Genomic DNA, 55193 nt, shown 5'->3' with positions numbered 1-55193 from the left:
CCTGGAGCGGTTGCAGAACGGTATGACGGACGAATGGCTGAGGGAAAGCCTGCCTGAAGAGTGGACCGGGCTGGACTACCTGGCACCCGTGCCGCGCCCGCAAACGCGGATCACCCTGCGGCTGGACGGTGACATGGTGAAATGGTTCCGCAGAATGGGGCCGGGCTATCAAAAGCGGATCAATCTGGTTCTGCGGATCTATTATCAGGGTCTGATCAGCGGGCAGTTCAAGGCCTATCCCAACGACGACACAGTGCCGCGCCTCAGGCTTGCCGCGCTGGCGGAGCTGAAATACGTCGACAAGAAAATGGCAGGCATCGTGGAGAAGTTGAACAGGATCGGGCGAGGGGAAGAGTAAAGCGCCCCGCCTTGAACTTGAATCGCCAATACCCTGCCGCGCTGCGCGCTCTCGGGACATTGGCGAAGTGATATGCTTTTGGTTAGGCTCTGGACCCATTAATCTTACATGCTCAGTTTGACAGATTTTTTCGTAGACTAGGAGAATCTGCGCAAGAATAGTGGTTCTATTTCAAGCAGATGTGACGCCTCCTCTCGGGACATTGCTGCGCAATGCCCTGCCGGGCGATGGGACTGCGGGAAAATCCGTCAAACCCGAAGGGCGGCGATTTCACTTCATTTCAACGTCTTGAGTCGTTTGCAAATAGAACCACTATTGGCAGCACGCCTCAAACCCTTGAAATTTCGTGAAATCGCCGCTGAGCATATAAGATTAATGGGTCCAGAGCCTATAGGCGGGACGCTGCAGGCCAAGCTGAAAGTCCCCGGTGATGATGGCCGCAGACCGATGTGCCGCTATCCCGTTCCGACCGCACCGGTCGGAAAAAAAAGGGCCCCGCCATGCGGCGGAGCCCAATCTATCCTTGGAGGGATGTTCAGTCTTATGGGCAGGCAGCCGTATAGCGCGAGCCATCGGGGCGCTGGTAAACGCAGCTGCCTGTCTGGGTCTTGCCGATGTAGTTGCCCGCAGCCGCACCGACGGCACCGCCGATCAGCGCGCCTGCCACACGATCATCACCGCCGGAAACGGCGGCACCTGTCGCGGCACCAAGAGCGGCACCAGTCAGGGCACCCTGATTGGGACCGCCCGGCTCACAGGCAGCAAGTGCGGCGATCATGGGGATGGCGATAAGAAGCTTTTTCATTTTGGTCTCCCGAATTGTTGTTCGTGGGTCAACGCGATCCGTTCCAGAAAAGTTCAGACTAATCTCGCACCAACCTTTTTATCGGCGGAAAACAGCCATCTGGCGGGGTCGCGTATCTTGTTCGGGCAAGACATGGCTTGGGTCGGACAAATCAAAGGCCGGGTCAAGCCCGGCCTCTGTTTCTATTGGCAAGAATGCGCTGAGTGGCCGGTTTTTCAGGCGAAGACGCGCGCCAATGCGCCATCTACCGCCGCAACGATCTGGTCGATGTCGTCCTTGTTGGCGATCAGCGCGGGAGAGAAGCACAGCGTGTTGTTCTTGCCCGGCAGGGAGCGGTTGGTGGCACCGATGATAACGCCCTGGCCCATACAGTCGCCCACCACCTGCTGCACCAGCTTTTCAGCGACGGGTTCGCGGGTGCTGCGGTCAGCGACAAGCTCCGCGCCCAGGAACAGGCCCTTGCCGCGCACCTGACCGATAACGGCGTGTTTGTCGGCCAGCGCCTGCAACTGGTCCAGCATGTAATGGCCCATGTCGGTGGTGTTTTGCAGCAGGTTCTCGTCTTCGATGATCTTCATGTTCTCGATCCCTGCGGTCGGCCCGGCGGTGCAGCCCCCAAAGGTGGAGATGTCGCGGAAGTAGTTCAGCGGATCGGCGGCGTCATCCTTGAACATGTTGAACACCTCTTCGGTGGTGACGAGGCAGGCGATGGCGGCGTAGCCCGACGCGACGCCCTTGGCCATGGTCACCATGTCGGGCTTGATGCCATATTGTTGGTAGCCGAACCAGGTGCCGGTGCGGCCCACGCCGCAGACAACTTCGTCGATGTGCAGCAGGATGTCGTACTTGCTGCAGATTTCCTGTACGCGGTCCCAGTAGCCATCCGGGGGCGTGATGACACCGCCGCCCGCGGTCACGGGTTCAAGGCAGAGACCGCCCACGGTATCGGGGCCCTCTGCGAGGATCACCTTTTCAATCTGGTCGGCGGCCCAGACGCCGTAATTTTCCTGCGGTGCGCCGTCCTGTTCAAAGCTGCGGTATTCCAGGCAATGCGGCACCCGGACAAAGCCGGGGGTGAAGGGGCCGTATTGGGCATTGCGTTCGTCCTGCCCGCCCGCCGACAGCGCGCCGATGGTGGTGCCGTGATAGTCCCGGTCGCGGTAAAGGATCTTGTGTTTCTTGCCGCCATACCGCTTGTGCGCGATCTGGCGGATCATCTTGAAGCCCTTCTCGTTCGCCTCGGACCCCGAGTTGCAATAATAGACGCGGCTCATGCCCGGCATCTTGTCGATCAGCATCTCGGCAAAGTTGGAGCCGGGGATGGAGCCGGCAGAGCCTGCAAAATAGTTGAGCTTGATCAGCTGGTCGCGCACGGCGTTGGCGATGCGCTCGCGGCCGTAGCCCACGTTGACGGTCCAGACCCCGCCGGAGACGGCATCGAGGTGTTCCTTGCCCTTCTGGTCCCAGACGCGCATGCCCTTGCCTTCAACAATGATGCGGGGGTCGGTGGTCTCATAGGGTTTGTGCTGGCTCAGGTGATGCCAGATATGGGCGCGGTCGGCCTCTACCACGCGGGAAATGTCGTTCTCGTTGAAATTGCCATCCATGGATCAGACCTTTCTGCGCTGGGGGAGCGGGGTGAATTCAAGGCGCATCTCGCCCTGTCTGTCCAACTGTCTGCGGGTTACGCGCAGAATCAAGTAGGGCCAGACCTGCCTCATTCGTAGCGCCAGAATTTGGCTGTGTCTAATGGGGCAGAGGGTCAGTTGATGAAATCGGCGGCGCCCGGATTGCCGAGGTCGATACGCGCAAATGCGCTGAGGGCCTAAAAATCGACGATCCTCGCCAAACTGGACTCATGCACCGCTGGCGGTTGGACATTTGTTCGCGGCTCGATCGCTCACAGGATTGCGGGCCAGGCCGGATCGGATTTCGCGACACCGAATGGCAAGACCGGCTTTGCTGAAATGTCTCATTGGCTCTGCCCAAACATCAGTCAGGCGGCGGGAAAAAACCGGAACAGGCGAGAAAACAAGGCAGAAACTCCAAGGTCAGCCGAGCGTCCCTTGCTTTTTCGCGTAGGATAGCGCCCAACTTGGTACTGCAAACTGAGACGATACGACCCAATAACGGGCACACATTGTCCGCAAAAAACATCAAAGGGAGATCGCAATGATCAAGCAAACCACCACCAGTTTTATCGCCGGGGCCGTGTTGGCCCTGACCGGTCAGGCCGCATTGGCCGACGCACATTCCGGCGAAATCACCGTCGCCTATTTCCTCGAATGGCCGATGCCGTTGCTGGCAGCCAAGGCATCGGGTGCCTACGAGGAAGCGCTGGGCAAGAAGATCAACTGGGTTTCTTTCGAGACCGGCACGGCGATGTCCGCCGCCATGGCGTCGGGCGATGTGCAGATATCCATCAGCCAGGGCGTGCCGCCCTTCGTCGTTGCGGCCTCGGGCGGGCAGGATATTCAGGTGGTCGATGTGGCCGTGTCCTATTCCGACAATGACAACTGCGTGGTGAAGGCCGATCTGGAGATCGACAAGAACAGCGCGTCGGAACTGGCGGGCAAGAAGGTTGCCGTGCCGCTGGGCACGGCGGCGCATTATGGGTTCCTGCGCCAGATGGATCACTTTGGCGTGGCGCTGGACAGCCTGCAGATCGTCGATATGGCACCGCCGGAAGGTGCCGCTGCGCTGAGCCAGGGCGCGGTCGATTTCGCCTGCGGCTATGGCGGCGGTCTGACCCGGATGAAGGAATACGGCAACGTCTTGCTGACCGGCGATGAAAAGGAAGAACTGGGTATCCTGGTGTTCGACGTGACCTCTGTACCCGCAGCCTACGCGGCGGAAAACGGCGAGGGACTGGCCAAGTTCCTGAAAGTCTCTGCCGAAGCCAATGCGCAATGGGCGGCTGACCCCAGTGACGAGATGCTCGCCCAGATCGCAGAGCAGTCCGGCATGGATCTGGAAGCGGCGCGATCGGCAATTGCGACCTTCAAGTTCCCCACCGTGGAAGATCAGCTGTCCGAGCGTTGGCTGGGCGGCAATGCGGCGAGTTTCATGAAGGGGGTGGCTGAGGTCTTTGTCGAGGCAGGGTCCATCGATTCTGCGCTGGACAGCTATGAAGGTGCCGTCAACACCGCGCCGCTGGCAGCGGCCAAGGAGATGATGGACAGCGGTTCGTGATGGTTTGGGCCGGTGCGTGTCGTGCTGCACCGGCCCTGACAATCTGCCGAGATCCAGAAACTGAGGCGGGTTCATTCCGCCCCATCGCCCCCCATGGGCAGAAAGCCGAAATGATGACCGGACTTTCCATCGACAATCTCTCCATGCGTTTTGATTTGCCGGATGGCGGGCATGTGCAGGCCCTGCAGAACGTGACCCTGGACCTCAAGGCCGGTGAACTGCTGAGCGTGCTTGGCCCCTCGGGGTGCGGCAAGACCACGCTGTTGAACATCGTGGCCGGGTTCCTGGCCCCCACGGGCGGCAAGATGACGCTGAACGGTCACCAGATCACCGGCCCGGATGCGGAACGCGGGATGGTGTTTCAGCAAGGGGCGCTGTTCGAATGGATGTCGGTGCGGGAGAACGTGGGCTTTGGCCCCTCGATGAAGGGGATGCCCAAGAACGACAAGGCCGAGACGGTGAACCGTCTGTTGGATGTGGTGGGCTTGCAGGATTTCAAGGAAAAGGCGGTTTACGAGCTGTCGGGCGGGATGCAGCAGCGTGTGGCACTTGCGCGCTGTCTGGCCAATGACCCGGATGTGATCCTGATGGACGAACCGCTGGGCGCGCTGGATGCGCTGACCCGCGAGAAGATGCAGAGCCTTGTGCTGAAACTGTGGAAAGAGACCGGCAAGACGATCATCCTGATCACCCATTCTGTCGAAGAGGCATTGCTGCTGGGCGAGCGGCTGATCGTGATGGCCCCGCGACCGGGGCGCATTCACAAGGAGTACCGCCTGCCCTTTGCCGAACTGGGCGTGAACGCGGACCTGCGCGAGGTCAAGAAACATCCTCAGTTCGGGCCGCGCCGCGAAGAGATACTCAACATGATCTGGGACATGGAAGAAGAGATCATGGGCACCAAGGAGGGCGCGGCATGACCGGGCTGTTCTTCCTCGCGATCTATGTCGCCATCTTTGTTGTCAGTGCTTTTGTCGTGACCAGGGTGCTGCAGAAGACGGCAAAGGATTATACTTCGCTGAAAACCGTGACATTCGGGGACGAAAGCGCGGTGCGGCCAAACCGGATTGCCGGCGTGGTGTCGATCCTGACGATCTTTGTCATGTGGGGGATCTTTACCGGCTCAAGCCTGCTGCCTTCCTTCCTGCATGCGCCGGGCGCTTTTGTGGGAACGACCACCTTTACCTATACCGCCCAGGTGCCGGGGCAGGCACCTGACGATGCCACGGTGACGGTGGTGGTTCATCCGCGCGGCGCCCCGGCGGAAGCACCGGAGGTGACGCCGGGAGACGGATTTGCCAAGGACGATTCCGCCACCATTGCGCAATGGCGCAGCGGATTGATCCGGGTCGATGCAAACGACGAATTGAAAAAGAGCGACGGGGCCGAGGTGATTGCCATCAACGGCCAGAAGATCGCCCCCGGCGGGACGGTTCAAACCGTGGATGGGGCGGTGACCCTGTCGGACAAGGGGACGCCCAACTTCCAGCCCGCGCGCGGCTGGCAGATGGAGCCCCTGTATCTGCCAGCCCCCGAAGTGGTCTGGACCAGAACCGTTCAGATCATGCGTGAAGGGTTCCGCAATTTTACCCTGCTGGAGCATCTGGGCTTTTCGCTGTTCCGGGTGATCGTGGGGTTCCTGCTGGGCGCTGTTGTGGGGATTCCGCTGGGATACGCGATGGGTCTGAGCAATTGGTTCAGAGGCTGGTTCGACCCGATTGTGGAGTTCATGCGCCCTGTGCCGCCCCTCGCGCTGATCCCGCTGGTGATCATCTGGGCCGGGATCGGTGAGGCGGGCAAGATCATCCTGTTGTTTCTTGCGGCCTTGTGGATCATGGCAATTGCGGCGCGATCCGGGGTTTCCGGCGTGAAAATATCAAAGGTTCACGCGGCCTATTCGCTGGGGGCCAGCAAGTGGCAGGTGATGCGCTATGTGATCATTCCCAATTCCCTGCCCGAGATTTTCACCGGGGCAAGGGTGGCGATGGGGGTATGCTGGGGCACGGTTGTGGCGGCGGAACTGGTCGCGGCAGAGCAGGGGGCAGGCATGATGATCATGACCGCGTCCAAGTTTCAGAACACCGATATCGTGATCATGGGGATCATCCTGATCGGTGTCATCGGATTTGGCATCGACATGCTGATGCGGGCCGCTGAACGCTTTCTCGTGCCGTGGAAGGGCAAGGGTTGATCGGCACTATTCCGATTTCTTTGAAGAAATCGGGCCGGAAATTTTGAAATTTCCGGTTCCGGTGGAATGGTATCGAACGTGAGTAGTACAGGGCAGGCGTGTTGCCCCGTCCGTTTTCTTTGAAGAAAACGTGTCGGAAATTTTGAAATTTCCGGGCTTTTGTTACATCAAACGAACGCGGTTCTTCGCAGGCTCACTTCGGCCGGAAGCTGCTCTTGCCGCGCTTCGGGGTGGCATCACCGCCGCCCGTCTTGCCGCGTCCGGCTGGTTTGCCGCCCTGCTTGCCGATCTTGTTCGGCGGGGTGAAGCGTTTGGAGGGGTCAGAGGCGCGCTGATAGGTCTTGCCTTCGGGTTTGCCCTCTGGCTTGCCCTTGTAGGGTGGCTTTGCGCCTTTGGGCTTGCGCGGCGCGTCGGTCGGCGCGGCGTCTTTTTTCCATACGGCCTTGGCCTTGGGTTTGGCTGTGCCATCCGATTTGGGTTTTGGTGCGGCGCCGGGTTTCATCGGGCTGCGTTCGGTCTTGTGCGACTTTGGCGGGCGCTCGCCTTTGGGCTTGGCGGGCTTGCCGGAAAAGGGCCGGTCAGATTTGGGTTTATCGAACTTCGGCCTTTCCGCACGCTGTTCGGCCATCGGTGCTTCGGCAGCGGTTGCGCGCGGCTTGCTTGGGGCCGACGGCGCATCGGGATCATAGGCGGGTTTGCGGTGCGGCTTCGGGCCGCCGGGCTTCGGGCCGCGTGGCGCGCCCGACTTCGGCCCGCCCTTGGGCAGGTCCGGGGCCTTGTCCAGCTGAGTGACCACCGCGCCTTCCTCTGCCGTGCGGTCGGGGCCGAGGGCATTGAGGAACTTGGGGGCGGAACTGGCGAGGATTTCCACAAAGCTGTGGCTGGCCTGCACGCGGATTGCGCCGATGTCGTCCTTGGTCAGGTCGCCCGCGCGGCACAGCATGGGCAGCAGCGTGCGGGGCTCTGCCCCGTCATTGCGGCCCTGGCTGACAGAGAACCAGACGGAGGGGCCGAAGGCAGGGCGCTTGCTGTCATCCTTTGATCCGGGGTCGGCCAGATCCTCGGGCGAGGATGCGCGGGCGCGGTAGAGGTTGACGAAAGCGGTGGCAAGCTGTTCGGCGCTGTAGGTCGCGACCAGGTTGGCGACGAAATCGGCGGCATCTTCCGGCACGGGCGCTTCCCATGCGGGATCAGAGAGCAGGCGCGCCTCGTCAGCGGCGTTGACCTCTTCGGCCGAGGGGGCGGAGGCCCATTCGGCCTTGAGCTTGGCCCAGCCCAGCAGGCGGTTGGCCTTGGTCTTCATCTTGGCAGGCACGATCAGGGCGGAGACGCCCTTGCGTCCGGCACGCCCGGTGCGGCCAGAGCGGTGCAGCAGCGTATCGGCGTTGCTGGGCAGGTCCGCGTGGATCACCAGTTCGAGATTGGGCAGGTCAATGCCGCGTGCGGCCACGTCGGTGGCGATGCAGACGCGCGCGCGCCCGTCACGCAGGGCCTGCAGCGCGTTGGTCCGTTCTGACTGTGTCAGCTCGCCCGAGAGGGCCACGACGGAAAAGCCGCGGTTGGTGAATTTGGTGGTCAGCCGTGCCACGGCGGCGCGGGTGTTGCAGAACACGATGGCATTCTTGGCCTCGTAGAACCGCAGCACGTTGATGATGGCGTTTTCGGTGTCACGCGGGTGCACGTTCAGGGCGCGGTATTCGATGTCGCTGTGCTGGCGCGCCTCGCCCGTGGTCGCGATGCGCTGGGCGTCCTTCTGGTAGGATTGCGCCAGCTTGGCGATGGCCGCCGGTACGGTGGCCGAGAACATCAGGGTCCGGCGGTCTTCGGGGGCTTCGGAAAGGATGAATTCCAGTTCTTCGCGAAAGCCGAGGTCGAGCATTTCGTCCGCTTCGTCCAGCACCACGGCGCGCAGGGTGGACAGGTCGATGTTGCCACGCTTGATGTGGTCGCACAGCCGCCCTGGGGTTGCGACGACAACATGTGCGCCACGGTCCAGGGCGCGGCGTTCGGTGCGTTGGTCCATGCCGCCCACGCAGGTTGTGACCACGGCCCCCGCCTGACCATAGAGCCAGGTGATTTCGCGGGCCACCTGCATGGCCAGTTCGCGGGTGGGCGCGATGATCAGGGCCAGCGGCGCCCCGGCAGCGCCAAAGCGCGGCTGGTCGCCCAGCAGGGTGGGCGCGATGGCAAGGCCGAAGCCCACGGTCTTGCCCGACCCGGTTTGCGCCGAGACCAGCAGGTCCGCCTCGGCCAGTGCGGGGTCGGTCACGGCCTCCTGCACGGGGGTAAGGGTATCGTAGCCTTGGGCGGCAAGGGCGTCGGCAATGGTCTGAATCACGGGGTCTGTCCTGTTCGTGAGGTCGCTGTGCACCGCACAGGGGGCCGGGGAGGCGGCCTTTGAAGGGGTTGGGCAGGCCTTATGTTGTTCGGGCGCAATTGTACATGGGGTTCTTTTCAACGTCGAAACAGGGGCGTTTGTGCATTTTCCCTTGAATGTAATGGATATTGTCCATTATATTCGGATTGCTCATGGTGGAGGCAAGCAATGTCAAATGACTTTGACACTTCGGGTGCATTCGAGGTGCCGCGCGGGAAACATCCTGTGGTCACCGGAATTGAGGATGTCATCACGTTCAAATTGCATACTCTGGAAGCGATCGGAGGCCGGTCCGCAAGTGGCTGGTCCGAGGAGTTGTTCCAGGTAAGCCTTACAGCGTGGCGTGTGCTGGCGGTGGTCAAATCGCATCAACCTGTGCGGGCCGGCGATGTTGCCGATATCCTGTTGATGGACAAGAGCCAGCTGAGCAGGGTGATCAAGCAACTTACCGCCAAGTTTCTGGTCGTCGATACCACCGACCCGCATGACGGGCGCGCGGTGGCGCTGAAGCTGACCTCGACCGGGCTCGCTTTGTATGATCGGGTCATGGCGCATGTCCTCGACCGGAATGAGAAGGTTCTGGAGCCCCTGAGCCTGGCGGAAGTGGAGAGCTTTGACATGATGCTCGACAAGCTGATCGCGCACTCGCGGTCGATGCTGGCCTCGCGTTCGTAAACTTCGAAAAAATGGTACTGGTCGGGCGATGGGGCGCAAGCGCCCATGGCCGGTCCGTTGTGCGATGCCTGGCCGGACCTTGCCGTTTTTCTGAGGGAAGCGCCGAAAGTTTGCTGGTGTCTGGGGGGCTTTTCAATTAGAACAAAACATGAACAATGGAGGGATGCATGCCACCCGATTCTCCTCTTGGGCAGGTGATTGCCCTGTCGGACAAACATCTGATCCAACCCGTTGCAGCCCCCGGAAAGGCGGGTGCGGCGGATGCCGCCGTGCTGCGCGACGTGCTGGCGGGCGGGCCGTTCGATGCGGCTGTGACGGGTTTTGTCCTGGCGGCCCTGCCCGACAGCACGGACCCGGTGCTGTGGGTCAGCGACCGGATGGCGCGGCGCGAGAACGGGCAGCTTTACGGGCCTGCGCTGCGCGGCTTCGGGGTGCGTGCGCCGATCCTGCGGGTCGAGGTCAATCATCCGCGCGATGTGCTCTGGACGATGGAGGAAGCGGCGGGATGCGCGGGCCTGTCCGCCGTTGTGGGCGAGATCCACGGCGCACCCGAGGTGCTGAGCTTTACCGCGACCAAGCGGCTGGCGCTGCGGGCAGAGGCGGCAAAGGTGCCGATCTGGCTGATCAGGTCGGGCGATCACGGTGCGCTGTCGGCGGCGCGCGAACGCTGGCGGCTGCATTCGCTGCCCTCCGCCCGGCATCTGTGGAACCCGCAGGCCCCTGGCGATCCCCGGTGGGAGGCCGATCTGTTTCGCGCGCGCGGCCGGGCACCGGGGGTGTGGGAGGCGTCTTGTGACCCCCGTGCCGCAGGGCGCGCGGATCGTCTTTGTCTGGTTCCCCGATCTGGCGATGGACCGATGGCGCAGGATCACGGCGCAGCAGCGCAGTTTGCCGGGGGATGAGGTGCCGGTGGTGCTGGCCATCCAGGGCAGGCACGGGCCGGTCATCCATGCGCTGAGCGCCTGTGCGGTGCAGCGTGGCATCGCATGGGGGGCGCGGGTGGTCGATGTGCAGGCGATCCACCCCGATCTGCATGTGGAGCAGGCCGACCCGCAGGGCGATGTCGCACTGCTGGACCGGGTGGCGCAATGGGCGCGGCGCTGGTGCCCCTGGACGGTACGTGACGGCACCTCGGGGATCGTGATGGATGTAACCGGCGCGGCGCATCTTTTCGGGGGCGAGCGCGCGATGCTGCGCGATATGGCGGTGCGGTTCCGGATGCAGGGGCTGTCGGCGCGGCTGGCCCTGGCCCCCACGCGGGGCGCCGCACGGATGCTGGCGCGGCACGGTGCGGGGCAGGTGATCTGCGGGCCGCAGGACCTTGAGGTGGCGCTGGCCCCCCTGCCGGTGGCGGCGCTGCGGCTGGAAGAGGATACGGTGCGTTTGCTGACGCGGCTGGGTCTCAAGACGCTGGGCGCGCTGATGCAGGTGCCACGGGTGGCGCTGATGCGGCGGTTCGACCGGCTGGCCGGGGACATCAACCCGCTGGTGCTGCTGGACCGCGCGCTGGGCCGGCAAAGCGATCCGCTGAACGCCCCGGCAGAGGTGCCGCGCTGGCTGGTGCGGGCACGGCTGGCCGAGCCGGTGATCGACCCGGTGCCGCATCTTGATGCGCTGGCGTCGGACCTCTGCGCGCAACTGGCGCGGGCCGAGCGCGGCGCGCGGCGGTTGCGGCTGACGATCTACCGGGTGGATGGGGAATGGCGCAGCCGCGATGTGGCCTTGGCACAGGCCAGCCGCGATCCGGCGCATCTGTTGCGGTTGCTGAGCGGCAAGACCGAGGGGATCGACCCCGGTTTCGGGTTTGACCTGTTGACGCTGGAGGCGCTGGCGGTGGAACCGCTGGCGCTGCATCAGGACAGGCTGGATGGGCAGCGCGATGCGGGCCGGGACGTGGCGGCGCTGCTGGATCGGCTGGCGGCCCGGCTGGGACCGGGCAAGGTCACCTGGTCCAACTGGGTGGAGAGCCATCTGCCCGAGCGGGTGGAGGCGCAGGTGCCCGCGCTGGGATCTATCATGCGCGAGGCCCCGGTGCTGATGCGCGAGCGTCCTTTGCGGCTGTTGGTCCAGCCCGAGGAGATTGCGGTGCTTTATGCCGTGCCAGAGGGCCCGCCGGCGCGGTTTCGATGGCGGCGGGTGGCCTATCTGACCGCGCGGCACGAGGGGCCGGAACGGATCGCGCCGGAATGGTGGCGCGACCGGCCCGGCACCCGGCTGCGGGATTATTACAAGGTCGAGGTCACGGACGGGCGACGCTTCTGGCTGTTCCGCGAGGGGATACTGGGGGACGGGCGCGGCGGCGATCCGCATTGGTTTCTGCATGGGATTTTCCCGTGATGGTTTGCCCGTGGGGGCATCTGCGGGTCGGGCGGCAGTGCAGGGATATTTTGAGCCAAAAAGAAAGGACGGCAGACCGCGAGGTTCTGGCGCGGGAGGCGTGAATGCCGCAGCAGGATGGTCATAAGCGGCGCACGCTTGAGGCGGAGGACCCGTTTCGGCGGCATGATCCGGCACCCTATGTGGAACTGGGGCTGGCGAGTTGCTTTTCCTTTTTGCGGGCGGCATCGGATGCGGTGGACCTGACGGCGACGGCGAATCTGCTGGGCTATGACGCCATGGGTGTGACGGATCACAACACGCTGGCGGGGGTTGTCCGGGTCCATACCGAGGCAAAGAAGGCCAGGGTGCGCCCGGTGATCGGGGCGCGGTTGGTCCTGATGTGCGGCACGCATCTGCTGGCCTATCCGCGTGACGTGGCGGCCTATGCCCGGCTCTCCACCTTGCTGAGCAAGGGCAAGATGGCGGATCTGGAGGGCGGTTGGCAGGAAAAGGGTGAGACCCACCTGACGCTGGAGATGCTGGCCGCCCATGCCGAGGGGCTGGAGTTGATCGTGATGCCGCCCGAGCGGCTGGACCTGTTCGAGGCGGGGTTGGCGCGGCTGGTGCGGGCCCTGCCGGGGATGCGGTACGTCGGCGCGGCCTATCTCTATCGCGGGGACGATGTGGCGCGTATCGCCCGGCTGGAGGGGGTCGCGCGGGCGCATGGCCTGGGGCTGCTGGCGACCAACGACGTGCTTTATCATGCGCCGCAGCGGCGGCCGCTTCAGGATGTGATGACCTGCATTCGCGAGGGCACCACCATTGCGCGGGCCGGTTTCGCGCTGGAGGCCAATGCGGAGCGTTACCTGAAGTCGCCGGGCGAGATGTGCCGCCTGTTCGCCGCCTGGCCTGAGGCGATCCGCGCCACGCGGGCGGTGGCGGATGCCTGCAGCTTTTCGCTGGATGACCTGCGCTACGAATATCCCCATGAGATCGAGGTGGCGGGCCTGACCGCGCAGGAGGCTCTGGAAAAGCTGACATGGGAGGGGGCCGCGCGGCGCTATCCCGACGGTGTGTCGGCGCGGATCAGGGGGATCATCGAAAAGGAATTCGCGCTGATCCGATCAAAGAAGATCGCGCGGTATTTCCTGACCATCAACGACATCGTGCGCTTTGCCCGCGAGGAGGCGCAGCCGCCGATCCTGTGCCAGGGGCGCGGGTCGGCGGCCAATTCGGCGGTGTGCTTCTGCCTCGGGATCACGGCGGTGGACCCCGAGGAGCATGACGTGCTGTTCGAGCGTTTCCTGAGCGAGGAGCGCGATGAGCCGCCCGACATCGACGTGGATTTCGAACATGCCCGGCGCGAGGAGGTGATCCAGTACATGTATGCCAAATACGGGCGCGACCGGGCGGGGCTTTGTGCCACCGTGATCCATTATCGCCCCCGCTCTGCCATTCGCGAGGTCGGCAAGGCGATGGGGTTGAGCGAGGATGTGACGGCGCGGCTGGCGGGCACAGTCTGGGGCAGTTTCGAGGCCGAGATGGCCGAGGGCCGGGTCAAGGAGGCAGGGCTGGACCTGTCGGACCCCTATCTGCGCAGGGTGATCGCCCTGGCCCGCGAGATGACCGGCATGCCGCGGCATCTGAGCCAGCATGTGGGCGGTTTCATTCTGACCGAGCGGCCCCTGACCGAGATGGTGCCGATCGGCAATGGCGCGATGCCGGAACGGTCCTTTATCGAGTGGGACAAGGACGACATCGACGCGCTGGGGATTTTCAAGGTCGATATTCTGGCGCTGGGGATGCTGACCTGCATTGCCAAATGCTTTGACCTGATGCGGGCGCATCACGGGGTCGATCACGATCTGGCCAGCGTCCCGTCGGATGATGCGGCAACCTATGACATGCTCTGCGCCGGCGACAGCCTTGGTGTGTTTCAGGTGGAGAGCCGGGCGCAGATGGCGATGCTGCCCAAGCTGCGTCCGCGCACCTTCTATGACCTGGTGATCGAAGTGGCAATCGTGCGGCCCGGACCGATCCAGGGCGACATGGTGCATCCGTTCCTGCGGCGACGGCAGGGGATTGAAGGAGTCAGCTATCCGGCACCAGGGCCGCAACATCCGCAGGATGAACTTCTTAAGATCCTTGGCCGCACCTTGGGGGTGCCGATCTTTCAGGAGCAGGCGATGAAGATCGCCATTGATGCGGCGCAGTTCTCCGCCAGGGAGGCGAATGAGTTGCGCAAGGCGATGGCGACCTTCCGGTCGCGCGGCACCATCGAGACCCTGCAGAACAAGATGGTGGGCCGGATGGTCAAGCGCGGCTATGACGAGGATTTCGCGCGGCGGTGTTTCGACCAGATCAAGGGGTTCGGCGATTACGGCTTTCCCGAGAGCCATGCGGCGAGTTTCGCCAAGCTGGTCTATGTGTCGTCCTGGATGAAGTGCCATTATCCGGCGGCCTTTGCCTGTGCGCTGCTGAATGCGCAGCCCATGGGGTTTTATGCACCCGCGCAGATCGTGCGGGATGCGCGCGAGCATGGGGTCGAGGTGCGCGGAGTGGATGTGAATTATTCCGGTTGGGATTGCACGCTGGAACCCTGCGGGGAGGGTTTTGCCCTGCGGCTGGGGTTCCGGCAGGTGGACGGGATGCGCGAGGCGGCAGGCCAGCGGATCGGGGCGGTGCGGGATGTGCCCTTTGCCGATGTGGCGGAACTGAAAACACGGGCGCGGCTGGATCGGGGTACTGTGCGCAGGCTGGCGGCGGCGGATGCCATGCGCTCCTTGGGGATAGACCGGCGGCAGGGGCTGTGGCAGGCGCAGGGGTTGAAGGATGCGCCCGATCTGCCGATCTTTGCCCATGCGGCAGCGGGTGACGAGGGGGCCGAGCCGGTGGTGGCCCTGCCCCGGATGCCAAGCACGGAGCATGTGGTGGCGGATTACCAGACGCTGCGGCTGTCGCTGAAGGCGCATCCGATGTCCTTTTTCCGGGCCAGCCTGCGGCGGCAGGGGTTCTCCTGCACCGATCAATTGCCGTCGATGCGGCATGGGCAAAGGGTGTCGCTGGCGGGGCTGGTGCTGGTGCGGCAGAAGCCCGGCAGCGCCAAGGGGGTTTGTTTCATCACGCTGGAGGATGAGGCAGGGGTGGCCAACCTGGTGATCTGGCCCAAGCTTTTCGAGCAGTTCCGCCCGGTGATCATGTCGGCGCGATTGATGGTGGTGCATGGTCGGGTGCAGACGGATGGGCGGGTCATCCATGTGGTGGCAGACCGGCTGGAGAACCGGACCGCGCGGCTGGACGGGCTGGCGGACGAAGAGCTGCCGCAGGCCTTTGTCCGGGGCGACGAGGTGACGTATCCGATACCGGGGCAGGTCGGCGGGCGGCGGCATCCGCGCGATGTGCGGGTGATCCCCAAGTCGCGGGATTTTCATTAGCGATGGGCAGGATGCGCTGTTAGGAACAGGAGCGGCTGCGCCGCATTCGATCCATTTTTGCTGATGAGGGGCGCTGCCCCTCAAACTCCCCGGGAATATTTATGGCCAAAAAGAAAAGACAAGACGGGTGTTGAACGCGGTGCCCCTGACCCGTGACCTGGTGCTGGTGGGTGGCGGGCATGCGCACGCGCTGGTGTTGCGGGCCTGGGGGATGGACCCTTTGCCGGGGGTGCGGGTGACGGTGATCAACCCCGGTCCGACGGCACCCTACACCGGCATGTTGCCGGGGCATGTGGCGGGGCATTACGGGCGCGATGAACTGGAGATCGACCTGGGCAGGTTGTGTCGCCACGCAGGCGCGCGGCTGATCCTGGGCCGGGTTGACGCGATCGACCGGACGGCGCGGCAGGTCCGTGTCGCGGGGCGCGGGCCGGTGGGGTATGACGTGGCCAGTATAGATGTCGGGATCACCGCGCAGATGGATGTGCCGGGATTTGCCGATCATGCGGTCGGGGCCAAGCCGCTGGATGCCTATGCCGCGCGCTGGCGGGCCTTTCTGGAGCGCGTCGCGGCGGGTGCGGTTGCGCCCGAGGTGGTTGTGATTGGAGGCGGTGTGGCGGGGTGCGAATTGTCCATGGCCATGGCCCATGCCCTGCGTGAAGCCGGTGCCAGGCCGCAGGTGACGGTGATCGAGGCCGGGACAGAAGTATCCCGCGTGGGAGACCGGGCGCGCAGGCAGTTGCTGTCTGCCATGCGCGGGCTGGGTGTTGTCTTGCGGACCGGCGTGCAGGTGGCGCGGATCGAAGCAGAGCGCGTGGTGCTTGAAGACGGCAGCAGCGTGCCGGCGCGGTTTTGCGTCGGGGCGGCGGGTGCCTTTGCCCAGGAATGGATCGCCGGGACCGATCTGCCGCAGCGCGACGGTTTCATAAAGGTGGGGCCGGACCTTGGGGTCCTGGGTGACAGCAGGCTCTTTGCCGTGGGCGATTGTGCCGAGATGGTCCATGCCCCGCGGCCCAAGGCCGGGGTTTTTGCCGTGCGCGCCGCACCGGTGTTACATGACAACCTGCGCTCGGCGCTGGGGGCGGGACGTCGGCGGGCTTTTCGGCCGCAGAAACATTATCTCAAATTGATTTCGCTTGGAGGCCGGTCGGCACTGGCAGAGAAGTTCGGGCTGGCAGTCTCCGCCCCCTGGATGTGGCGCTGGAAGGACCGGATCGACAAGGCGTTCATGGACCGGCTAAGCACGCTGCCGTTGATGCCGCAGCCCAGGGTGAGCGGCCCTGTGGCGCAGGGCGTGGCCGAGGCGCTGGCGGCAAAGCCGCTCTGTGGCGGCTGCGGTGCCAAGGTCGATGGCGGTGTGCTGGGCGGCGTGTTGGCGCAGATCGGCCAAGGAGGCAACGAGGTCGTCACCGGACCCGGCGATGATGCCGCGATCCTGCGGCAGCCCAACGGGGGGTTCCAGGTGATCAGCGCCGACCATCTGCGGGCTTTTATCGAAGACCCCCATCTGATGGCGCGCATCGCGGCGGTGCATGCGTTGGGGGACGTCTGGGCGATGGGGGCGACACCGCAGGCCGTGTTGTCGTCGATCATCCTGCCGCAGATGTCGGCTCAGATGCAGGCGCGGACCCTGGCAGAGATCACGCAGGCAACGCAGGAGGTGTTGGCCGAAGTGGGCGCACAGCTGGTCGGGGGCCATACCACCATGGGGGCGGAGCTGACACTGGGGTTCACCGTCACGGGCCTGCGGGACGACATGCCGCTGACGCAAGGGGGCGCGCAGTCGGGGGATCTGCTGATCCTGACCCGTCCGGTCGGGTCGGGCGTGCTGCTGGCCGCTGACATGGCCGGGCTGGCCGATGGCCGCGATCTGGCGGCCGCACTGGCGGTCATGGCGCGGCCCCAGCATCGCGAGGCCACGGTTCTGGCGCGGGTGGCCCATGCGATGACGGATGTGACCGGCTTTGGGCTGGCCGGGCATCTTGCGGCGATGGGTGCGGCTTCTGGTCTGGATGTGGAGATCTGGGGCGACAGGGTGCCTTACTATGCGGGCGCGCAGGCCCTGTCCGGGGCCGGCGTCGCATCATCCCTGATGGCGGCAAACCGGGCGAATGCGCCGGTGAGCGGGCGCGCCGATCCGTTGCTGTTCGATCCGCAGACCGCCGGGGGGCTGCTGGCAGCCGTGCCGGAAGCAGCGGCGGAGGCGACGCTGATAGCCCTTGCCGCGCAGGGATGCGATGGCCATTTGATCGGACGGATGTCGCCCGGTGGGGGCGCGCTGCGGGTCACGTGACGTCGGCGGTCAGCCGGGCTGCCGCCGCGCGCAGCGTCGCCGCCTCAAGATCGGGCAGATCAAGCTGGCGCATCGGCGCAGGAGAGGATGCAGCGGCCTTTTCATAGCGCGGGTCGTAATGCGCCTGCACCAGCCCTTGGGCCAGTGCAACAAAGTCGCCGGTATCGGCCTGGTCTTGCCAATGTGCGATCAGTTTGGCCGCGTGATAGGGCCGCAGGTGATCAATCTGGCGGTGCAGGCGGTCGAGGTCTTCTGTCAGGTCCGCATATGCGCTGCAAAGGTAGGTCGCGCGGGCGTGCAGGGGGGCCTTGATCTCGACCCGCTGCGCTGCGCACATCGCGGCCCAGAGCGCGGGCGGGATGATCCGGTTGCCGACCTTGCTGCTTTCGGCCTCCACCCATGTCAGGCGGGCGGGGTCAAGTTGGCCAAGGGCGTTGGCGATGCGGCTCTCGAACATCTTCTGGCTGGGCTGTGTCTCCTCTGTCGCGCCGAAAAGGGAGCCGCGATGCTGGGCCAGCCCTTCAAGGTCCAACACTTGCGCGCCTGCCGCCTGCAGGTGGCGCAACATCTCTGTCTTGGCGGTGCCGGTTCCGCCACTGACCAATGTGATCCGGTGCGGCAGGGGCCTGTCGTAGAGCGCATCAACAACAAGCCGCCGATAGCTGCGATAGCCGCCTTGCAGCAACGTGACGCGCCAGCCGACCTGGTCGAGGATGGTGGCGAATGCACCGGAGCGTTGCCCGCCGCGCCAGCAATAGACCAGTGGCTGCCAGCCGCCGTCCTTGTCTGCAAGCGGACCGTCAAGGTGTGCCGCTGTATTGCGTGCCACCAGCGCCGCACCGATCTTGCGCGCAGAGAAAGGCGAGGCGTGTTTGTACCTTGTGCCAACGTCGGCGCGTTCCGCGTCGTTCAGCACCGGCAGGTTGATGGCACCGGGCACATGATCTTCGGCAAATTCCGCAGGGGCGCGCACGTCGATGATGGTATCGACTGTCAGGTCGGCCAGTTCGGCAAGCGAGGTGAGGGTCAGGGGTTTCATCGGGTGCCTTGCACGGGGACAGGCCCTTTTAGCTGGGAATGGGGCAAGGGTGCAATCTGGGTCTTTGGGCGGGGCCAATGGCAACCTGGCGGGGTGTGATGCCGTGACCGTGGCTGCATCTAACCCGAATTCCGAGATACCCAGGATACCGTTTGCCGCAGGGATGTGTCGCGTTCATGGTGCCTGGCCCAGAACAGGACCAGGAATTCGCCCGATGGCGCGGAGGGGTGCCAGATCTGCTTGAGGTGTCCGGCGTGGATCTCTGCCTCTATCATGAAGGTCGGGACGATGGCGACGCCATGGCCCTGAATGGCGGCGTCCAGTGCACGGGCGGAACTGCCGAAATTCAGAATCCTCGGTGTACCGTCGCGACGAGAAATGGTCGGGCATGGGCCAACTTCTTATTCGACAGGAAAAACAGCACCCGTCTGCGCGGCAGAGGCAAATCCCCAGCCGCAAAAGGCAGACCTGTCTGGTGCTTTTTCAAAAAGGAAATGGTGGAGCATAGCGGGATCGAACCGCTGACCTCCTGCATGCCATGCAGGCGCTCTCCCAGCTGAGCTAATGCCCCATTCAGGTCCGCGTCTTGTTTGCGGTCCGTTTGGTGGTGCGTGATTAGGCGCAAGCGGGGGCGGGATCAAGTGGAAAATCCATTCCCGCCGCCGCAAAAGGTTTAGTCGTCGTCGTTAGATGCCACATCCGCGATGTCGTCCAGCGGCACCGTGTCATCATCGTCGTCGTCATCGTCCAGGATATCGTCATCCAGGTCGACATCGACATCATCGTCATCGTCCAGGATTACATCGTCTTCGACTTCGGCCTTCTTGGCCTTGGCTGTTTCGGCATCCTCGGCGTCGGCTGCGATCATGCGCGACTTGGATGCGTCGATCTCAAGCACTTCGCCCGTGTAGGGGCTGACGATCGGATCCTTGTTGAGGTCGTAGAAGCGCTTGCCCGTTGTGGGGCACAGGCGCTTGGTTCCCCATTCTTCGTTGGGCATGGAACACCCCTTCTGAAAATTGCGTTTGCGTGTAGATGATTCAGGGCAAGTGCCATATGAGGGGGAGACTGTCAAAGGCTTTAGCCCCGTGTTCTGATTGAGTCCGATTGATGAGCGATCCTGTCCTGTCCGGCGATCCGCCTATTCCCCTGATCCTGCGTCGTTCCGCACGGGCAAAGCGTATTTCGCTGCGCATTTCGCAGCTTGACGGACGGGTCACGCTGACGCTGCCGAAACGGCTGGCAGAGCGGGAGGCGCTGGATTTCGCGCGCAGCAAGGAAGGATGGATTCGCAAACATCTGGACGCGCGTGGAGAAGACCTTCAGGTGATGCCGGGGGCCGAGGTGCCAGTGGCCGGTCAGATGCTCAAGGTGGTCAGGGGGCAGGGGCGACGTGTGCAGATCGGGACAGATATCATCGCCGTGCCGGGGCCGGAGGATCGCGTGGGCGCGCGGTTGGCCAGCCATCTCAAGCTGGTGGCGCGGGATCGGCTGGCCGAGGCCAGCGATGCCTATGCCGCGCAGCTTGGCCTGGGGTACAGCCGTCTGACCCTGCGGGATACGCGGTCCCGCTGGGGGTCATGCACCAGCGACGGGGGGCTGATGTTTTCCTGGCGGTTGATCATGACACCGCCCGAAGTGCTCAACTATGTCGCCGCACATGAGGTCGCGCATCTGGCGCAGATGAACCACTCCCCCGCCTTCTGGGCAGAGGTCACCCGGCTTTACGGCGATTATGAGCCGCCCCGGCGTTGGTTGCGTACCCACGGTGGCGGCCTGCACCGTTACCGGTTCTGATCCAGAGACTTGTGGCACCTTCAAACCACTTGACCGCGTGGAAATTTGTGATCACACCGAAACCATGAACCTGAACCCCCGCTCTGCAGAGGCCACGCCGCCAGCCCATGACCGTGTCTATCGACGGATGCGCAGCCGGATCATGCACGGCGATCTGCCGCCCGGCCAGGCGCTGACCCTGCGTGGCATCGGCAAGGAATACGGCGTGTCGATGACGCCTGCCCGCGAGGCGGTGCGCCGCCTGGCCGCAGAGGGGGCGCTGACGATGTCGACCTCGGGGCGGATTTCCACGCCGGAATTGTCCAGTGACCGGATCGAGGAACTGGCCGCTCTGCGCGCCCTGATCGAGGTTGAACTGGCGAGCCGCGCCCTGCCGCGCGCGCATCTGGCGCTGATCGAACGGCTACAGACCATCAACAACGCGGTGGGTGAGGCTGTCGCGCAGCGGGACGCGGTGAGCTATATCCGCACGAACCTTGAGTTTCATCGCACCCTTTACCTGCGCGCGCAGGCACCGGCGATGCTGGCCATGGCCGAAACGGTCTGGTTGCAGATGGGGCCGACGATGCGCGCGCTGTATGGGCGGTTGCGGCGCACCGAACCGCCGCAGTTTCACCGGCTGATCATCGCCGCATTGCGCGCGGGGGATGAGCCTGGTCTGCGATTGGCCGTGCGGTCGGACGTGACGCAGGGCCTGCGGATGTTGGCGCGATAGCCCTCCAGCTGGGGCAGGTCGCAGAAACCGGCCTTTGCCGCCGGGGCTTCAGCCCGCAACCCCATCCGTGGCGACCGTCGGCTTTTCCATCATCCAGTGAGTGCCGGCAGACATCACGCAGCTGATTCCGTCCGGGCGGGTCAGCAGGATGGTAAAGCTGCCTTTCTCCGCCGAAGACCATACTTCGATCAGGGCCGCGCCATTCTGCAACCCTCGCGCGGTCAGCGTTTCGGCGTATTCCGATGTCAGCCGCGCCACCAGCGCCTCACGAGGGGCGCAGGTCAAGGCCCATGCCGGGGGTCCGGTGCAGGCCATCCCAAAGAGCAGGGCGGCGGTAAGAACGCGTTTGTACATGATAGGCTCCTTTCCAATGTGATCAGGAAGGCGCCCAGGGCCGAGAGGTGGTCACAGACGCCCTCTAATATAAATATTGTGTCGCGCAGCGGTATTTACAATTCACGCGGCTTCACATCTTCGGCGAAGTGGCGTTGACACATCAGCTGTCCGGTGGCTATCAGCCCATATGGAAAACCGCTGCACCACGACCCAGGGTTACGATCGCCGCACCTATTAAGCGCGGCCCTTTTCCCATTCCCAAAGCCGCTACAGCGCGGCGATTGACGCCTCTCTGTGGCCCCACCCCAGAGAGCATCATGACCCAGATCAGACAAGCAACAGAACAGGACCTGCCCGAGGTTCACGCCATGGTTGTCGGCCTTGCCCGGCACCACGGCGATACCGCGATGCTCACGCTCGACGATCTGCGCCGCGATGCGCTGGGTGCGCATCCCTGGTTGACCATCCTCGTCGCAGAAGCGGCCAAGGGCCTGTCCGGTTATGCAGCACTTTGCCCTATTGCCCAGTTGCAGTTCGGGGTGCGGGGCATGGACCTGCATCACCTTTTCATTCGGGACACCATGCGCGGGCAGGGCGTTGGGCGTGCTCTGGTGGCGGCATGCATCGGCGTTGCGCGGGAGCGGGGTTGCCGGTTCCTGGCGGTCGGGACGGACCCCGACAATCTTGCCGCGCAGCAGACCTATGTCGCAATGGGGTTCGACCGGGTCCCGCAACCGGGACCTCGGTTTCGCATCAAGTGGTAGGGCGGCCTCAGGCGGCCAGGCCCTTGGCGCCCATGTCCAGGTATTTCTTGCGCCGGTCGGCGATCAGGGCGGCAGCATCCTTGCCGTCGAGTTCGGACAGCATGGCCGCGATTGCGCTGCCCACGGCCTTGATTGCGGCGGGGGCGTCGCGGTGCGCGCCGCCTCTCGGTTCGGAAATGATCCTGTCTGTGACCCCCAGCTTGCGCAGGTCATCTGCGGTCAGGCGCATGGCCTCTGCGGCCTCACGCATCTTTTCGGAATCTTTCCAGAGAATCGATGCGCAGCCCTCCGGGGTGATCACGGAATAGACCGCATGTTCCAGCATCGCGACGCGGTTGGCGGTGGCAAAGGCGACAGCGCCGCCCGATCCCCCCTCGCCGATGATCACACTCACCAGCGGCACACCAATTTGCAAGCATTTCTCGGTTGAGCGCGCAATCGCTTCAGACTGGCCGCGTTCCTCGGCCCCCTTGCCGGGATAGGCCCCCGGCGTGTCCACCAGCGTGATCACCGGAAGGCCGAACTTGCCCGCCAGTTCCATCAGGCGCACCGCCTTGCGATAACCTTCGGGGCGGGCCATGCCGAAATTCCGCTCGATCCGGGATTTGGTATCGTTGCCCTTTTCGTGACCGATTACCATGACGGGGCGGCCGTCAAAGCGTGCAAGGCCGCCCATGACCGCCAGATCGTCGGCAAAGTTGCGATCGCCTGCAAGCGGCGTGAATTCGGTGAAAAGGGCGTCGATGTAGTTTTCGCAATGCGGGCGCTCGGGGTGCCGGGCGACCTGGCATTTGCGCCAGGGGGTCAGTGAGCCATAGATTTCCTCAAGCAGGCTGGTTGCCTTGGCATCCAGCGCCTTGGCTTCGGCGGTGATGTCCATTTCCCTGTTTTCACGCGCCATGGCGCGCAATTCTTCCGCCTTGCCCTCGATTTCTGCCAGGGGTTTCTCAAAATCCAGATATTGCGTCATGTGATGCTCCGCCTTGTTGCCCGATATATGGCCGCAGTTGCGGTGCTTTGCAACGCGGCGGCATCGGGGCGGCGCGGGCGCGGGTGAATTGCCCCGTGTTTCTCCACTGGGAACAGTAGGGCAAATGCGGCGAAATTAAGGTGTAAAGCGCAGTGGAAACAGAGTGTTTCCCTTGTATTTCTTGCGAAAATGCCAGGGCGGGGGAAGGGTGAGGCTCAGATCAAGGCAGAAAAATGTTTGCAAAGGGGCCAAAGATGGCGCTGGTAAATTACATCCTCGCGGGCATGCTCGGCACGGTGGTGGCCATGGCGATATACCAGCATCGGGTCAGCTTTGACAGCGACGCCGCCGGTCAGCTGCCGCCGGTGCAACAGCAGGCGGTCTGAGTCGACCCCCTGTCAAAAGGGGTCGGCCCGCTATTTCGATCTGGCCCTAGCTGTTCGCAATCATTTCTGATTGGCGAACGATTACTTCGGCCTGCTTGATGCTGGCGATATCGACCAACCGCCCCTTGTAGACTGTCGCACCCTCACCATTCGCTTTTGCCTGCTCCATCGCGGCCAGGATTTCGCGTGCTTCGGCGACCGCTTCTTCCGAGGGGGTGAAGACCTCGTTGGAGATTGCGATTTGCTTGGGGTGGATGGCCCATTTGCCGACCATGCCCAGCGTCGCAGAGCGTCGCGCCTGCGCCCGGCAGCCTTCGTCGTCCGAAAAATCGCCAAAGGGGCCGTCAACCGGCAGGATACCGTGGGTCCGGCAGGCGGCGACAATGGCGGTCTGCGCCCAATGCCAGGGGTCGGACCAGTGTTTCTGGCCTTCGTGCAGCATGTAGTAGTTTTCCTGCGTGCCGCCGATCCCGGTGGTTTGCATCCCCATGGACGCCGCAAAATCGGCTGCACCCAGGCTCATCGCCTCCAACCGGGGAGAGGATGCGGCGATCTCCTCTACATGGGCAATGCCGGCCGCGGATTCGATGATGACCTCAAGCGCGATCCGCTTGCTGCGTCCCTTGGCGGCCTCAATCGCTGTCACCAGGGCATCGACAGCATAGATGTCTGCGGCACAGCCCACTTTCGGGATCATGATCATGTCGAGCCGTTCGGAGGCCTGTTCCAGAAGATCGACTACGTCGCGATACCAATAGGGCGTATCAAGGCTGTTGATGCGCACCGAAAGGGTCTTGCTGCCCCAGTCGACGGTGTTGATCGCCTCGATCACATTGGCGCGGGCCATGTCCTTGTCGTTGGGCCCAACCGAATCTTCCAGATCGAGATTGATCACATCCGCTGCAGAGGCCGCCATCTTTTCAAAGAGCTTCTTGTTGGAACCGGGGCCGAACAACTGGCAACGGTTCGGGCGGGCGGGCGGTGTGGGTTGAATGCGGAAGGACATGGCGGGTTTCCTCGTGGCGAAATAATATTGCGATTTTCCTGATGTCAGCAGGTATTAAATTGCGTGGCAAGCTGCAAGCCGGATTTCGCAGGTGCAGCATCGCCTGGGGAGGGTGGTTGCAATATTCTTGCGCATATTTCAGGCTTGGCGCTGAAAACTTGTCGCCCTGATGCTGGCGTCTGCGGAATTGCAATCGATTTGCGTGCCAGATGGGGGAAGATGTGACAAATCACTTTATTGGAGAGCCTGCCATGATCGAGACCCCATATCTGTTGTTCCTTGGCGACGCGCCTGACCAACTTGCCGCGAAGGTGGCCCAGGGCATCAAGGACTGGCGCCCGGAAAATGCAGTGGGCCAGTTCCGCATGGACGGGTGCAAGGCCGATGTGGGCCTGACCGACATGACCCTGGCCGAGGCAAAGGAAGCCGGAGCCAAGACGCTGGTGATCGGCGTGGCCAACCGGGGCGGCGTGATCTCTGCTGCCTGGAAAGAAGTGCTGGTAGAGGCGCTGAACATGGGGTTCGATCTGGCGTCCGGCCTGCACAACCTGCTGGCCAACGAGGGCGTGCTGGTCGCCGCTTCGCAGGTGAATGGCCGCACCCTGCATGATGTGCGGGTGCCGAATGTGGAATACCCGATCGCCAACGGCAAGAAACGTACGGGCAAGCGGGTGCTGGCCGTCGGCACCGATTGTTCCGTGGGCAAGATGTACACGGCGCTGGCGCTGGACGTGGCGATGCGCGAACGGGGCATGAACAGCACGTTCCGCGCCACCGGTCAAACCGGTATCCTGATCACCGGCTCAGGCGTGCCGCTGGACGCGGTGATTGCCGATTTCATGGCCGGTGCCGTGGAATATCTGACACCGGACAACGACCCCGATCACTGGGACATCATCGAGGGGCAGGGCAGCCTTTTCCATGTCAGCTACTCCGGCGTGACGCTTGCGCTGATCCATGGCGGACAGCCCGATGCGCTGATCCTGTGCCATGAACCGACCCGCCCGCACATGCGGGGCCTGCCCGATTACACGCCGCCCTCGATGGAAGCGGTGCGCGATGTGGCGCTGACCCTGGCGCGGGTGGCCAACCCGGACTGCAAGGTGGTTGGCATTTCGGTGAACACGCAACATATGTCCGAGCAGGAAGCCGATGACTACCTCAAGAAGGTAGAGGCCGAGTTGGGCTTGCCTGCGGTAGATCCGTTCCGCCATGGTGCCGCGCGTCTGGCCGAGGCGCTGGAAGCCCTTTGACCGTCGCGACCGCAGCGCGTTCGGGATTGGATATTTTTGGCCAAAAAGAGGAGCGGTCATGCGCATTGAAGTGAGCCGGGATGTTTTCCCGCTGGCACAGGTCTTTACCATCTCGCGCGGTTCGCGGACCGAAGCGAAGGTGCTGACGGTGCGCATCCATGCGGATGGCGTGACCGGCTGGGGAGAATGTGTGCCCTATGCGCGCTATGATGAAACGCTGGACAGTGTCGCCGCGCAGATCGAGGGGTTGAGCGGTGATCTGTCCCGCGCGGGTCTTTATGATCTTTTACCCGCGGGGGCTGCGCGCAACGCGGTGGATTGCGCCCTGTGGGACCTGGAGGCAAAGCGCGCCGGAAAGCGGGTGTGGGAACTGGCCGGGCTGTCAAAGCCGCGGCCGGAGATCACCGCCTACACCCTGTCGCTGGCCGAGCCTGCCGAGATGCAGGCGCAGGCGGCCAAAAATGCCCACCGCCCCCTGTTGAAGATCAAGCTGGGGACGCCGGACGACATGCCCCGTCTGGAGGCCGTCCGGGCGGGTGCGCCGAAATCTACCATCATCGTGGATGCGAATGAGGGCTGGTCGGCTGCGGTCTATGCCGACCTTGCCCCGCATCTGGTCCGCCTTGGTGTGGCGCTGGTGGAGCAACCGCTTCCTGCGGGCGAGGATGACGCCCTGATCGGAGTGGACCGGCCAGTGCCTGTCTGCGCGGATGAGAGCGCCCACGACCGGACCAGCCTGCCGCATCTCAAGGGAAAATACGATGTGGTCAACATCAAGCTGGACAAGACCGGCGGCCTGACCGAGGCGCTGGAACTGCGGGCTGCGGCGCTGGCAGAAGGCTATGACGTGATGGTCGGCTGCATGGTCGGATCATCGCTGGCGATGGCGCCCGCGACACTGGTCGCCCAGGGGGCCCGTGTGGTTGATCTTGACGGGCCGCTGCTTCTGGGCGAGGACCGCGAGAATGCCCTGACGTTCGACGACGCCGGGGTGCATCCGCCGTTGCCTGACCTATGGGGCTAGTGCTTTACTGCATGAGCAACTACGGGGAACACACTATGACCAAATTTGAACTTTGGACAATTGGGATTGGCGTAGCCAACGTCATTCTGTTGCTTGTTGGATTTATTTTCGCCGTGCTTCAGTTGAGGGGTGCGAAATGGGAACTGCGAACAATAAAAGAAATTGATGAGCAACAGCACGATTGGAGCAGGCGAATTGCCGCGCAGGAGGCTCTCCAAAAATACGACCACACTTGGTATTCAGGTCCGCTGCAAGAGGAATTTGACTACTTCAACAGAAATGAACCTGTCCCAGTACAAGAAGTGAAGTCAAAATTTGTAAAGGGTAGTACCGTTCAAGCCGATCTGATTAAGCTATTAAACTTCTACGAAAGCCTAAGTCGAGGAATACATCAGAACATTTTTGACGAAGAAGTCATTCGGATTGCAAGACAACGTGCTATGACGAAGGCGCACAATTCGTTTTTTGCATACATTGAAGATCGTAGACGTCAAGCAAACCCGAAAGCTTGGTCCGAACTAACCTCAATTGTCAGAAAATGGGAGCGCGATGATAATCGAGTGAAACCACGTGCTCCTGCAAACCAAAGTCATGGAAATTAGAAGAGGGAAGTTAGAATTGTCCAGAACCGTCTATGTAAACGGCGAATACCTCCCCGAGGACGAGGCCAGGATCTCGATCTTTGACCGGGGCTTCCTGATGGCGGATGGGGTGTACGAGGTCACATCCGTGCTGGATGGCAAGCTGATTGATTTCGACGGCCATGCCGTGCGCCTCAGCCGCTCGCTGAACGAGTTGGAGATGAAAAACCCGATCAGCAAGGACGATCTGCTGGAGGTGCATCGCGAATTGGTGCGGCTGAACGAGATCAACGAAGGGTTGGTGTATTTGCAGATCACGCGCGGGTCTGACGGGGATCGCGACTTTGCCTTTCCGGCAGAGGACACGGAGCCGACGATTGTGCTGTTCACCCAGAACAAGCCGGGGATGGCTGATAGCCCGGCCGCCAGGAAGGGTGCCAAGGTGATCAGCATCGAGGATATCCGCTGGGGCCGCCGCGACATCAAGACGGTGCAACTGCTGTATCCCAGCATGGGCAAGATGATGGCCAAGAAGGCCGGCTGCGATGATGCCTGGATGGTCGAGGACGGTTTTGTGACCGAAGGGACATCGAACAACGCCTATATCGTCAAGGGCAACAGGATCATCACCCGCGCGCTTAGCAACGACATCCTGCACGGTATCACCCGCGCGGCGGTGCTGCGGTTCGCCCGCGAGGCGCAGATGGAAGTGGAAGAGCGCAACTTTACCATCGACGAGGCCAAGGAGGCCGACGAGGCCTTTACCACCTCGGCCTCGGCTTTTGTCATGCCGGTGGTAGAGATCGACGGCGTGGCGCTGGGCGACGGTACGCCGGGCCGGGTGGCCCCGCGCCTGCGGGAAATCTACCTTGACGAGATGCGCAAGGCGGCGGTCTGAGCGAAGCGTTACGCCTGGGTGGCTATGGTTGCCTGTGGCGGGCCAATGATGTCGATATCGGGAATGTCCGCCTCGTGCATGCCCTGAAGAATGGCCAGCGCCTCGCCACCCCGGCTGACCACAACGCTATCCAGTGTCTGGTTGTATCTGATGTCGATATCAAATGACGCGCCTGGCGCGTCGGCAAGCAAGGCGGGATTGTTCGCATATTGCGGCAAGTGCGACCACGCCAAAGAAAAAGGGCCGCGATGAACGCGGCCCTTGGTTGTCTGACGGGATCGGTGTTTACAGCGTCCCGCCTTTAACCTGAATCATCCCACTTCGCCAATGTCCCGAGAGCGCGCAGCGCGGCAGGGTATTGGCGATTCAAGTTCAAGGCGGGGCGCTTATGCGTCGCCGGTCCAGGCCATTCGCGCGGGATGGTATTCAAAGCCGATGTGGTGCGCCGCGCCAACCAGACCTTCCTTGGTGTGGTTGTAGAGCGACCGCCAGTAGGGCTGGATCGTGACGCCATCGTCTTGCAGCATCGCTTCGCCCTTGGCCATCAGTTCGCGGCGCTTGTCCACATCCGCGATTGCCAGAGCCTGGGACAGCAGATCGTCGAATTCGGGGTTGGCGTAACCGAATTCGTTCCATGCTTCACCGCTGCGATAGGCCAGCGCCCAGATCTGTACGCCCAGTGGGCGCGCGTTCCAGTTGGTGCAGGAGAAGGGGTACTTCGTCCAGTCGTTCCAGAACGTCGAACCGGGCAGGATGGTCCGCTTGACGTTGATGCCTGCGTCGCGCAACTGCGCCGCAACCGCGTCGGTGGAATCCTTGCGGTAGGCATCGTCGATCGAGATCAGCTCATGCTCGAAATCGCCAAAGCCCGCTTCGTCCATCAGCGCCTTGGCGGCGGCAGGATCGACCTTGCGCGCGGGCAGTTCCGCATATTCCGGGTGCATCGGGCCGACGTGGTGGTTTTCGGCGACAAGGCCCCGCCCGGCATAGCCCAGCTCAAGCACGATGGCATTGTCGACGGCCATGGCAATGGCCTGCCGCACCCGCTTGTCCTCGTAGGGTTTCTTGCCATCGACCTCGGCCAGTTGGTTGGGCCGGATCACGATGGTGGCGGCGGTGGCGATGGAGTTTTCGACCCAGCCGTCCAGCGTGCTCATGATGTCGATGTATTCGCCTTCCATGGAATAGAAGGCATCGACCTCTTCGGCCTCGGCTGCGGCGATCCAGGCGGATGGATCAGTGCCGTAGTCGATGTATTCCAGACGGTCGATGTAGGGGCCGCCATAGACCTCTGTGCCCCACCAGGTGTGATCGGGGTTCTTGACCAGCACGCCCTTCACGCCCACTTCGAGCGATTCAGGCAGGTAGGGGCCGGTGCCGACCGGGTTGTCGACCATGTTGTTGGCGTCAAAGTCCGCAGGTACGATTGCGGCGGGATAATCCGCCATACCCGGAATCAGGGTGATGTCGGAAACCGGCAGCTTCAGTTTGACCGTATGGCTGTCGACAACTTCGATTGCACCTTCGATGGCCTGACCGGATTCTTCGTCGATCAGCGACGCGAAACGGCCCGCCATGGAGTTGCCTTCAAGTGACTTGTCGCACCAGCCGGTAATGTTGCGCGCCACGTCTTCGGCGGTGAAATCGTCACCGTTGTTCCACTTGACGCCCTGGCGGACGTTCAGCGTGTACTCAGTGGCGTCGTCGTTGATTTCCCAGCTTTCCAGCAGGGCAGGGCTGAATGTACCGTCGTTTTCCCAGATGGCGAGATATTCCAGCCAACCGCGCGAATAGTTCGCGATCTGCGACCAGTCGTAGGTGCGCGGATCCTTGAGGGCGCGCACTTCCATCTGCATGCGGACGGTGCCGCCCTCTTTCATGTTGGCGTGTGCATCCGCGTAGGCGGGCGGTGTCATTCCGATCATGCCATAGGCGGTCGCGGCGGTCGCACCGAATGCACTGGCGAGCGCCAGGAATTCCCTGCGGTTTACCGGGTCTTTTTTCGCAGCCTCAGCAGAATCCAGAATGGATTGCGGGAGCGGTTTGCCGGTGCGTGTCAGATAAGTCATTGTCTTCCTCTCTGTTGTCGGCGGGATGTCGATGGCCCGCCTTTTTGGTGCCTTTGCCGGACACCGGGTGATACAGTTGACCTGCATGTTTTTTGTCAAACCCCTGAGGGTGCCAGCAGAGTTTCACGCACTCGCCCCCGAAAGGTCAAGCCCATGGGGGCCATCTGTCCCGTTGCGGTGAGCGTATCACATGCTCAACCAGGTGATTGTTTTGAAAGCATAGCGCGCTGCGACCGAATTCAAGGGTGTTCCGATCTGGCTGCTGCGGCGTCCTTTGGCGGCAGGGTGTGCGGAAAGCGTCGTTTCAGGTGGCTTGCCTGTCGCCCTGAGGCAAGTCTGTCAGCCCAATCCTGTCAGCCGCCTGCACTGGGGTGACCGCGGGTTCGCCTGTTGCCGCCGCCGAGGGGGCAGCCGGTATTTGGGAGATAAAATTGACCCGAATGCGGTGCAGGTGCCGGATTTTTCCCGTCTGGCTGGCAAAGGTGCCGAATCTGCCCCGGATGTCGTTTATGGTCCGCTCTTTACCCGGTCCGGAAAATCGGTCACCGATACAGCATGAACGATCAACTCAAGGGCCTGCTCATCACGTTGTTCGGCGTGCTGTGCGTCGTGCCGGATTCCCTGTTTGTGCGCCTGATTGATGCCCCGGCGCTGACCGTCGCATTCTGGCGCGCCTTTCTGGTGGGGGTGCTGATTTTTGCAGCCCTGCTTGTCTCGCAGGGGGCTGCGCCCTTCCGCGCGTTCTGGCGGACCGGATGGCCCGGCGTGATCTATGTGATCGCCATCGGTGCCAGCGGCGTGCTGTTCGTGATCGCGGTCAGCCTCACCTCGGTTGCCAATGTTGTTTTCATCATCGCCTCATTGCCGGTTTTTGCGGCCCTGTTCAGCCGCGTCGCGCTGGGCGAGCGGCTTAGCCTTCGCATGTATCTGACAATGGCGGCGGTGCTTCCGGGCCTCGCGGTAATCGCCTATGGTTCGGGCGAGACGGCGAATGCATCGCTGGCGGGCGACCTGCTGGCGCTGGCGGTCTCGGCGATCTTCGCTGCGGGGCTGACCGCTGTGCGGCTGGTTCGGCAGGTGTCGATGGTGCCCGGCGTGGCGCTGGGTTATGTGCTGGGGGCGCTGGTGATCCTGCCCTGGGCGCAGCCCGGTACAATGCCGTTGGACCAGGCACCGCTGGTGGCAATGCATGTGGGATTCATTCTGTGCAGTTCGGTTTTGCTGGCGCTGGGGCCGCGCTACATCACCTCGGCAGAAGTGGGGCTTCTTGTGTTGCTGGAATCGGTGTTTGCGCCGCTGCTGGCATGGCTCTTTGTCGGGGAAGACCCGGGGAGCTACGCGTTGCTGGGCGGCGGCATTGTGGTGGGCGCGCTGTTCCTGTCGAACCTTGTTGTGCTGGCGCGGCGGCGCAAGGTGCGCGCGGAAGGACCCTAGCGCCACAAGTGCACTCAGGACGCCTGAACCGGACATATCGCCAAGCCTTCGCAAGGTGGCGCGATGGCTCACCATCCCCCTTGATCCCTGTGGTGATCCCCCCTATACCCCGCCCATCCGGAATCGCGTCTCTGCGGCTCCGGTGCTTTGCGTTATGCGCAAGCGACAAGGAAAGACGATGTTACCTCCGGTGGGCCACCCCCTTGACGGGATCGCGGTGCAGACCTGACAGACAGACCGAAGCTCTTGGATCGGACAATCAACTTCGTGGCATACCACGAGCACATTTAGGAGAATGGTCATATGGACCTGATCGCACAACTAGAGGCGGAACAAATCGCCGAACTGGGCAAGGAAATCCCCGATTTTCGCGCCGGTGACACCATCCGCGTCGGCTTCAAGGTTACCGAAGGCACGCGCACCCGTGTCCAGAACTACGAAGGCGTCTGCATTGCACGCAACAACGGCCACGGCATCGCCGGGTCCTTCACCGTGCGCAAGATCAGCTTTGGTGAAGGCGTGGAACGTGTGTTCCCGCTGCATTCCACCAACATCGACAGCATCACCGTGGTCCGCCGCGGTCGCGTGCGTCGCGCAAAACTTTACTATCTGCGCGCCCGTCGTGGCAAATCCGCGCGGATCGTCGAGAACGCGCATTACAAGCCCAAATCTGGCGCCGAAGCGTAAGGAGAGCGGTCATGAAAGCCGAAACACATCCCGAATACCACACCATCAACGTCAAGATGACCGACGGCACCGTGGTGGAAATGAAATCGACATGGGGCAAGGAAGGCGACCAGTTGTCGCTGGACATCGACCCTTCCGTCCACCCGGCATGGACCGGCGGCACCAGCCGTCTGATGGATACCGGTGGCCGCGTGTCGAAGTTCAAGAACAAATACGCCGGTCTGGGTTTCTAAACCAAGCCGACGGTACAATGGTCAAAGGCGCGTCCCTCACCGGGCGCGCCTTTTCCTTGCGCGGCACAGCGTGGAATGATGCGCCATCGCCAAAGAGAAGTTTGCCCCGAACAGTTGCCAGCACTTCCCAAAGCGGCATACCCCACATATAGTGTCGCACAACAATAACCTGCGTAACAAAGGCAGGTGTGGCAGAAGGGCAGTAGCATGGCGCATATCATCGTTGTCGGAAACGAGAAGGGCGGCGCGGGTAAATCAACCGTGTCGATGCATGTGGCCACCGCGCTGGTCCGAATGGGGCACAAGGTCAGCGGGCTGGACCTCGACCTGCGGCAGCGGACCTTTGGCCGCTACGTCGAGAACCGTGTTGCGTTCCTCAAGCAGGCAGAGCTTAACCTGCCCAGCCCGGCCCTGCACGAACTGCCCGAGATCGAGGCCGGTGCGTTGCGGCCCGGCGAAAACATGTATGACCACCGGCTGAGCGCGGCTGTCGCGGCAATGGAGCCGGACAGCGATTTCATCTTGATTGACTGCCCCGGATCGCACACGCGTCTCAGCCAGGTTGCCCATTCGCTGGCCGATACGCTGATCACGCCGCTGAACGACAGTTTCATCGACTTTGACCTGCTGGCCCATACCGATGCCAGCGGCGACAAGATCACCGGGCCGTCGGTCTATTCCGAAATGGTATGGAACGCGCGTCAGTTGCGCGCGCAGGCCGGGTTGGCCCCGATCGACTGGGTTGTGGTGCGCAACCGGCTGGGTGCGCAGCGCATGGTCAACAAGGAGAAGATGGAGCGCGCGGTGGCCAACCTGGCCAAGCGCATCGGGTTCCGCGTGGCCCCCGGTTTCAATGAACGGGTGATCTTTCGCGAATTGTTCCCGCGCGGTCTGACCTTGCTGGATCTCAAGGACATCGGGGTCAAGCAGTTGAACATATCCAACGTCGCGGCGCGGCAAGAGCTGCGCGACCTGATCAAGGCGCTGAAATTGCCGGGCGTCAACGCGGACTTCTAGGGCCTGTGGACATTCAACTTCGACCACCCGTTTCTGCCCAAAATTGCTCAGTTCCAGGCAAGAGAGCGCAGGAATAGCCAGCTATTTCAAGCTCTCTTTGCGCGCCCCGCCTTGAAATTGAAGCGCCAATACCCTGCCGCGCTGCGCGCTCTCGGGACATTGGCGAAGTGATTTTCCTTAAAATAAAGGCGGGACGCTGTAACACAGAAATGGGCAATTTTGGCGAAACCCCTGCGGGGCGCGGCGGATTTTGCCTCTGCCATCTCGGATGTTCGCTTCCAATGATCACATTGCTGCGCTCACATCAGGGCGCCAGCGGCAAAATCCGACTCGCGCGGGTGGTCGACAATGAATGTCCACAGGCCCTAGAGGCCTGACCCTAAGGCTTCTTATACCGCGCCCAAAGATCCGGGCGGCGCGTCTGGGTCAATTCCTGCGCCTGCGCCTGCCGCCATTTTGCGATTTCACCGTGATTTCCCGACATCAGCACCGAAGGAATGTCATGCCCTTCCCAGGTGGCGGGGCGGGTGTATTGCGGATGTTCCAGCAACCCGCTGGAGTGGCTTTCCTCGACCGTGCTTTCGGCATTGCCCAGCACGCCGGGCAGCAGGCGCACCGTGGCGTCGATCATCGCCTGTGCGGCCAGTTCGCCCCCGGTCATCACAAAATCGCCCAACGAAACCTCGGTAACGTTGTAATGTGCCAGCACACGTTCATCCACGCCTTCGAACCGGCCGCACAGCATGGTGACGCCAGTACAGGTGGCCAGATCGCGGGCCATGGACTGGGTAAAGGGCCTGCCGCGTGGCGACATGTAGAGGATCGGCCAGCGCCCTCTTGCGTGTGACTGCGCCTCTTCAATCGCGGGGCCGACGACATCGGCGCGCAGCACCATGCCTGCACCGCCGCCCGCCGGGGTGTCATCCACATTCCGGTGCTTGCCGATGCCATGTGCCCGCAGATCATGGGTATGCAATTGCCACAGCCCGTCGTTCAGGGCCTTGCCGGTCAGGCTGGCCCCCAGCACGCCGGGGAAAAGTTCGGGAAACAGGGTGATGATCCTGGCTTGCCAGACATCGGCGTAATCGGGCACGTCCTGCATCAGCTCGCGTGGCTTCAGCGTGGCGCGGACGGATTGGCGGCCATGGGACCGGGGCGGTTTCATCGCGGCTGTGCCTCTTTCAGGATATGTGCCTTGGCGGCATTGCGCGCCTCTGAGCTTTCATGCGTGCGGTTGGCCTGCAACATGGCTTGCAGCACGTCGTCGCCCAGCCGGGTGTTCGCCGGAGGCACGGCTGTCAGTTCGGCACGCAGGCTCAGCGGCAGATCGCAGAGGTCCAGCAGCGGGTCGGCGGGGCCAAGCGGCAGATCGGTGCAACTTTCCAGCGCGCGGTGATGTACTGGTACGGGCACACGGCTGGCGATCTCACCGACCATGCCGTCAAGGTCCGAGGCACCTTGGTAACGTGCCGCGAAATCCCCGAAATCCAGGGTCATGTTGGAGGCTTTGACGTGTTCGGCATAGGCCGATGCCAACCAGGGGTCTGGCGCGCGGGTGGACAGATAGATCATGATCTCGGCCTCGGGGTAACGCGCGCGGGCGATTTCCCAGAAGGCATAGAGCAGGACCGGTGCGGCGGAATAATCCTCCAGCGCGCCGCGTCCGGGCAGATGGCCGGAAAGCTCTTCGGCAGAGATGATCAGCGTGCGACGCGGCATGCCGGGCAGCTCGTCCATTAGCGTGGTAAAACGGTCCTGCACCTTGATCAGGGTCAGCGGATCGCGCCAGGTCGAATAGCCCCGTGTGGCGGCGACCAGGTCTTTCATGTGCCAGCGCAGGCGCAGGGCGACGTGTTTTTTCAGCGCCGCCCGGTTCTCCCGCAACGTTGCCTGGATCGAGGTTGTGCCGGTCTTGTGAAAACCCGCGTGGAGGATGATCCGGCGCGGCATCAGTCGTGCGCGTCGGGCAGGATGCCCTCCGGCGGGTCGGCCACGATGCGTCGGGCGGCCAGGTCCACCGTGGGCACTGCCGCTTTGGTGAAGGGCAGGAACGTGGTCGCGGAATTGCCTGCAAGTTGCAGCTCCAGCAGGTCGTCGGCCCCGTGGTTCTGAACCGTCTTGACCCGGCCCAGCAACACGCCGCCGGTGTCATAGACGTCCAGCCCGATCAGGTCGGCGTGATAGAATTCATCATCCGGCAGGCCGGGCAGTTGGTCCCGTTCGGCATAAAGCGCCGTGCCACGCAGGGCGTCGGCTTCTTCCTTGGTGGCGACCTGCGGTATGCGGGCGGCAAAGCCGTTCTTGATCGGGCGCAGGATGGCCAGCGCGAACTGGCGGCTGCGGTCCTCGGACCAGAGCGGGCTGTAGGTCTCGATGTCTTCCGGCACCGCGCAATAGCTTTTGACGCGCAGTTCGCCGCGCACGCCGTAAGCGCCCGCAATGGCCCCGACACAGATCATGTCCGTCATTGCAGCAACTCCGAATTGACGCAAATGGTGCCGGTCCAGCCGCCTTCGCCAGCGGCACATTCCTTGCGCATCTGCCAGCGATCATAGCTGACCCCGATGCTGAAACCGATGGCGAGTGTGATGACAATGGTGATCAGGCGAAACATCAACGGTCCTCGATATGCAGGGTGGCGGCGCGGGTTTCCCAGCCCTTGGTTTCCAGTTCCGGCGTCAGGCTGTCTTGCTCGGGCCAGCCCAGGCACAGATAGCCGACCAGTGACCAGTCTGCCGGAATTTCAAGATCGCGGTTGAGACGCGCCGGGTCAAGGATTGAGACCCAACCAATGCCCAGGCCGAGGCTGCGCGCGGTGAGCCACATCATGGTGATTGCACTGACAACGGAATAGCGGCGCATTTCCGGCATGCTGGCGGCCCCCAGGCCGGACCCCTTGGGCGTGGCATCGTCACAGAAGATCGCGAGATGTTCAGGGGCGTCTTCCATGCCGGAGAGTTTGAGGGAGGCATAAAGCGCGGCCTTGTCGCCGTCATAGCCTTGCAGGGCCTCGGCATTGGCCGTCTTGAAATTGTCGATGGCATGGGCGCGGGCCGTGTCGGAAGTGACGCGGCAAATGCGCCATGGCTCGCTCAGGCCGACAGACGGTGCCAGGCTGAAGGTATCAAGGCAGCGCTGCAGCAGCGCCGCCTCGACAGGTTCGCGTCGAAAGCGGCGCACATCGCGCCGCCATCGCATCAGGTCGGCAAGCCCGGCACGGAAATCGTCTGAGAACTGTTCCATGCCGGGTATGACGCCTTATTCTTCTGCGGCTGCTTCTTCTGCCGGGGCTTCCTCGGCAGGGGCAGCGGCGGCTTCTGCGGCGGCAGCGGCCTTGGCGGCTTTCTCTTCGACGCGGGCGGTGGCCTTCTTGCCGGGTGTGCCTTTGTTGGGGTTGTTACGCTCGGTCTTGGGCAGTGCGCCCGCCGCTTCCAGCATGCGCTTGACACGGTCGGTCGGCTGGGCACCCTTGGCGATCCATTCCTTGACCTTCTCAACGTCCATCTGCACGCGGTCTTCGCTGTCTTTGGGCAGCAGCGGGTTGTAGGTGCCCAGCTTTTCGATGAAGCGGCCGTCGCGCGGCATGCGGCTGTCGGCGGCTACGATACGGTAGAAGGGGCGTTTCTTGGAACCGCCGCGGGCGAGACGAATTTTCATGGCCATGATGTGTAGTCCTTTGTTTTGAGTGAAGGTGCGCAGTCAATGCGCACCCTACGATTGGTGGCTTTTGTGGTGCTGAATGACTTCAGCGATGATGAAGTTCAGGAACTTCTTGGCAAATTCGGGATCGAGGTCGGCCTCTTTCGCCAAATCTTCAAGCCGCGCGATCTGGTTCGCTTCGCGATCCGGATCGGACGGGGGAAGGTCGTGTTCGGCTTTGAGTTTCCCCACAGCCTGAGTGTGTTTGAACCGCTCGCCCAGCGTATAGACAAGGATGGCGTCAAGCCGGTCGATGCTGGCGCGGTGATCCTTGAGGATGTCGGCGGCGCGTTCAACGGTGTCACCGCCGGCGGCGCGCTCTTGAGGATTGTTCATGCGGCCTCCGGGGCTGGGTGACGGAAAAGCAATTCGGTACCCATGTTGATGTTTTGGTATGTCCGTTCGTGCACAGCGCCCAGCCGTTCGGCCAGCGCGATGGACCGCGTGTTGCCGGGCACGATGTTGCTGGTCATGGTGGTAAATCCCATGACCTCATATGCGTGCCGCCGGACGGCTTTTGCAGCTTCAAAGGCGATGCCCTTGCCCTCTGCGGATTTGAACATGACCCAGCCCAGTTCGGGTTCGGGCCATCCCTCGGGGAACCAGATCCCGCAGATGCCAAGAGCGTCACCTCTGTGCCTGTCCGTCACGGTCCAGAAGCCGTAGCCGCGCAGATGCCAGTGGCCGATCAGGCCTGCAAACCAGCGCCATGCCTGATCGCGCGGAATGGGGCCGCCGAAACCGATTGAGCGTTCCGGGTCGGCAAAGAACTCTGCCAGCGGCTCGAAGTCGGATTCTGCGGGGCCGCGCAGGATCAGCCGATCTGTGTCGAGCACGGGGATATGTTCCATGAGTGCGTTCATAGGGCAGCACGCTCAGACAGGACAAAGACGTCGCGTGTGACGCCGTCAGGAAATGTTTCGCGCCGGTCGATGCGGCCACCAAGGCGTTCGGCCAGGCGGCGGGCGGGACCATTTTCATCGCGCATGTGGGTTTCGACGCGCGGCCAGTCCAACGTATCATGGGCCCAGTCGATCACGGCGCGGCTCGCCTCTGTTGCGATGCCGTCGCCGCAGGCGTCGGGCATCAGCCACCACGTCAGTTCGTGAGAGGGCCAATCGTCAGGATGGCAGATACCGGTGCCCCCCAGAACATCGTCGGCACCTTTCCGGCGAATGAGGAACATGCCGAAACCCTTGGCCTGCCAATGTGCGATATCGCGCTCAACGATGGCCTCCACTTCGGCATCGGTGCGGTTGCCGCGATAGCCGCCAACCGTCACCTTGGATGCGTCATAGAACGCGCGGTACGCGGGAAGGTCGGCGCGGTTGGGCGCTCGCAACGCCAGCCGGTGCGTTTCCAGAACGCAGGTATTTCGGACGGCGACAGTCACTTCTTCTTACCAAAACCACTCAGGCCCGAGGGCAGGCCCATGCCACCGCCCATGCCGCCCAGTCCGCCGGGCAGCTTGCCGCCCATCGCTTTTGCGGCGGCCTCAAGCTGTTTGGGGTCCATCTGGCTGGGGTCCATGCCTGCGCCGCCCTTGCCCATCATGCCTTTCATGGCCTGCTTGAGCATCCCGCCTTTGCCCATCTTGCCCATCTTCTTCATCATGTCGGACATCTGACGGTGCATCTTCATCAGCTTGTTGAGGTCGGAAACCTCCATGCCGGCGCCCTTGGCGATGCGTTTCTTGCGGCTTGCCTGCAACAGCGCGGGGTTGGCGCGTTCCTTCTTGGTCATCGACTGAATCAGCGCGATCTGCTGGTTCAGAACCTTGTCGTTCATGCCTGCGTCTTCGACCTGTTTGGCCATTTTGCCCATGCCGGGCATCATGCCCATCATGCCCTGCATGCCGCCCATCTTGATCATCTGTTCCAGCTGCATCTTCAGGTCGTTCATGTTGAACTGACCCTTGGCCATGCGCTTCATCATCTTCTCGGCCTGTTCGGCCTCGATGGTTTCCTGTGCCTTCTCGACCAGCGCGACGATGTCGCCCATGCCGAGGATGCGGCCCGCGATGCGCTCGGGTTCAAACGTCTCCAGCGCGTCCATCTTTTCGCCCAGACCGACGAAACGGATCGGCTTGCCGGTGACGGCGCGCATCGACAGGGCGGCGCCGCCGCGCCCGTCGCCATCCATCCGCGTCAGCACCACGCCGGTGATGCCGATCCGGTCGTCAAAGTTCTGGGCGGTGTGCACGGCGTCTTGTCCGGTCAGGCCGTCGACCACCAGCAGGGTTTCGCGCGGGTTTGCGACATTGCGCACCACCTCGACCTGGCTCATCAGCTCTTCGTCGATGGACAGGCGGCCCGCCGTGTCGAGCATATAGACGTCATAGCCGCCCAGGCCCGCCTGCGTCTTGGCGCGTTTGGCGATGGCGACGGGGTCTTCGCCCTTGACGATGGGCAATGTGTCGACGCCGATCTGCACGCCGAGGATGGCAAGCTGTTCCATCGCCGCGGGGCGGTTCACGTCAAGCGAGGCCATCAGGACCTTCTTGCCGTCGCGCTCCTTGAGGCGCTTGGCGAGTTTCGCGGTGGTCGTTGTCTTGCCGCCCCCCTGAAGGCCGACCATCAGGATCGGCGCGGGCGGGTTGTCGATCTTGAGCGCGCCTGGCTCGCCCTCGCCCTTGAGGGTGTCGATCAGCGCGTCATGCACGATCTTGACGACCTGCTGGCCGGGGGTGACTGATTTGGTGACGGCCTGTCCGGTGGCCTGATCCTGTACCGCCTTGACGAAATCGCGTGCCACGGGCAGCGACACGTCGGCTTCCAACAGGGCGACGCGGACCTCGCGCAGGGCGGTTTTCACATCCTCTTCGGACAGTGAACCCTGTTTGGTCAGTCGGTCAAAGACGCCGGAGAGGCGTTCGCTGAGGTTTTCGAACATGGGCAAAGCCCCTTATCGTCGGTTGCGGGATACCCCAGATGTAGGGTGGCCGCAGTGAATACACAAATGCCCCCACGGGCGTAACACGCTGGTGGAGGGCGATCCCCGCACAAGACAGGGACCGGAAGGCGATGCTTCCGGGGATTGCGAGCGATTTAGGCGCTGGGCGGGGCGGAGTCAAGCATGGCAGGATCAGCCGAGCGGAAAGAAGATGGAGATGGCAAGAACAGCCGCCCCGCCCACGATCAGGTTCATCGGCACGCCGATCAACAGAAAGTCGCGGAAGTGGTAGTTCCCGGCACCATAGACCAGCGTGTTGGTCTGGTAGCCGATGGGCGTGGCAAAACTTGCCGAAGCTCCGAACATCACGGCCACCACCAGGGCGCGGGGGTCGATGCCCAGTTGCTGCGCAAGGCTGATGACGATGGGGGTCAGGATCACCGCCACGGCGTTGTTCGTGACGAGCTCCGTCAGCACCGAGGCGGTCAGATAGACCGCCGCCAGCAGCAGGAGGGGGGGCAGGGTCTCCAGCAGCGGGGTAAGGGTGCCCACGACGGTTTCGACAGCACCGCTGTTTTCAAGCCCGGTCCCGATCACCAGCATCGCAAAGATCAGGATCAGGATGGTCGCGTCGATTGATCCCCAGGCCTCGTCATTGTCGATGCAGCGCAGGAACAGGATCAGGGCCACCGCGAGGATCGACAACAGCGTGATGCTGGCCACGTTGAAGGCAGCAAGGGTCACAACGGCCAGCAGCGCGCCGATGGCGATCGGGGCCTGGCGTCTGCGGTACGCGCGCCCCGAAGGCCGCGAGACCGACACGATGGTGCCGCCGCGTGCCAGCGCATCCAGTCCTGCGGCGGTTCCCTGCAAGAGCAGCCTGTCTGCCGAACGCAGTTTCACTGACCACAGATCCGGGCCCGGAATATGCCCGTGCCGGTTTGCACCCAGGATGCGCACGCCATAGTCCGCGCCCAACCCTGTGACACCCAGCATTGTCCGGCCCTGGGCCAGACCCGGCGGTACGATGGCTTCTGCGATCAGGGGGGCTTCGTCCTCGCGGGGGCGGCCTGGGCGGCGCAGACCCACGCGCAGCCCCGAAATGTCATGCAGAGTGAGCAGTTCCGACGTCGGCAGCGACAGGATCAGGGTGTCGCCCTTTGCCAGTACCGTTTCGGGCAGGTCCGACCGCTGGATATTGCCGCCCCGGCGCAGCCCCGTGATGCGGATCGCCGCGCGGTTGAATTCCGGCGTGTCGGCGAGCGTCTGGCCGATCATCGGCGCGTCAGGCAGGATCGCGACCTCTGTCAGAAAGGTGGTTTCGGTCAGCATGGACGCGGCCCCCCGGTCGGCGCGGTCGGGCAGCAGGAAACGACCGGCCAGCACCATGAAGGTCAGACCAGTGAGCGCGACAACGATGCCCACAGGCGCGATTTCGAAGATACCAAATGCGTCGAGGCCATTCTGACGCGCAACGCCATCCACCAATAGGTTGGTGGAGGTGCCGATCATGGTGCAGGTGCCGCCCAGAATCGACACATAGGACAAGGGGATCAGCAAGCGGGTCGAAACGATGCCTACCGCGTGGCTGAGGCGCAGCACCAGCGGGATCAGGATCAGCACAATCGGGGTGTTGTTGACAAAGGCCGATGCAATCAGTGCCGCAAGGAAGAAAGTGACCAATGCGAGGACGGGTCGCGTCTTGGCCCGTTCGACGATGAATCCGGCCATGGCATCCAGCACCCCCGTGCGCACCAGCGCGCCTGAGACGACGAACATCGCCGCAATCGTGATCGGGGCCGGGTTGGAGAAGACGGCCATCACATCGTCGGGGCTGACAAGGCCCAGTACTATGAACACAGCCGCGCCAACGACGGCTGTCGTGTCGGGCGGGTATTTTTCGAGGATAAAGGCGATGAACACGCAGGCCAGCAGGCCCAATGCAACAAGGTCCTGGGACCCCGCGAACCAATCACTCATCAGTCACCCCTTTTGTGCGCTGCGGCAGAACCCGTCTGTCAACGCGGCAGGGCGGCGGGTGGTTCCGGCTGGTTGTGACCGGGTGGCAATAAACTGCGCCGGACCGACATGGGTGTCGGCCCGGCGCATCAGGCGTTTCTTGCTGTTTGGCTGGTGACGCCTCAAGCGGCGATGGCAAGCCCGTCGATCTGGTTATTTGCGCGGGCGATGGTGCCTTCGGCATCCTTGGCCAGCGCGTCAGCGGCAACGATGGTCACATCGGTGATGCCCAGAAAACCCAGCACGAATTTCAGGTATTCGGTGACGAAATCGGCCGGCGACCCTGCTGGCACACCGCCGGAGGCCATGGCGATGATGACGCGCTTGCCCTTGACCAGCCCTTCGGGCCCGTTTTCTGTGTAGCGGAAGGTGACGCCGACGCGCGCCACGAGGTCGATCCATGCCTTGAGCGAGGCAGGCACGCCAAAATTGTAGATCGGTGCGCCGATCACGATGGTGTCGGCGGACAGCAGTTCTGCCACCAGCTTGTCGGATTCCTTCAGCGCCTCGATTTGCTCGGGCGCGCGGTCGGATTCGGGTGTCGCGCGGGCCACGGCCCAAGTGTGGGTGATCTGCGGCAGCGGTTCGAGGGCGAGGTCCCGGGTAACAATATCGCTGTCGCCCAGTTTGGCGACGATCCGGTCGGTCAACTTGCGTGTGATCGAGTCTGCGGTGTTTGCGGAGGAGTCGATGCGGAGTATGGACATTGTGTACTTCCTTGGTTGATGCGTTTGATTTGTAAATCGGCTCTTGCAAATGCAAACACAACTGCCAGAAAACGCGCGAGACATGTTCAAATTTGCACAAAGGTTGATGCAGGGGGCAAATGGAAAACTGGGATGAAATCAGAACAGCGTATCAGGTGGCCCGTTTGGGCACCGTGAGCGGCGCTGCAGAGGTTCTGGGTGTACATCACGCCACGGTGATCAGGCACATTGACGCATTGGAGGGACGGTTGGGCGTGAAATTGTTCCAGCGCCATGCCCGTGGCTATACCGCCACCGAAGCAGGAGAGGACCTGTTGCGGGTGGCCCAGGCCACCGATGACCAGTTCAGCCAGCTTTCCGGCCGGATAAAAGGGCGCGGAATGGATGTTTCCGGCGACCTTGTGGTCACGTCTGTTGCAAGCCTGTCGCAAGCCTTTACACCGATGCTGGTCGCCTTTCAGCGGCAGTATCCAAAGGTCACAGTGCGGTATCTGACGGGGGACCGGCTGTTTCGGCTGGAATACGGCGAGGCGCATGTCGCCATCCGTGCGGGCACCATCCCGGACCAGCCCGACAACGTGGTGCAACCCATGACTTCCAGTTGCTTCGGCGCCTATGCCAGCCACGAATACGTCGCGGAATACGGACTTCCCCAGGGGCCGCAGGATTATTCCAAACACCGTTTCATCGGGCCGGACAATGAGGACAGCAGGGCGCCGTTCTATGTCTGGTTGCGAGAGAACGTGCCGACAGAAGCAATCCGGTTTCGCTGTACGGACAGCGAAGCCGTGAATGCCGCTGTGCTGTCGGGGGCCGGGATCGGCTTCATGGGCGCAGCAGAGGCGGAGCGACACCCCGATCTGGTCGAGGTCTACCCGCCGCGTGATGAATGGGCCGTTCCGCTCTGGCTGGTGACACATGTCGACCTGCATCGAACGACAAAGGTGCAAGCCCTGCTGGCCTTCATCAAGAAGCGGTTTAATGAGGACAAGCAGTGAGTCCGGGTGCGCAGGGTCATTTGGCCATGCTGGTATTTTCTGCGCTCGTCGCCGGGTCGTTTTCGCTGGGTGCGCTTGTTGCCAATGACATCGAGCCCACCGCGTTTACGGCGATCCGTTTCTGTCTGGCGGCGGTCGTTGTCGGGGCACTGGCCTGGCATCGCGGGTCCCTCTCACGATCCAGCTTTGCCGCGCCGTGGCGCTATTTGCTGCTTGGTGGTTTCTTTGCCTTTTACTTTGTCCTGATGTTCGAGGGTTTGAAGACCGCGCCGCCGGTCAGCGCGGCGGCGGTGTTCACCCTGGTGCCGGTCATGGCCGCCGCGGTTGCCTGGTTCATGTTGCGGCAAGTGCTGACATCCCGGATGGCGCTGGCGCTGGTCATTGGCGGGGCCGGGGCGCTATGGGTCATTTTTCGCGCGGATCTGGGGGCGCTGATGGCCTTCGATGTGGGGCGGGGCGAAGCGATCTATTTCATCGGCTGCGTCAGCCACGCAATCTATACGCCGCTGGTCCGCCGCCTGAACCGGGGCGAGGGGCCTGTCACCTTTACTTTCGGGACCTTGCTGGCGGGCGCGGTGTTGCTGCTGGTCTACGCCTGGGGCGACATAACCGCGACGGACTGGGCGGCGTTACCACCGCTTGTCTGGATCACGCTGGCCTATGTGACCATTTGCGCCACGTCGATCACTGTGGTGCTGCTGTCCTTTGCGACACTTCGGCTGCCCTCGGCCAAGGTCATGGCCTATACCTACCTCACGCCGACCTGGGTGATCGTCTGGGAGATTTTCCTGGGAAACGGGGTGCCGTCAGTGTTTGTGTTGGGGGGCGTCGGGCTGACGATACTCGCCTTGCTGCTCTTGCTGCGGGATGACAGTGCAAAGAATGTCTGAGGTAATTGGAACCAAAGGCAGAGATCACGCGTTCGTTATTCAATCTGAATAAAAAGGAGCGTCAACGTGCGCAGCATCATTTATCTTATTGGCCTTGTGGTCGTCGTTCTTGCCATCCTGCGCCTGCTCGGTCTGGTCTGAGGGGTTTGGGATGCGTAACCTCATCTACATCATTGGCCTTGTTGTTGTCGTTCTCGTGGTAATCCAGTTGGCCTTCTGAAAATCAGGGCGCGTGAGGGATCACGCGCCTTTTTCGTCCGTTGTGGGCAGTTCCGCTTCCAGAAAACGCTCAAACGCGTCCAGATGGATTGGTTCGAACTGGCCAAAGCCCTGCATCCAGGTTGACGCCGCTTTCATCGCTTCGGGCTCCAGTTTGCACCATTTCACCCTCCCCCTCTTTTCCTGAGAGATCAACCCGGCGCCCGTCAGCACGTTGAGGTGCTTTGAAATCGCGGCCAGCGACATCTCGAACGGTTCCGCCACATCGGTCACGGCCATGTCGTCTTCCAGCAGCATGGCCAGAATCGCGCGGCGCGTGGGATCGGCGAGAGCGGCGAAAACCTGATCAAGTGTGGGTGTCATCCCCCTTCAATAGCGAAGGCGCGGGGATTGGGGAAGCCGCTCAGCCGCGTGGATGGTGGCTGTGCTGTGACGGCAGGCGCAGGCGGTGCTGTTCGAGAGTGGCCAGGTCAATCCCCACATCCCGCGCGGCACGGTCGCTCAGATCGCGCAGGTGCGGATGTTTGCGGCGTTGAAACAGGCTGCGCAGTGACTCCACGATGCGTTTCAAATTTGCACGGGTCTTGTTTGACGACTGGACCATTGGATATGCGACATAGGCCATCTTTGTGCCTTCCTTGCTTGCTGTTGCAGCTAATTTTCCACAATCGCTCAGGCCCCACAAAGACAAATGGTTGACGTGACGTGTGCCAAAACTGCACAAGTAAGTATGAGCCGAACATTACCCCCGCTGAATGCCCTGCGCGCCTTTGAGGCTGCGGGACGCCATCAAAGCTTTTCCCGCGCGGCGGAGGAATTGCGGGTCAGCCATTCGTCCATCAGCCGTCACGTCAGGGGGCTGGAGGATCGGCTGGGCGTGCAATTGTTCCGCGATCTGTCGCGGGGTCTTGTGCTGACAGATGACGGCGCCGCCTATCTGGCGCAGGTCTCGCCCGCGCTCGATGCCATCGGCGTTGCTACGGAAGGGCTGGCCGAGACGCCGGAGGGCACGATCACTGTCAATTCGGAACCTCTGTTCGCGACGAAGTTTCTCATTCAGCGTTTGCAATCTTTCAGCTGCGCCCACCCGGAGGTGACTGTGCGGCTGGAGGCGTCGCGCCACCTGGCGGATGTGGCGCGTTACGAGGCGGACCTGGCGATCCGCTTCGTGCCGCCCGGCGCAAAGTATCCGAATTCGGAGTTGCTGACCAATGCGCCGCTTTATCCCTTTGCCGCGCCAGGGTTGTTGCTGACAATTGGAACGTCTCCGCGCGATCTGCTGACCTATCCGTTGCTGCGGGACCGGTCGGGGGGCAGTTGGGGCCGCTGGTTCACCTTGGCTGGCGGCGTTGACCCGGCGGAGGTGCCGCAATTTACCTGGCGGCTGAGTTCTGTTCTGGCCGTCGAGGCGGCGATTGCCGGGCAGGGCGTCTTGCTGGTGTCCGAAGAAGTGGTCGCAGGGGAGGTCGCGGCAGGACGGCTGGTGCGGGTTTCTGACATCGGGATGCGTGAAGGGGGTTATCATCTGCTGCGTGGTCACGGCGTCTTGCGCCGCAAGGCCGTGCGCGTATTCCATGACTGGCTGTTTCAGCAGACCGCGCCCTGGCGGACACCGGTCGAGAATGATCAACCAAAAGGTTGAATATGAAAAGGTGGGTGAATTCGTCGTCTCGCTGCCGGGTAGGCGCTGGAAAGTGATCCTGTGTTACCATTAAAGCATTGAAAAATATCACCTTACTGCCAAACCGATCTCAGTTGACTCTAACGGCCCTGCCCAGTACCTAACGCCCAAGTCATCCCTTGGGGTATGCGGCATGAGCGATCCGGACCAACAGCAGCAGCTAGAGCAGCTAGAGGCTCGGATCAAAGCGGTGAAAAAACGCAGCTCGCCCAAACCTCGCGCGGATGAACATCACTCTCAGGCACAGCTTGCCTGGCGAATGGTGATCGAACTTGTGGCCGGTCTTGGGATCGGTTTCGGCATCGGATACGGGCTGGATGTGCTGTTGGGCACTTTGCCGATCTTCATGGTGCTGTTTGTCATGCTGGGCCTGGCGGCGGGAGTAAAGACGATGCTCCGCTCTGCACAGGAAATCCAGGAAAAGAAGATGGTCGAAATGACCGGGGACGCGTCCGACAAGGACGACAGGAGCGAAGGAGCCTGAGATGGCGACAGAGACACAAGGTGCGGAAGAAGGCGGTCTGGTCTTTCACCCGATGGATCAATTCATCGTCGAGCCGTTTTTCGGTGAGGGCGCGGTTTCCTGGTACACGGTGACCAACGCGACATTCTGGATGTTCCTTGCGGTTCTGGCCACCTTTGCGCTGATGGTCTTGGGCAGCTCCAAGCGGGCCATCGTGCCCTCGCGGATGCAGTCGGTGGCAGAGCTGGCCTATGGCTTTGTCTACAAGATGGTCGAGGATATCTGCGGCAAGGAAGGGGTGAAATACTTCCCCTACATCATGACGCTGTTCATGTTCATTGTTTGCGCCAACTTCCTCGGGCTGATCCCGACGTCATTTACGCCCACATCTCACTTTGCGGTTACGGTTCTGCTGGCCTTGTCCGTGTTCCTGACTGTCACGATCCTGGGTTTTGTCAAGAACGGTGCCAGCTTCCTTGGTCTGTTCTGGGTCGCATCCGCACCGCTGGCGCTGCGCCCGATCCTGGCGATCATCGAACTTATTTCCTACTTCGTCCGTCCGGTCAGCCACTCCATTCGTCTGGCGGGCAACGTCATGGCGGGGCACGCGGTGATCAAGGTTTTCGCAGGGTTTGCCGCGATCACCATCATCAGCCCGGTTTCCGTGGTGGCCATCACGGCGATGTATGGCCTTGAGGTCCTCGTGTCCTTTATTCAGGCCTATGTTTTCACCATCCTGACGTGCGTGTATCTCAAGGACGCACTTCACCCGCATCACTAAGACAATGGCGGGATCATCCCGCCACCTCTAAACTTCCAACCTATAGGAGAATTCTCATGGAAGGCGAACTCGCACATATCGGCGCAGGTCTGGCAGCAATCGGTTCCGGCGCAGCCGCAATCGGGGTTGGCAACGTTGCAGGCAACTACCTGGCAGGCGCATTGCGCAACCCTTCGGCTGCTGCTTCGCAGACAGCGACCCTGTTCATCGGCATCGCGTTCGCAGAAGCGCTGGGCATCTTTGCCTTCCTCGTCGCGCTGCTGCTGATGTTCGCCGTTTAACTTCCAGGTTACGACATCCTTACGAACGGGCGGGTGTATTGACATCCGCCCACGCGTATAGGCCAAGTTTCCAAGGAGGCCCTGATGGCAACTGAAACACATAGCGATGGCCTTGCCGATGCCGTTGGCGTCGATATGGCGGAACACGCAAGCACCCCCGGCATGCCGCAGTTGGATTTCTCCACCTGGGGGAACCAGATTTTCTGGCTGGTGCTGGCGCTGATCGCGACCTACCTGATCCTGTCCCGCGTGGCGCTGCCGCGCATCGGTGCGGTTCTGTCGGAACGGCAGGGCACGATCACAAACGATATCGCCGCTGCCGAGGATCTCAAGGCCAAGGCACTGGAAGCGGAACAAGCCTATGAAAAGGCGCTTGTCGATGCACGCGCCGAGGCGCAGCGCATCATCGCGGATGCCAAGGCTGACATGCAGGCGGATCTGAATGCCGCCATGGCCAAGGCCGACGAACAGATCGCAGTGAAGACCGCCGAATCCGAAAAAGCCATCGCGGAAATCCGCGAAGGTGCCATGGAGAACGTGGAAAAGGTCGCCAAGGACACTACGAAAGAGATCGTGGCAGCCATGGGCGGCAAGGCGGATGCAAAGACTGTCAACGCTGCCGTTGCATCCCGGATGAAAGGATAAACCATGCGTTTGACCCTGACAGTCCTCACCGCCACCCTTGCCGCGTCACCGGCACTTGCTGCGGGCGACGTGTTCTTTTCACTGGGGAACACCGACTTCGTGGTGCTTCTGGCGTTTATTCTGTTCATCGCCGTCCTGTTCTATTTCAAGGTGCCCGGCATGATCGGCGTGATGCTGGACAAGCGTGCCGCCGATATCCGTACCGAGCTGGAAGAAGCCCGCACGTTGCGCGAAGAAGCACAGACCCTGCTGGCCAGCTACGAGCGCAAGCAGAAGGAAGTGCAGGAACAGGCCGACCGTATCGTCGCAACCGCCAAGGAAGAAGCGCAGCGTTCAGCCGAACATGCGCGTGACGAACTGGCCAAATCGGTAGAGCGTCGCCTTGCAGCTGCGGAAGATCAGATCGGTTCTGCCCAGGCGGCAGCGATCAAGGAAGTCCGTGATCAGGCCGTATCCATCGCAATTGCTGCGGCGCGCGAGGTCATTGCCAAGCAGATGTCGGCAGCAGACGGCAACAAGCTGATCGACGATGCCATTACGCAGGTCGATGCCAAGCTGCACTGATCGACGTTCCACAAGCGTTTGAAAGCTCCGGCATTGCCGGGGCTTTTTTCGTTATGGGGGAAAACTCTCACAGAATCTTGCCAGGAGTTTGCAGCCGCTTGGGGCATGCAATTTATCCTTGGGTTTCGTGCTGCAACCGCTGGCGTGCGATGTTTTCGTTTCGATCCGCCTTTTTCTGGTTAGTCAGCGCCTCCTCGACATAGTCCAGATGCGCTTCGACGGCGCTACGGGCCTGGACGGCGTCCCGTGCCTGCAGCGCATCGTTGATGGCGCGGTGCTGGTCCAGCAGGGCGGCGCGGGTTGTGCGTTGCTTGAACATCACCTGCCGATTGTAGAAAACCCCACCGCGCAGCAGTTCGTACATCGAGCGCATCATGTGCAGCATGACCACGTTATGGCTGGCTTCGATGATGGCCATGTGGAATTGCGCGTCCAGTTGCGCCTCTTCGTCGCCGTTCCGCTTGCCATGTGCGGCTTCCATTTTGTCAAAGACCGCCTGCACCACGGCCAGATCGGTGTCCGAGCCATGGGTGGCGGCGCGTTCCGCTGCCAGCCCTTCCATGTCGCGCCGGAACGACAGGTAATCAAAGACAGCCTCGTCATGACGGGCGAACAGTTCTACCAGCGCGGGCGCGAAGGCGCTGCCAAGGACATCAGCGACATAGACCCCCGCACCGGCCTTGGCCGTCAGCAGCCCGGCCTCCTGCAACGCGCCGATGGCGTCGCGCAGGGACGGGCGGGACACGTTCAGACGCTCGGCCAGTTCACGTTCCGGGGGCAGACGCTCTCCCGGACGCAGGATGCCGCGCAGGATCAGTTTCTCGATCTGGCCGATCACGGCCTGCGATAATTTCTCGGGGGTGACGGGTTGGAATGGCATGGGCTTTCCCTTGAATTGGTCAAATCATATGACCACAGCGCCCCTGCCGCAAATGCATTATGGCGGTTTCCATTGGCGTGCCCGCCAGAGCAAAGGATTTGTTAACCCTTCTGACTTCCATTGGGGTCATGAGGTTCCTTTCGGCACTTAGTGCAGCGATCTTCCTGATTGCCTGCAATACTGCATCACCGGCATTCCGGGGTGCCGCGCCGACGCGCGTGACGGTTCAGGGCTCAACCTTCGATGTCAGGGTGAAGGCCGACAGGGCCGAGGCCATTCGCGTCAACGTCGAATACGCGCCACGGTTCGGCCCGATACAGGCGCGGGCTGGTGCGGCGATGGCAATGGTAAGCGGTTGCCAGGTGGTAGAAGTCACAGGCGACCAGGCCCAGGCCTTTGCACGGCTGGATTGCGGCAACGGTCCGCCGCCAAAACGAAAGAGGTCAGCACCGCTCGAAATCGAATGTACGCCAGTCCCCGGCAGCGAAATCGCCATCGCCGGCGAGGTTTCGCTTGATCTCGACTGTGCCGCCTTCTGAAAGCGCAATATCTTGTGGATAAATGGCCTGCGCACCCTTGTTGTGGTGTGTTGTGGTTGACAGGATGGCCTTTCGGACCGCATTTTCCATGGATGACTGAATCATCGGGGCCATTCTAGGTGCGCTTTTCCAAACTCAGGCTGACGGGCTTCAAGAGCTTTGTCGATCCAACGGATCTGATCATCGCCGATGGTCTGACCGGTGTGGTGGGTCCAAATGGCTGTGGCAAATCGAACCTGCTGGAAGCGCTGCGCTGGGTGATGGGGGAAAACCGCCCCACCGCCATGCGCGGCGGCGGCATGGAAGACGTGATTTTCGCGGGCGCTGCAACCCGGCCTGCCCGGAATTTTGCCGAAGTGGCCCTGCATATCGACAACACGGAGCGTCTGGCCCCGGCGGGTTTCAACGATCACGACGCGCTTGAGATTGTGCGCCGGATCACACGTGATGTGGGCAGCGCATACAAGGCGGGGGGCAAGGACGTGCGTGCGCGTGATGTGCAGATGCTTTTTGCCGATGCATCGACGGGCGCGCACAGCCCTGCGCTGGTGCGGCAAGGACAGATCAGCGAACTGATCAATGCCAAGCCGAAGAATCGTCGCCGGATCCTGGAGGAAGCCGCCGGTATTTCCGGGCTGTATCAGCGGCGGCACGAGGCGGAGCTGAAGCTGAATGGCGCAGAGGCGAACCTGGCGCGGGTCGATGACGTGATCGAACAACTGGCCACGCAGCTTGCGCAGCTTGCGCGGCAGGCCCGGCAGGCGGCGCGCTATCGCGAGATCGGCGATCAACTCCGCCGGACCGAGGGGATGCTGCTGTATCGCCGTTGGCGTGAAGCGGATGATGCCCGCGCGAAGGCGGAAGATGACCTGCGGGGCCGTGTGACGGCGGCGGCACAGGCGCAAGGGATGGTTCAGCAGGCCATCAAGGCACGCAGCGCAGCGGAAGAGGCCTTGCCGCCCCTGCGTGAGGAAGAAGCCATTGCCGCCGCAGTTCTGCAACGTCTGGTGGTCCAGCGCGATACGCTGGCGGATCAGGAAGCCCGCGCGCAGACCGCGATCGAGACCTTGACGAACCGGATCACCCAACTGGCGCGGGACATCGAGCGTGAGGGCGGATTGAATCGCGACGCGGGCGAAACCATTGAGCGGCTGGAATGGGAGCAGCGTGAGCTGGCAAAGGCAAGCGAGGGGCACGAGGCGGCGCTTGAAACCGCATCGGAAGCCGCGCATGAGGCCGCAACCGTGCTTCAGGCCCGCGAGGGGGACCTGTCGCAATTGACAGAAGACGTGGCCCGTCTGGCCGCGCGGCACGGATCGGCGGAGCGACTGCTTGAGGACAGCCGCAAGACGCAGGAAAAATCGGAAGCCGAGGCGCTGAAGGCACAGGAGGCGGTCACCCAAAGCCGCGCGGCACTGGCCAAGGCCGCAACGGATTTCGATGCGGCCAAGGTGGCCGAGACCCAGGCGGTGGCGGCGGCGGCATCGGCGGATGAGGCGTTGCTTAATGCCGAAGAAGCACGCGCCGAAACGCAGGGCCGCGAGGCCGACGCGCGGGCGGAACGCTCCGAAGCCGAAGGGGAGATGAACGCGCTCAGGGCCGAAACCGGCGCGTTGGCAAAGCTGTTGGAGCGTGACACGGCGGAAGGGGGCCAGGTACTGGACCGTTTGCAGGTCGAGCATGGCTTTGAAAAGGCCTTGGGCGCGGCGCTGGCTGACGATCTGCGCGCGCCGGAGGTCGACAGCGATGGCCCGTCGGGCTGGGCGATCCTGCCTGCCTATGACACGGATCAACCCTTGCCCGCAGGGGTCACGCCGTTGACACAGCATGTGTCGGTCCCGGATGTGCTGGCCCGACGCATGGGGCAGATTGGGCTGGTGGACCCGGATGATGGTCCGGCGTTGCAGGCGGCACTGCTGCCGGGGCAGCGGCTGGTGTCTCCCGAGGGGGACTTGTGGCGCTGGGACGGGTATCGCGCTTGGGCGGAGGATGCGCCATCTGCTGCGGCGCTTCGGTTGCAGCAGTTGAACCGCCTGGAGATTTTGAAACAATCACTGGAACAGGCCAGCCAGCGGGCCGAGGGCGCAAGGGCTGCCCATGAGACCCTGACCCGCCTGATGGTAGAGCAGACGGAGGCGGACAAGCAGGCCCGCGAAGCCCGCAGGCAGGCGGATCGCATGGTTGCCGATGCCGGTCGCGCGTTGAGCCGGTCCGAGGCGGATCGTAACCTTGCCGAAGGGCGGCTCGAAAGCCTTGGACTGGCCGTCAAGCGCCACGAGGACGAGGCGATGGCCGCCCGTAGCCGGGTGCTGGAGGCCGAGCGCGCGCTGGCGGAACTTGGCGATCTGGCGCAGGCCCGCGCAGCCGTGGACGACATCCGCATGACTGTTGAGGCGGCCCGCATCACCATGATGTCGCGCCGTTCCGCACATGACGAGCTGCGCCGCGAGGGCGAGGCCCGGTTGAAGCGGTCCCAAGAGGTCGTCAAGGAGTTGAGCGGCTGGAAACACCGTCTGGAGACCGCGGAAAAGCGAACAGCGGAACTGGTGGAGCGCAAGACGGCCTCCGAAGCCGAATTGAAGGATGCCAGCGCCGCACCGGCGGAACTGGCCGCCAAACGTGAAGAATTGAGCGCCGAGATCGCCAATGCCGAAGCACGGCGCGGCGCGGCGGCCGATGCGCTGTCAAAGGCGGAAAGCGCCCTGCGCGAGGCTGCGGTGGCAGAGCGCGAGGCGGAGCGCGATGCATCCGAAGCACGCGAGGCCCGCGCAGGCTCGGAAGCGCGCGCGGAAGCGGCAAGGGAAAGCGTGGCCACAGCGGCAGAGCGGATTGCCGAGGACAGCCAGTTGACCCCGAACCAACTGCTGACGCGTCTGGACACCAACCCGGACCAGATGCCCGGTGCCGATGCGCTGGAAGCTGACGTCAACCGGCTGAAACGCCAGCGCGACGCGCTGGGGGCAGTGAACCTGCGCGCTGAAGAAGATGCAAAGGACGTACAGCAAGAGCACGATTCACTGATCACAGAAAAGAACGACCTTGAAGAGGCAATCAAGACCCTGCGCGCGGGCATTGCCAGTCTGAACCGGGAGGGGCGGGAGCGCCTGCTGACGGCCTTCGAGCAGGTGAACTCCAATTTCTCCATGCTGTTCAGACATCTTTTCGGCGGCGGAGAGGCCAGCCTGGTAATGGTGGAATCCGACGACCCGCTGGAAGCCGGGCTTGAGATCATGTGCCAGCCGCCGGGCAAGAAGCTGAGCACGCTGAGCCTGCTCAGCGGGGGCGAGCAGACGCTGACGGCAATGGCGCTGATCTTTGCCGTGTTCCTGGCAAATCCGGCACCGATCTGCGTGCTGGACGAAGTCGACGCGCCACTGGACGATGCCAACGTCACGCGGTTCTGCGACCTGCTGGACGAGATGTGCCGCCAGACGGATACGCGTTTTCTGATCATTACCCACCATGCGGTCATCATGGCGCGCATGGACCGGCTGTTTGGCGTCACCATGGCCGAACAGGGGGTCAGTCAGCTGGTCTCTGTCGATCTGAAAAAGGCCGAAACGCTGGTGGCCTGAGAAACTGTGCCGCAGATAACATCGACGTCAGATGGGCGATGGTGTTTTGACGCGGGACAGGTGTTGCGTTAACCATGTCCATGCGTTTCTTGATACCACTTCTGTTTGTCGCGGCACCTGCGACTGCCGATCCATATGCTGTTCTGGCGGGGGATGCCGTTCTGCCCGCTTCCGAAGTACATGCGCTTATCGACGGGCAGACGCTGACCTATCATGACGATGGCCAGTCCCGCTATTTTGTTGGCGGTGCCTACAGTTATTCCTATGCGGGCGGGGCAACGGCCTATGGCGTCTATGACATCGGTGCCGATGGAACCGTCTGTGTCACCTTCCACAATGGGCGCAATCGGTGTGACCGCTTTGCGCGGCGGGATGGCGGTTTTGTTTTGCTGACGCAGAAGGGCGACCGCTTTCCGGTGCGCCGATGATGGTTAACCGTTCCTGAACATTCTGCCCGCACCATGCCTCGGCCGCGATTCATCGCGGCGGAAGGCGGTGATGAGGCTG

Annotated in this window: 58 protein-coding genes and 1 tRNA gene (1 of these 59 only partly in view); 32 read left to right on the top strand and 27 right to left on the bottom strand. The window is 62.5% G+C overall.

The features are described from left to right. A protein-coding gene (locus tag A8B82_RS03455; RefSeq protein ID WP_161489412.1) for a BrnA antitoxin family protein crosses the window boundary here: on the top strand, positions 1-358 show its 3' portion. 38 nt of this gene lie to the left of the window's left edge; 358 of the gene's 396 nt are visible here — the last part of the coding sequence; its start codon lies beyond the left edge, outside the window; its stop codon occupies positions 356-358. Between the two features lie 541 nt (positions 359-899). Here the strand turns inward: A8B82_RS03455 and A8B82_RS03450 are convergent. Together A8B82_RS03450 and A8B82_RS03445 are read right to left on the bottom strand one after the other, a co-directional pair. Further along, complete coding sequence (locus A8B82_RS03450) at positions 900-1163, bottom strand: glycine zipper 2TM domain-containing protein (protein WP_067288217.1); 264 nt, start codon at positions 1161-1163, stop codon at positions 900-902. Between the two features lie 215 nt (positions 1164-1378). After that, positions 1379-2770 carry an aminotransferase family protein gene (locus tag A8B82_RS03445; protein ID WP_067288209.1) on the bottom strand — a complete coding sequence of 464 codons (1392 nt, stop codon included), beginning with the start codon at positions 2768-2770 and terminating at the stop codon, positions 1379-1381. 565 nt (positions 2771-3335) lie between these two features. On the opposite strand from A8B82_RS03445, the gene A8B82_RS03440 reads away from it, so the two are divergent. From A8B82_RS03440 to A8B82_RS03430, 3 genes are all read left to right on the top strand, one after another. Continuing rightward, entirely contained in the window at positions 3336-4355 is a 1020-nt protein-coding gene (locus A8B82_RS03440; protein ID WP_067288206.1) for a taurine ABC transporter substrate-binding protein, read from the top strand. Positions 4356-4468: 113 nt separating this feature from the next. Then, entirely contained in the window at positions 4469-5275 is an 807-nt protein-coding gene (locus tag A8B82_RS03435) for a taurine ABC transporter ATP-binding protein (RefSeq protein WP_067288664.1), read from the top strand. After that, the gene (locus A8B82_RS03430; RefSeq protein ID WP_067288203.1) at positions 5272-6546 is read left to right on the top strand and encodes an ABC transporter permease; all 1275 of its coding nucleotides are present in this window, start codon (positions 5272-5274) and stop codon (positions 6544-6546) included. Before A8B82_RS03435 ends, A8B82_RS03430 begins: the two co-directional genes overlap by 4 nt. A gap of 193 nt (positions 6547-6739) precedes the next feature. Here the strand turns inward: A8B82_RS03430 and A8B82_RS03425 are convergent, their stop codons facing one another. Beyond that, positions 6740-8884: a DEAD/DEAH box helicase gene (locus A8B82_RS03425; protein WP_067288199.1), complete on the bottom strand. Its 2145-nt coding sequence runs from the start codon at positions 8882-8884 to the stop codon at positions 6740-6742. A gap of 207 nt (positions 8885-9091) precedes the next feature. On the opposite strand from A8B82_RS03425, the gene A8B82_RS03420 reads away from it, so the two are divergent. From A8B82_RS03420 to selD, 5 genes are all read left to right on the top strand, one after another. Then, positions 9092-9598 (top strand): MarR family winged helix-turn-helix transcriptional regulator, encoded by a 507-nt coding sequence (locus tag A8B82_RS03420; protein WP_067288196.1) that lies wholly within the window; start codon positions 9092-9094, stop codon positions 9596-9598. Positions 9599-9765: 167 nt separating this feature from the next. Then, complete coding sequence (locus A8B82_RS03415; RefSeq protein ID WP_067288193.1) at positions 9766-10500, top strand: ImuA family protein; 735 nt, start codon at positions 9766-9768, stop codon at positions 10498-10500. Continuing rightward, positions 10448-11935, top strand: a complete 1488-nt coding sequence (locus A8B82_RS03410; RefSeq protein WP_067288190.1) for a Y-family DNA polymerase — start codon at positions 10448-10450, stop codon at positions 11933-11935. The genes A8B82_RS03415 and A8B82_RS03410 overlap by 53 nt, the downstream gene beginning before the upstream one ends. A gap of 104 nt (positions 11936-12039) precedes the next feature. After that, positions 12040-15351, top strand: coding sequence for an error-prone DNA polymerase (locus A8B82_RS03405; protein WP_067288187.1), 3312 nt, complete (start codon positions 12040-12042; stop codon positions 15349-15351). Positions 15352-15478: 127 nt separating this feature from the next. Beyond that, the gene (selD, locus tag A8B82_RS03400) at positions 15479-17644 is read left to right on the top strand and encodes a selenide, water dikinase SelD (RefSeq protein ID WP_067288184.1); all 2166 of its coding nucleotides are present in this window, start codon (positions 15479-15481) and stop codon (positions 17642-17644) included. On the opposite strand, the gene mnmH is transcribed toward selD, so the two are convergent. The 4 genes from mnmH to A8B82_RS03385 all read right to left on the bottom strand — a co-directional run bounded on the left by mnmH (position 17637) and on the right by A8B82_RS03385 (position 19683). After that, positions 17637-18683, bottom strand: coding sequence for a tRNA 2-selenouridine(34) synthase MnmH (gene mnmH / locus A8B82_RS03395; protein WP_067288181.1), 1047 nt, complete (start codon positions 18681-18683; stop codon positions 17637-17639). The two genes, selD and mnmH, sit on opposite strands and share 8 nt — an antisense overlap. A gap of 119 nt (positions 18684-18802) precedes the next feature. Then, positions 18803-19036 carry a LysR substrate-binding domain-containing protein gene (locus A8B82_RS24740; RefSeq protein ID WP_443069328.1) on the bottom strand — a complete coding sequence of 78 codons (234 nt, stop codon included), beginning with the start codon at positions 19034-19036 and terminating at the stop codon, positions 18803-18805. Positions 19037-19178: 142 nt separating this feature from the next. Next, positions 19179-19254: transfer RNA gene (locus A8B82_RS03390), tRNA-Ala, on the bottom strand. A 102-nt stretch (positions 19255-19356) separates the two neighbouring features. Continuing rightward, positions 19357-19683, bottom strand: a complete 327-nt coding sequence (locus A8B82_RS03385) for a TIGR02300 family protein (RefSeq protein WP_067288178.1) — start codon at positions 19681-19683, stop codon at positions 19357-19359. 110 nt (positions 19684-19793) lie between these two features. Between A8B82_RS03385 and A8B82_RS03380 the strand changes: the two genes are divergently transcribed. Both A8B82_RS03380 and A8B82_RS03375 read left to right on the top strand, forming a co-directional pair. After that, positions 19794-20480 (top strand): M48 family metallopeptidase, encoded by a 687-nt coding sequence (locus tag A8B82_RS03380; RefSeq protein ID WP_067288175.1) that lies wholly within the window; start codon positions 19794-19796, stop codon positions 20478-20480. A gap of 64 nt (positions 20481-20544) precedes the next feature. Continuing rightward, entirely contained in the window at positions 20545-21195 is a 651-nt protein-coding gene (locus A8B82_RS03375) for a GntR family transcriptional regulator (RefSeq protein WP_067288662.1), read from the top strand. A gap of 48 nt (positions 21196-21243) precedes the next feature. Here the strand turns inward: A8B82_RS03375 and A8B82_RS03370 are convergent, their stop codons facing one another. Further along, positions 21244-21549: a hypothetical protein gene (locus A8B82_RS03370; protein ID WP_067288172.1), complete on the bottom strand. Its 306-nt coding sequence runs from the start codon at positions 21547-21549 to the stop codon at positions 21244-21246. 299 nt (positions 21550-21848) lie between these two features. On the opposite strand from A8B82_RS03370, the gene A8B82_RS03365 reads away from it, so the two are divergent. Next, entirely contained in the window at positions 21849-22295 is a 447-nt protein-coding gene (locus tag A8B82_RS03365; protein WP_067288169.1) for a GNAT family N-acetyltransferase, read from the top strand. 7 nt (positions 22296-22302) lie between these two features. Here the strand turns inward: A8B82_RS03365 and A8B82_RS03360 are convergent, their stop codons facing one another. Further along, positions 22303-23265: an acetyl-CoA carboxylase carboxyltransferase subunit alpha gene (locus A8B82_RS03360; protein ID WP_067288166.1), complete on the bottom strand. Its 963-nt coding sequence runs from the start codon at positions 23263-23265 to the stop codon at positions 22303-22305. 254 nt (positions 23266-23519) lie between these two features. Between A8B82_RS03360 and A8B82_RS24650 the strand changes: the two genes are divergently transcribed. After that, positions 23520-23651 carry a hypothetical protein gene (locus tag A8B82_RS24650; protein WP_268873788.1) on the top strand — a complete coding sequence of 44 codons (132 nt, stop codon included), beginning with the start codon at positions 23520-23522 and terminating at the stop codon, positions 23649-23651. A 46-nt stretch (positions 23652-23697) separates the two neighbouring features. Here the strand turns inward: A8B82_RS24650 and A8B82_RS03355 are convergent, their stop codons facing one another. Further along, positions 23698-24657, bottom strand: a complete 960-nt coding sequence (locus A8B82_RS03355; protein WP_067288163.1) for an L-malyl-CoA/beta-methylmalyl-CoA lyase — start codon at positions 24655-24657, stop codon at positions 23698-23700. 251 nt (positions 24658-24908) lie between these two features. Between A8B82_RS03355 and dgcN the strand changes: the two genes are divergently transcribed. The 4 genes from dgcN to A8B82_RS03335 are packed head-to-tail and all read left to right on the top strand — an operon-like array spanning position 24909 to position 28413. Continuing rightward, entirely contained in the window at positions 24909-25910 is a 1002-nt protein-coding gene (dgcN, locus tag A8B82_RS03350) for an N-acetyltransferase DgcN (protein ID WP_067288160.1), read from the top strand. 58 nt (positions 25911-25968) lie between these two features. Next, entirely contained in the window at positions 25969-26934 is a 966-nt protein-coding gene (gene dgcA / locus A8B82_RS03345; protein ID WP_067288157.1) for an N-acetyl-D-Glu racemase DgcA, read from the top strand. A gap of 35 nt (positions 26935-26969) precedes the next feature. Beyond that, complete coding sequence (locus A8B82_RS03340; protein ID WP_161489411.1) at positions 26970-27536, top strand: DUF4760 domain-containing protein; 567 nt, start codon at positions 26970-26972, stop codon at positions 27534-27536. Between the two features lie 16 nt (positions 27537-27552). Continuing rightward, positions 27553-28413 carry a D-amino-acid transaminase gene (locus tag A8B82_RS03335; RefSeq protein ID WP_067288150.1) on the top strand — a complete coding sequence of 287 codons (861 nt, stop codon included), beginning with the start codon at positions 27553-27555 and terminating at the stop codon, positions 28411-28413. Between the two features lie 8 nt (positions 28414-28421). On the opposite strand, the gene A8B82_RS03330 is transcribed toward A8B82_RS03335, so the two are convergent. After that, on the bottom strand, positions 28422-28631 hold the full coding sequence (locus tag A8B82_RS03330) for a hypothetical protein (protein WP_138069653.1): 210 nt from the start codon (positions 28629-28631) through the stop codon (positions 28422-28424). A 168-nt stretch (positions 28632-28799) separates the two neighbouring features. Next, positions 28800-30482: an ABC transporter substrate-binding protein gene (locus tag A8B82_RS03325; RefSeq protein ID WP_067288144.1), complete on the bottom strand. Its 1683-nt coding sequence runs from the start codon at positions 30480-30482 to the stop codon at positions 28800-28802. A 555-nt stretch (positions 30483-31037) separates the two neighbouring features. On the opposite strand from A8B82_RS03325, the gene A8B82_RS03320 reads away from it, so the two are divergent. From A8B82_RS03320 to A8B82_RS03305, 4 genes are all read left to right on the top strand, one after another. Next, positions 31038-31916, top strand: coding sequence for a DMT family transporter (locus A8B82_RS03320; RefSeq protein WP_067288143.1), 879 nt, complete (start codon positions 31038-31040; stop codon positions 31914-31916). A gap of 303 nt (positions 31917-32219) precedes the next feature. Next, the gene (gene rplS / locus A8B82_RS03315) at positions 32220-32603 is read left to right on the top strand and encodes a 50S ribosomal protein L19 (protein WP_067288140.1); all 384 of its coding nucleotides are present in this window, start codon (positions 32220-32222) and stop codon (positions 32601-32603) included. An 11-nt stretch (positions 32604-32614) separates the two neighbouring features. Next, complete coding sequence (gene rpmE / locus A8B82_RS03310; protein WP_067288138.1) at positions 32615-32836, top strand: 50S ribosomal protein L31; 222 nt, start codon at positions 32615-32617, stop codon at positions 32834-32836. Between the two features lie 207 nt (positions 32837-33043). Then, a complete protein-coding gene (locus A8B82_RS03305; RefSeq protein ID WP_067288134.1) occupies positions 33044-33853 on the top strand; it encodes a division plane positioning ATPase MipZ in 810 nt (269 codons plus the stop codon). Positions 33854-34232: 379 nt separating this feature from the next. Here the strand turns inward: A8B82_RS03305 and trmD are convergent, their stop codons facing one another. The 12 genes from trmD to A8B82_RS03250 form a co-directional block, all read right to left on the bottom strand. After that, entirely contained in the window at positions 34233-35018 is a 786-nt protein-coding gene (gene trmD / locus A8B82_RS03300; RefSeq protein WP_067288132.1) for a tRNA (guanosine(37)-N1)-methyltransferase TrmD, read from the bottom strand. Continuing rightward, positions 35015-35803: a hypothetical protein gene (locus A8B82_RS03295; RefSeq protein ID WP_067288130.1), complete on the bottom strand. Its 789-nt coding sequence runs from the start codon at positions 35801-35803 to the stop codon at positions 35015-35017. Before A8B82_RS03295 ends, trmD begins: the two co-directional genes overlap by 4 nt. Further along, positions 35803-36321: a ribosome maturation factor RimM gene (rimM, locus tag A8B82_RS03290; protein WP_067288127.1), complete on the bottom strand. Its 519-nt coding sequence runs from the start codon at positions 36319-36321 to the stop codon at positions 35803-35805. The genes A8B82_RS03295 and rimM overlap by 1 nt, the downstream gene beginning before the upstream one ends. After that, positions 36318-36467, bottom strand: coding sequence for a hypothetical protein (locus tag A8B82_RS24310; RefSeq protein ID WP_162841702.1), 150 nt, complete (start codon positions 36465-36467; stop codon positions 36318-36320). Before A8B82_RS24310 ends, rimM begins: the two co-directional genes overlap by 4 nt. Then, on the bottom strand, positions 36467-37096 hold the full coding sequence (bluB, locus tag A8B82_RS03285; protein ID WP_067288124.1) for a 5,6-dimethylbenzimidazole synthase: 630 nt from the start codon (positions 37094-37096) through the stop codon (positions 36467-36469). The genes A8B82_RS24310 and bluB overlap by 1 nt, the downstream gene beginning before the upstream one ends. Before the next feature lie 15 nt (positions 37097-37111). Further along, positions 37112-37516, bottom strand: a complete 405-nt coding sequence (gene rpsP / locus A8B82_RS03280; protein WP_067288122.1) for a 30S ribosomal protein S16 — start codon at positions 37514-37516, stop codon at positions 37112-37114. Between the two features lie 48 nt (positions 37517-37564). Then, complete coding sequence (locus tag A8B82_RS03275; protein WP_067288119.1) at positions 37565-37888, bottom strand: chorismate mutase; 324 nt, start codon at positions 37886-37888, stop codon at positions 37565-37567. Further along, on the bottom strand, positions 37885-38403 hold the full coding sequence (locus A8B82_RS03270) for a GNAT family N-acetyltransferase (RefSeq protein ID WP_082899112.1): 519 nt from the start codon (positions 38401-38403) through the stop codon (positions 37885-37887). Before A8B82_RS03270 ends, A8B82_RS03275 begins: the two co-directional genes overlap by 4 nt. Positions 38404-38411: 8 nt before the next feature. After that, entirely contained in the window at positions 38412-38945 is a 534-nt protein-coding gene (locus A8B82_RS03265; RefSeq protein ID WP_067288114.1) for a GNAT family N-acetyltransferase, read from the bottom strand. Next, positions 38942-40444, bottom strand: a complete 1503-nt coding sequence (gene ffh, locus A8B82_RS03260) for a signal recognition particle protein (RefSeq protein WP_067288111.1) — start codon at positions 40442-40444, stop codon at positions 38942-38944. Before ffh ends, A8B82_RS03265 begins: the two co-directional genes overlap by 4 nt. A 192-nt stretch (positions 40445-40636) precedes the next feature. Further along, complete coding sequence (locus A8B82_RS03255; RefSeq protein WP_067288108.1) at positions 40637-42424, bottom strand: SLC13 family permease; 1788 nt, start codon at positions 42422-42424, stop codon at positions 40637-40639. Between the two features lie 161 nt (positions 42425-42585). Next, positions 42586-43170: an FMN-dependent NADH-azoreductase gene (locus A8B82_RS03250; protein ID WP_067288105.1), complete on the bottom strand. Its 585-nt coding sequence runs from the start codon at positions 43168-43170 to the stop codon at positions 42586-42588. 119 nt (positions 43171-43289) lie between these two features. On the opposite strand from A8B82_RS03250, the gene A8B82_RS03245 reads away from it, so the two are divergent. Together A8B82_RS03245 and A8B82_RS03240 are read left to right on the top strand one after the other, a co-directional pair. After that, positions 43290-44168: a LysR family transcriptional regulator gene (locus A8B82_RS03245; RefSeq protein WP_067288102.1), complete on the top strand. Its 879-nt coding sequence runs from the start codon at positions 43290-43292 to the stop codon at positions 44166-44168. A gap of 26 nt (positions 44169-44194) precedes the next feature. Further along, a complete protein-coding gene (locus A8B82_RS03240) occupies positions 44195-45058 on the top strand; it encodes a DMT family transporter (protein WP_067288660.1) in 864 nt (287 codons plus the stop codon). Positions 45059-45298: 240 nt separating this feature from the next. On the opposite strand, the gene A8B82_RS03235 is transcribed toward A8B82_RS03240, so the two are convergent. Further along, the gene (locus tag A8B82_RS03235) at positions 45299-45640 is read right to left on the bottom strand and encodes an ArsR/SmtB family transcription factor (RefSeq protein ID WP_067288099.1); all 342 of its coding nucleotides are present in this window, start codon (positions 45638-45640) and stop codon (positions 45299-45301) included. A 40-nt stretch (positions 45641-45680) separates the two neighbouring features. Then, positions 45681-45902: a hypothetical protein gene (locus A8B82_RS03230; RefSeq protein WP_067288096.1), complete on the bottom strand. Its 222-nt coding sequence runs from the start codon at positions 45900-45902 to the stop codon at positions 45681-45683. Between the two features lie 105 nt (positions 45903-46007). On the opposite strand from A8B82_RS03230, the gene A8B82_RS03225 reads away from it, so the two are divergent. The 6 genes from A8B82_RS03225 to A8B82_RS03200 all read left to right on the top strand — a co-directional run bounded on the left by A8B82_RS03225 (position 46008) and on the right by A8B82_RS03200 (position 49692). Further along, positions 46008-46919, top strand: a complete 912-nt coding sequence (locus tag A8B82_RS03225) for a LysR substrate-binding domain-containing protein (RefSeq protein ID WP_067288092.1) — start codon at positions 46008-46010, stop codon at positions 46917-46919. Positions 46920-47091: 172 nt separating this feature from the next. After that, positions 47092-47442 (top strand): AtpZ/AtpI family protein, encoded by a 351-nt coding sequence (locus A8B82_RS03220; protein ID WP_067288089.1) that lies wholly within the window; start codon positions 47092-47094, stop codon positions 47440-47442. A gap of 1 nt (position 47443) precedes the next feature. Beyond that, positions 47444-48202: a F0F1 ATP synthase subunit A gene (locus A8B82_RS03215; protein WP_067288087.1), complete on the top strand. Its 759-nt coding sequence runs from the start codon at positions 47444-47446 to the stop codon at positions 48200-48202. Between the two features lie 56 nt (positions 48203-48258). Further along, positions 48259-48483: a F0F1 ATP synthase subunit C gene (locus A8B82_RS03210; protein WP_011567586.1), complete on the top strand. Its 225-nt coding sequence runs from the start codon at positions 48259-48261 to the stop codon at positions 48481-48483. Positions 48484-48567: 84 nt separating this feature from the next. Then, positions 48568-49128 (top strand): F0F1 ATP synthase subunit B', encoded by a 561-nt coding sequence (locus A8B82_RS03205; RefSeq protein ID WP_067288085.1) that lies wholly within the window; start codon positions 48568-48570, stop codon positions 49126-49128. A gap of 3 nt (positions 49129-49131) precedes the next feature. Further along, complete coding sequence (locus A8B82_RS03200; RefSeq protein WP_067288084.1) at positions 49132-49692, top strand: F0F1 ATP synthase subunit B; 561 nt, start codon at positions 49132-49134, stop codon at positions 49690-49692. 112 nt (positions 49693-49804) lie between these two features. On the opposite strand, the gene A8B82_RS03195 is transcribed toward A8B82_RS03200, so the two are convergent. Continuing rightward, positions 49805-50572, bottom strand: coding sequence for a FadR/GntR family transcriptional regulator (locus A8B82_RS03195; RefSeq protein WP_067288082.1), 768 nt, complete (start codon positions 50570-50572; stop codon positions 49805-49807). A gap of 59 nt (positions 50573-50631) precedes the next feature. Here A8B82_RS03195 and A8B82_RS24400 point away from each other — a divergent pair, with 59 nt between their 5' ends. From A8B82_RS24400 to A8B82_RS03180, 3 genes are all read left to right on the top strand, one after another. Further along, on the top strand, positions 50632-51111 hold the full coding sequence (locus A8B82_RS24400) for a hypothetical protein (RefSeq protein ID WP_201120733.1): 480 nt from the start codon (positions 50632-50634) through the stop codon (positions 51109-51111). A 119-nt stretch (positions 51112-51230) separates the two neighbouring features. Next, entirely contained in the window at positions 51231-54686 is a 3456-nt protein-coding gene (gene smc / locus A8B82_RS03185) for a chromosome segregation protein SMC (protein ID WP_067288079.1), read from the top strand. Between the two features lie 74 nt (positions 54687-54760). Beyond that, a complete protein-coding gene (locus tag A8B82_RS03180) occupies positions 54761-55114 on the top strand; it encodes a hypothetical protein (RefSeq protein ID WP_235604609.1) in 354 nt (117 codons plus the stop codon). Positions 55115-55193 lie beyond the last annotated feature (79 nt).

Source organism: Sulfitobacter sp. EhC04, assembly GCF_001650875.1.
In the GTDB taxonomy this organism is placed as follows: domain Bacteria; phylum Pseudomonadota; class Alphaproteobacteria; order Rhodobacterales; family Rhodobacteraceae; genus Sulfitobacter.
This window is presented reverse-complemented; position numbering and strand designations above follow the sequence as displayed.

What these genes read in the sequence shown, in the direction of transcription:
- A8B82_RS03450 (WP_067288217.1), bottom strand. Translation starts at nt 1,163, where the DNA reads ATGAAAAAGCTTCTTATCGCCATCCCCATGATCGCCGCACTTGCTGCC.
- A8B82_RS03445 (WP_067288209.1), bottom strand. Translation starts at nt 2,770, where the DNA reads ATGGATGGCAATTTCAACGAGAACGACATTTCCCGCGTGGTAGAGGCC.
- A8B82_RS03440 (WP_067288206.1), top strand. Translation starts at nt 3,336, where the DNA reads ATGATCAAGCAAACCACCACCAGTTTTATCGCCGGGGCCGTGTTGGCC.
- A8B82_RS03435 (WP_067288664.1), top strand. Translation starts at nt 4,469, where the DNA reads ATGACCGGACTTTCCATCGACAATCTCTCCATGCGTTTTGATTTGCCG.
- A8B82_RS03430 (WP_067288203.1), top strand. Translation starts at nt 5,272, where the DNA reads ATGACCGGGCTGTTCTTCCTCGCGATCTATGTCGCCATCTTTGTTGTC.
- A8B82_RS03420 (WP_067288196.1), top strand. Translation starts at nt 9,092, where the DNA reads ATGTCAAATGACTTTGACACTTCGGGTGCATTCGAGGTGCCGCGCGGG.
- A8B82_RS03415 (WP_067288193.1), top strand. Translation starts at nt 9,766, where the DNA reads ATGCCACCCGATTCTCCTCTTGGGCAGGTGATTGCCCTGTCGGACAAA.
- A8B82_RS03410 (WP_067288190.1), top strand. Translation starts at nt 10,448, where the DNA reads ATGGACCGATGGCGCAGGATCACGGCGCAGCAGCGCAGTTTGCCGGGG.
- A8B82_RS03405 (WP_067288187.1), top strand. Translation starts at nt 12,040, where the DNA reads ATGCCGCAGCAGGATGGTCATAAGCGGCGCACGCTTGAGGCGGAGGAC.
- mnmH (WP_067288181.1), bottom strand. Translation starts at nt 18,683, where the DNA reads ATGAAACCCCTGACCCTCACCTCGCTTGCCGAACTGGCCGACCTGACA.
- A8B82_RS03385 (WP_067288178.1), bottom strand. Translation starts at nt 19,683, where the DNA reads ATGCCCAACGAAGAATGGGGAACCAAGCGCCTGTGCCCCACAACGGGC.
- A8B82_RS03380 (WP_067288175.1), top strand. Translation starts at nt 19,794, where the DNA reads ATGAGCGATCCTGTCCTGTCCGGCGATCCGCCTATTCCCCTGATCCTG.
- A8B82_RS03375 (WP_067288662.1), top strand. Translation starts at nt 20,545, where the DNA reads ATGAACCTGAACCCCCGCTCTGCAGAGGCCACGCCGCCAGCCCATGAC.
- A8B82_RS03370 (WP_067288172.1), bottom strand. Translation starts at nt 21,549, where the DNA reads ATGTACAAACGCGTTCTTACCGCCGCCCTGCTCTTTGGGATGGCCTGC.
- A8B82_RS03365 (WP_067288169.1), top strand. Translation starts at nt 21,849, where the DNA reads ATGACCCAGATCAGACAAGCAACAGAACAGGACCTGCCCGAGGTTCAC.
- A8B82_RS03360 (WP_067288166.1), bottom strand. Translation starts at nt 23,265, where the DNA reads ATGACGCAATATCTGGATTTTGAGAAACCCCTGGCAGAAATCGAGGGC.
- A8B82_RS24650 (WP_268873788.1), top strand. Translation starts at nt 23,520, where the DNA reads ATGGCGCTGGTAAATTACATCCTCGCGGGCATGCTCGGCACGGTGGTG.
- A8B82_RS03355 (WP_067288163.1), bottom strand. Translation starts at nt 24,657, where the DNA reads ATGTCCTTCCGCATTCAACCCACACCGCCCGCCCGCCCGAACCGTTGC.
- dgcN (WP_067288160.1), top strand. Translation starts at nt 24,909, where the DNA reads ATGATCGAGACCCCATATCTGTTGTTCCTTGGCGACGCGCCTGACCAA.
- dgcA (WP_067288157.1), top strand. Translation starts at nt 25,969, where the DNA reads ATGCGCATTGAAGTGAGCCGGGATGTTTTCCCGCTGGCACAGGTCTTT.
- A8B82_RS03340 (WP_161489411.1), top strand. Translation starts at nt 26,970, where the DNA reads ATGACCAAATTTGAACTTTGGACAATTGGGATTGGCGTAGCCAACGTC.
- A8B82_RS03325 (WP_067288144.1), bottom strand. Translation starts at nt 30,482, where the DNA reads ATGACTTATCTGACACGCACCGGCAAACCGCTCCCGCAATCCATTCTG.
- A8B82_RS03320 (WP_067288143.1), top strand. Translation starts at nt 31,038, where the DNA reads ATGAACGATCAACTCAAGGGCCTGCTCATCACGTTGTTCGGCGTGCTG.
- rplS (WP_067288140.1), top strand. Translation starts at nt 32,220, where the DNA reads ATGGACCTGATCGCACAACTAGAGGCGGAACAAATCGCCGAACTGGGC.
- rpmE (WP_067288138.1), top strand. Translation starts at nt 32,615, where the DNA reads ATGAAAGCCGAAACACATCCCGAATACCACACCATCAACGTCAAGATG.
- A8B82_RS03305 (WP_067288134.1), top strand. Translation starts at nt 33,044, where the DNA reads ATGGCGCATATCATCGTTGTCGGAAACGAGAAGGGCGGCGCGGGTAAA.
- trmD (WP_067288132.1), bottom strand. Translation starts at nt 35,018, where the DNA reads ATGAAACCGCCCCGGTCCCATGGCCGCCAATCCGTCCGCGCCACGCTG.
- A8B82_RS03295 (WP_067288130.1), bottom strand. Translation starts at nt 35,803, where the DNA reads ATGCCGCGCCGGATCATCCTCCACGCGGGTTTTCACAAGACCGGCACA.
- rimM (WP_067288127.1), bottom strand. Translation starts at nt 36,321, where the DNA reads ATGACGGACATGATCTGTGTCGGGGCCATTGCGGGCGCTTACGGCGTG.
- A8B82_RS24310 (WP_162841702.1), bottom strand. Translation starts at nt 36,467, where the DNA reads ATGTTTCGCCTGATCACCATTGTCATCACACTCGCCATCGGTTTCAGC.
- bluB (WP_067288124.1), bottom strand. Translation starts at nt 37,096, where the DNA reads ATGGAACAGTTCTCAGACGATTTCCGTGCCGGGCTTGCCGACCTGATG.
- rpsP (WP_067288122.1), bottom strand. Translation starts at nt 37,516, where the DNA reads ATGGCCATGAAAATTCGTCTCGCCCGCGGCGGTTCCAAGAAACGCCCC.
- A8B82_RS03275 (WP_067288119.1), bottom strand. Translation starts at nt 37,888, where the DNA reads ATGAACAATCCTCAAGAGCGCGCCGCCGGCGGTGACACCGTTGAACGC.
- A8B82_RS03270 (WP_082899112.1), bottom strand. Translation starts at nt 38,403, where the DNA reads ATGGAACATATCCCCGTGCTCGACACAGATCGGCTGATCCTGCGCGGC.
- ffh (WP_067288111.1), bottom strand. Translation starts at nt 40,444, where the DNA reads ATGTTCGAAAACCTCAGCGAACGCCTCTCCGGCGTCTTTGACCGACTG.
- A8B82_RS03255 (WP_067288108.1), bottom strand. Translation starts at nt 42,424, where the DNA reads ATGAGTGATTGGTTCGCGGGGTCCCAGGACCTTGTTGCATTGGGCCTG.
- A8B82_RS03250 (WP_067288105.1), bottom strand. Translation starts at nt 43,170, where the DNA reads ATGTCCATACTCCGCATCGACTCCTCCGCAAACACCGCAGACTCGATC.
- A8B82_RS03245 (WP_067288102.1), top strand. Translation starts at nt 43,290, where the DNA reads ATGGAAAACTGGGATGAAATCAGAACAGCGTATCAGGTGGCCCGTTTG.
- A8B82_RS03240 (WP_067288660.1), top strand. Translation starts at nt 44,195, where the DNA reads ATGCTGGTATTTTCTGCGCTCGTCGCCGGGTCGTTTTCGCTGGGTGCG.
- A8B82_RS03235 (WP_067288099.1), bottom strand. Translation starts at nt 45,640, where the DNA reads ATGACACCCACACTTGATCAGGTTTTCGCCGCTCTCGCCGATCCCACG.
- A8B82_RS03230 (WP_067288096.1), bottom strand. Translation starts at nt 45,902, where the DNA reads ATGGCCTATGTCGCATATCCAATGGTCCAGTCGTCAAACAAGACCCGT.
- A8B82_RS03225 (WP_067288092.1), top strand. Translation starts at nt 46,008, where the DNA reads ATGAGCCGAACATTACCCCCGCTGAATGCCCTGCGCGCCTTTGAGGCT.
- A8B82_RS03220 (WP_067288089.1), top strand. Translation starts at nt 47,092, where the DNA reads ATGAGCGATCCGGACCAACAGCAGCAGCTAGAGCAGCTAGAGGCTCGG.
- A8B82_RS03215 (WP_067288087.1), top strand. Translation starts at nt 47,444, where the DNA reads ATGGCGACAGAGACACAAGGTGCGGAAGAAGGCGGTCTGGTCTTTCAC.
- A8B82_RS03210 (WP_011567586.1), top strand. Translation starts at nt 48,259, where the DNA reads ATGGAAGGCGAACTCGCACATATCGGCGCAGGTCTGGCAGCAATCGGT.
- A8B82_RS03205 (WP_067288085.1), top strand. Translation starts at nt 48,568, where the DNA reads ATGGCAACTGAAACACATAGCGATGGCCTTGCCGATGCCGTTGGCGTC.
- A8B82_RS03200 (WP_067288084.1), top strand. Translation starts at nt 49,132, where the DNA reads ATGCGTTTGACCCTGACAGTCCTCACCGCCACCCTTGCCGCGTCACCG.
- A8B82_RS03195 (WP_067288082.1), bottom strand. Translation starts at nt 50,572, where the DNA reads ATGCCATTCCAACCCGTCACCCCCGAGAAATTATCGCAGGCCGTGATC.
- A8B82_RS24400 (WP_201120733.1), top strand. Translation starts at nt 50,632, where the DNA reads ATGGCGGTTTCCATTGGCGTGCCCGCCAGAGCAAAGGATTTGTTAACC.
- A8B82_RS03180 (WP_235604609.1), top strand. Translation starts at nt 54,761, where the DNA reads ATGTCCATGCGTTTCTTGATACCACTTCTGTTTGTCGCGGCACCTGCG.